The 57,671-nt window shown below is 65.2% G+C and carries 48 protein-coding genes and 1 pseudogene (1 of these 49 running past the window's edge); 29 read left to right on the forward strand and 20 right to left on the reverse strand.

Going from position 1 to position 57,671, the window contains the following annotated elements; translation table 11 throughout:
• Positions 1-123: 123 nt before the first annotated feature.
• Positions 124-1,038 carry a type I restriction-modification system subunit M N-terminal domain-containing protein gene (locus tag AC1DF3_RS25835; RefSeq protein ID WP_478141298.1) on the reverse strand — a complete coding sequence of 305 codons (915 nt, stop codon included), beginning with the start codon at positions 1,036-1,038 and terminating at the stop codon, positions 124-126.
• Between the two features lie 225 nt (positions 1,039-1,263).
• Here AC1DF3_RS25835 and AC1DF3_RS25840 point away from each other — a divergent pair, with 225 nt between their 5' ends.
• The 6 genes and pseudogenes from AC1DF3_RS25840 to AC1DF3_RS25865 form a co-directional block, all read left to right on the forward strand.
• On the forward strand, positions 1,264-1,593 hold the full coding sequence (locus tag AC1DF3_RS25840; RefSeq protein WP_478141299.1) for a YegP family protein: 330 nt from the start codon (positions 1,264-1,266) through the stop codon (positions 1,591-1,593).
• Positions 1,594-1,742: 149 nt separating this feature from the next.
• A complete protein-coding gene (locus tag AC1DF3_RS25845; RefSeq protein WP_478141300.1) occupies positions 1,743-2,432 on the forward strand; it encodes a restriction endonuclease in 690 nt (229 codons plus the stop codon).
• A 22-nt stretch (positions 2,433-2,454) separates the two neighbouring features.
• Positions 2,455-3,435 (forward strand): HNH endonuclease, encoded by a 981-nt coding sequence (locus AC1DF3_RS25850; RefSeq protein ID WP_478141301.1) that lies wholly within the window; start codon positions 2,455-2,457, stop codon positions 3,433-3,435.
• 307 nt (positions 3,436-3,742) lie between these two features.
• Positions 3,743-4,651 carry a hypothetical protein gene (locus tag AC1DF3_RS25855; RefSeq protein ID WP_478141302.1) on the forward strand — a complete coding sequence of 303 codons (909 nt, stop codon included), beginning with the start codon at positions 3,743-3,745 and terminating at the stop codon, positions 4,649-4,651.
• Positions 4,652-5,137: 486 nt separating this feature from the next.
• Positions 5,138-7,354: a hypothetical protein gene (locus AC1DF3_RS25860; RefSeq protein WP_478141303.1), complete on the forward strand. Its 2,217-nt coding sequence runs from the start codon at positions 5,138-5,140 to the stop codon at positions 7,352-7,354.
• Between the two features lie 62 nt (positions 7,355-7,416).
• Positions 7,417-7,741 (forward strand): annotated as a pseudogene (locus AC1DF3_RS25865) (integrase core domain-containing protein); the annotation flags it as partial.
• Between the two features lie 168 nt (positions 7,742-7,909).
• On the opposite strand, the gene AC1DF3_RS25870 reads toward AC1DF3_RS25865, so the two are convergent.
• Positions 7,910-8,197, reverse strand: a complete 288-nt coding sequence (locus tag AC1DF3_RS25870) for a helix-turn-helix domain-containing protein (protein ID WP_478141304.1) — start codon at positions 8,195-8,197, stop codon at positions 7,910-7,912.
• A gap of 491 nt (positions 8,198-8,688) precedes the next feature.
• On the opposite strand from AC1DF3_RS25870, the gene AC1DF3_RS25875 reads away from it, so the two are divergent.
• The 4 genes from AC1DF3_RS25875 to AC1DF3_RS25890 all read left to right on the forward strand — a co-directional run bounded on the left by AC1DF3_RS25875 (position 8,689) and on the right by AC1DF3_RS25890 (position 11,186).
• On the forward strand, positions 8,689-8,847 hold the full coding sequence (locus tag AC1DF3_RS25875) for a hypothetical protein (protein ID WP_478141360.1): 159 nt from the start codon (positions 8,689-8,691) through the stop codon (positions 8,845-8,847).
• A gap of 212 nt (positions 8,848-9,059) precedes the next feature.
• Entirely contained in the window at positions 9,060-9,596 is a 537-nt protein-coding gene (locus AC1DF3_RS25880) for a helix-turn-helix domain-containing protein (protein ID WP_478141359.1), read from the forward strand.
• 50 nt (positions 9,597-9,646) lie between these two features.
• Entirely contained in the window at positions 9,647-10,357 is a 711-nt protein-coding gene (locus tag AC1DF3_RS25885; RefSeq protein WP_478141305.1) for a LuxR family transcriptional regulator, read from the forward strand.
• Positions 10,358-10,577: 220 nt separating this feature from the next.
• Positions 10,578-11,186 carry a hypothetical protein gene (locus AC1DF3_RS25890; RefSeq protein ID WP_478141306.1) on the forward strand — a complete coding sequence of 203 codons (609 nt, stop codon included), beginning with the start codon at positions 10,578-10,580 and terminating at the stop codon, positions 11,184-11,186.
• Positions 11,187-11,195: 9 nt separating this feature from the next.
• Here AC1DF3_RS25890 and AC1DF3_RS25895 read toward each other — a convergent pair whose 3' ends face one another.
• Positions 11,196-12,071, reverse strand: coding sequence for a DMT family transporter (locus tag AC1DF3_RS25895; protein WP_478141307.1), 876 nt, complete (start codon positions 12,069-12,071; stop codon positions 11,196-11,198).
• Positions 12,064-14,301 (reverse strand): aminodeoxychorismate synthase component I, encoded by a 2,238-nt coding sequence (gene pabB / locus AC1DF3_RS25900; RefSeq protein WP_478141308.1) that lies wholly within the window; start codon positions 14,299-14,301, stop codon positions 12,064-12,066. The genes AC1DF3_RS25895 and pabB overlap by 8 nt, the downstream gene beginning before the upstream one ends.
• A 33-nt stretch (positions 14,302-14,334) precedes the next feature.
• Here pabB and AC1DF3_RS25905 point away from each other — a divergent pair, with 33 nt between their 5' ends.
• Genes AC1DF3_RS25905 through AC1DF3_RS25925 form a run of 5 tightly spaced genes read left to right on the forward strand, consistent with a single transcriptional unit; the run spans position 14,335 to position 17,941 of the window.
• Complete coding sequence (locus AC1DF3_RS25905; RefSeq protein WP_478141309.1) at positions 14,335-15,123, forward strand: ABC transporter substrate-binding protein; 789 nt, start codon at positions 14,335-14,337, stop codon at positions 15,121-15,123.
• A 6-nt stretch (positions 15,124-15,129) separates the two neighbouring features.
• Positions 15,130-15,813 (forward strand): ABC transporter permease, encoded by a 684-nt coding sequence (locus tag AC1DF3_RS25910; protein WP_478141310.1) that lies wholly within the window; start codon positions 15,130-15,132, stop codon positions 15,811-15,813.
• A gap of 3 nt (positions 15,814-15,816) precedes the next feature.
• A complete protein-coding gene (locus AC1DF3_RS25915; RefSeq protein WP_478141311.1) occupies positions 15,817-16,497 on the forward strand; it encodes an ABC transporter permease in 681 nt (226 codons plus the stop codon).
• A 16-nt stretch (positions 16,498-16,513) separates the two neighbouring features.
• Positions 16,514-17,296 (forward strand): amino acid ABC transporter ATP-binding protein, encoded by a 783-nt coding sequence (locus tag AC1DF3_RS25920; RefSeq protein ID WP_478141312.1) that lies wholly within the window; start codon positions 16,514-16,516, stop codon positions 17,294-17,296.
• Between the two features lie 21 nt (positions 17,297-17,317).
• Complete coding sequence (locus tag AC1DF3_RS25925) at positions 17,318-17,941, forward strand: chorismate mutase (RefSeq protein ID WP_478141313.1); 624 nt, start codon at positions 17,318-17,320, stop codon at positions 17,939-17,941.
• A gap of 379 nt (positions 17,942-18,320) precedes the next feature.
• Here AC1DF3_RS25925 and AC1DF3_RS25930 read toward each other — a convergent pair whose 3' ends face one another.
• The 8 genes from AC1DF3_RS25930 to AC1DF3_RS25965 all read right to left on the reverse strand — a co-directional run bounded on the left by AC1DF3_RS25930 (position 18,321) and on the right by AC1DF3_RS25965 (position 33,927).
• Positions 18,321-18,680 carry an Imm8 family immunity protein gene (locus tag AC1DF3_RS25930; RefSeq protein ID WP_478141314.1) on the reverse strand — a complete coding sequence of 120 codons (360 nt, stop codon included), beginning with the start codon at positions 18,678-18,680 and terminating at the stop codon, positions 18,321-18,323.
• Positions 18,677-18,814: a hypothetical protein gene (locus tag AC1DF3_RS25935; protein WP_478141315.1), complete on the reverse strand. Its 138-nt coding sequence runs from the start codon at positions 18,812-18,814 to the stop codon at positions 18,677-18,679. The genes AC1DF3_RS25930 and AC1DF3_RS25935 overlap by 4 nt, the downstream gene beginning before the upstream one ends.
• Before the next feature lie 170 nt (positions 18,815-18,984).
• Positions 18,985-19,341, reverse strand: coding sequence for a hypothetical protein (locus tag AC1DF3_RS25940; protein WP_478141316.1), 357 nt, complete (start codon positions 19,339-19,341; stop codon positions 18,985-18,987).
• Positions 19,325-28,555 (reverse strand): two-partner secretion domain-containing protein, encoded by a 9,231-nt coding sequence (locus AC1DF3_RS25945; protein ID WP_478141317.1) that lies wholly within the window; start codon positions 28,553-28,555, stop codon positions 19,325-19,327. The genes AC1DF3_RS25940 and AC1DF3_RS25945 overlap by 17 nt, the downstream gene beginning before the upstream one ends.
• A gap of 95 nt (positions 28,556-28,650) precedes the next feature.
• Positions 28,651-29,487: a hypothetical protein gene (locus AC1DF3_RS25950; RefSeq protein ID WP_478141318.1), complete on the reverse strand. Its 837-nt coding sequence runs from the start codon at positions 29,485-29,487 to the stop codon at positions 28,651-28,653.
• Between the two features lie 78 nt (positions 29,488-29,565).
• Positions 29,566-31,320, reverse strand: coding sequence for a ShlB/FhaC/HecB family hemolysin secretion/activation protein (locus AC1DF3_RS25955; RefSeq protein WP_478141319.1), 1,755 nt, complete (start codon positions 31,318-31,320; stop codon positions 29,566-29,568).
• A gap of 165 nt (positions 31,321-31,485) precedes the next feature.
• Positions 31,486-32,934 carry an MFS transporter gene (locus tag AC1DF3_RS25960; RefSeq protein WP_478141320.1) on the reverse strand — a complete coding sequence of 483 codons (1,449 nt, stop codon included), beginning with the start codon at positions 32,932-32,934 and terminating at the stop codon, positions 31,486-31,488.
• A 45-nt stretch (positions 32,935-32,979) separates the two neighbouring features.
• Positions 32,980-33,927 carry a cupin domain-containing protein gene (locus tag AC1DF3_RS25965; protein ID WP_478141321.1) on the reverse strand — a complete coding sequence of 316 codons (948 nt, stop codon included), beginning with the start codon at positions 33,925-33,927 and terminating at the stop codon, positions 32,980-32,982.
• A gap of 229 nt (positions 33,928-34,156) precedes the next feature.
• Here AC1DF3_RS25965 and AC1DF3_RS25970 point away from each other — a divergent pair, with 229 nt between their 5' ends.
• Positions 34,157-34,501, forward strand: a complete 345-nt coding sequence (locus tag AC1DF3_RS25970) for a hypothetical protein (RefSeq protein ID WP_286534568.1) — start codon at positions 34,157-34,159, stop codon at positions 34,499-34,501.
• Positions 34,502-34,627: 126 nt separating this feature from the next.
• Entirely contained in the window at positions 34,628-34,999 is a 372-nt protein-coding gene (locus tag AC1DF3_RS25975) for a response regulator (protein ID WP_478141322.1), read from the forward strand.
• Between the two features lie 23 nt (positions 35,000-35,022).
• Here the strand turns inward: AC1DF3_RS25975 and AC1DF3_RS25980 are convergent, their stop codons facing one another.
• The gene (locus AC1DF3_RS25980) at positions 35,023-35,772 is read right to left on the reverse strand and encodes an SDR family oxidoreductase (RefSeq protein ID WP_286534566.1); all 750 of its coding nucleotides are present in this window, start codon (positions 35,770-35,772) and stop codon (positions 35,023-35,025) included.
• A 136-nt stretch (positions 35,773-35,908) separates the two neighbouring features.
• On the opposite strand from AC1DF3_RS25980, the gene AC1DF3_RS25985 reads away from it, so the two are divergent.
• The gene (locus AC1DF3_RS25985) at positions 35,909-36,835 is read left to right on the forward strand and encodes a LysR family transcriptional regulator (protein ID WP_478141323.1); all 927 of its coding nucleotides are present in this window, start codon (positions 35,909-35,911) and stop codon (positions 36,833-36,835) included.
• Here the strand turns inward: AC1DF3_RS25985 and AC1DF3_RS25990 are convergent.
• The gene (locus AC1DF3_RS25990) at positions 36,819-36,998 is read right to left on the reverse strand and encodes a hypothetical protein (RefSeq protein WP_286534564.1); all 180 of its coding nucleotides are present in this window, start codon (positions 36,996-36,998) and stop codon (positions 36,819-36,821) included. The two genes, AC1DF3_RS25985 and AC1DF3_RS25990, sit on opposite strands and share 17 nt — an antisense overlap.
• Before the next feature lie 178 nt (positions 36,999-37,176).
• Between AC1DF3_RS25990 and AC1DF3_RS25995 the strand changes: the two genes are divergently transcribed.
• From AC1DF3_RS25995 to AC1DF3_RS26035, 9 genes are all read left to right on the forward strand, one after another.
• On the forward strand, positions 37,177-37,875 hold the full coding sequence (locus AC1DF3_RS25995) for a sigma-70 family RNA polymerase sigma factor (protein WP_478141324.1): 699 nt from the start codon (positions 37,177-37,179) through the stop codon (positions 37,873-37,875).
• Positions 37,872-38,546, forward strand: a complete 675-nt coding sequence (locus AC1DF3_RS26000) for a zf-HC2 domain-containing protein (protein WP_478141325.1) — start codon at positions 37,872-37,874, stop codon at positions 38,544-38,546. Before AC1DF3_RS25995 ends, AC1DF3_RS26000 begins: the two co-directional genes overlap by 4 nt.
• Positions 38,543-39,784 (forward strand): S8 family serine peptidase, encoded by a 1,242-nt coding sequence (locus tag AC1DF3_RS26005; RefSeq protein ID WP_478141326.1) that lies wholly within the window; start codon positions 38,543-38,545, stop codon positions 39,782-39,784. The genes AC1DF3_RS26000 and AC1DF3_RS26005 overlap by 4 nt, the downstream gene beginning before the upstream one ends.
• 1 nt (position 39,785) lies before the next feature.
• Positions 39,786-40,481: a TorF family putative porin gene (locus tag AC1DF3_RS26010; RefSeq protein ID WP_478141327.1), complete on the forward strand. Its 696-nt coding sequence runs from the start codon at positions 39,786-39,788 to the stop codon at positions 40,479-40,481.
• Positions 40,482-40,550: 69 nt separating this feature from the next.
• Positions 40,551-41,714, forward strand: coding sequence for a TIGR03118 family protein (locus tag AC1DF3_RS26015; RefSeq protein ID WP_286534554.1), 1,164 nt, complete (start codon positions 40,551-40,553; stop codon positions 41,712-41,714).
• Between the two features lie 27 nt (positions 41,715-41,741).
• The gene (locus tag AC1DF3_RS26020) at positions 41,742-42,278 is read left to right on the forward strand and encodes a tetratricopeptide repeat protein (protein ID WP_478141328.1); all 537 of its coding nucleotides are present in this window, start codon (positions 41,742-41,744) and stop codon (positions 42,276-42,278) included.
• Positions 42,279-42,282: 4 nt separating this feature from the next.
• Entirely contained in the window at positions 42,283-42,846 is a 564-nt protein-coding gene (locus tag AC1DF3_RS26025) for an SRPBCC family protein (protein WP_478141329.1), read from the forward strand.
• Positions 42,847-43,256: 410 nt separating this feature from the next.
• On the forward strand, positions 43,257-44,564 hold the full coding sequence (locus tag AC1DF3_RS26030; RefSeq protein WP_478141330.1) for a porin: 1,308 nt from the start codon (positions 43,257-43,259) through the stop codon (positions 44,562-44,564).
• 135 nt (positions 44,565-44,699) lie between these two features.
• Positions 44,700-45,008, forward strand: coding sequence for a LysR family transcriptional regulator (locus tag AC1DF3_RS26035; protein WP_478141331.1), 309 nt, complete (start codon positions 44,700-44,702; stop codon positions 45,006-45,008).
• A 16-nt stretch (positions 45,009-45,024) separates the two neighbouring features.
• Here AC1DF3_RS26035 and AC1DF3_RS26040 read toward each other — a convergent pair whose 3' ends face one another.
• The 5 genes from AC1DF3_RS26040 to nadB form a co-directional block, all read right to left on the reverse strand.
• Positions 45,025-46,053, reverse strand: coding sequence for an AraC family transcriptional regulator (locus AC1DF3_RS26040; protein ID WP_478141332.1), 1,029 nt, complete (start codon positions 46,051-46,053; stop codon positions 45,025-45,027).
• A 106-nt stretch (positions 46,054-46,159) separates the two neighbouring features.
• Positions 46,160-46,996 (reverse strand): pantoate--beta-alanine ligase, encoded by an 837-nt coding sequence (gene panC / locus AC1DF3_RS26045; protein WP_478141333.1) that lies wholly within the window; start codon positions 46,994-46,996, stop codon positions 46,160-46,162.
• A gap of 11 nt (positions 46,997-47,007) precedes the next feature.
• Positions 47,008-47,892, reverse strand: a complete 885-nt coding sequence (panB, locus tag AC1DF3_RS26050; protein ID WP_478141334.1) for a 3-methyl-2-oxobutanoate hydroxymethyltransferase — start codon at positions 47,890-47,892, stop codon at positions 47,008-47,010.
• Positions 47,893-47,902: 10 nt separating this feature from the next.
• On the reverse strand, positions 47,903-48,304 hold the full coding sequence (gene panD, locus AC1DF3_RS26055) for an aspartate 1-decarboxylase (RefSeq protein ID WP_478141335.1): 402 nt from the start codon (positions 48,302-48,304) through the stop codon (positions 47,903-47,905).
• 48 nt (positions 48,305-48,352) lie between these two features.
• A complete protein-coding gene (gene nadB / locus AC1DF3_RS26060; RefSeq protein WP_478141336.1) occupies positions 48,353-49,930 on the reverse strand; it encodes an L-aspartate oxidase in 1,578 nt (525 codons plus the stop codon).
• A gap of 158 nt (positions 49,931-50,088) precedes the next feature.
• Between nadB and nadC the strand changes: the two genes are divergently transcribed.
• Together nadC and nadA are read left to right on the forward strand one after the other, a co-directional pair.
• On the forward strand, positions 50,089-50,964 hold the full coding sequence (gene nadC, locus AC1DF3_RS26065) for a carboxylating nicotinate-nucleotide diphosphorylase (protein ID WP_478141337.1): 876 nt from the start codon (positions 50,089-50,091) through the stop codon (positions 50,962-50,964).
• A gap of 2 nt (positions 50,965-50,966) precedes the next feature.
• Positions 50,967-52,091: a quinolinate synthase NadA gene (gene nadA / locus AC1DF3_RS26070; protein ID WP_478141338.1), complete on the forward strand. Its 1,125-nt coding sequence runs from the start codon at positions 50,967-50,969 to the stop codon at positions 52,089-52,091.
• A gap of 4 nt (positions 52,092-52,095) precedes the next feature.
• Here nadA and AC1DF3_RS26075 read toward each other — a convergent pair whose 3' ends face one another.
• Positions 52,096-57,671 carry the 3' portion of an amino acid adenylation domain-containing protein gene (locus AC1DF3_RS26075; RefSeq protein ID WP_478141339.1) on the reverse strand. The gene runs 868 nt beyond the window's last position, so 5,576 of the gene's 6,444 nt are visible here — the last part of the coding sequence; the start codon falls outside the window, past its right edge — the gene reads right to left on this strand; its stop codon occupies positions 52,096-52,098.

Here is a 57,671-nt window from a genome sequence, read left to right on the forward strand (position 1 = left end):
CCGCGCCCTCAAAGACCGAACATCAAGCAAAGCAAGAAAGGAGGAAACAGCTACAGTTATCCACAGTCGGCAACCACGATGCCGGCTCCCATCCCCGGGTCAAAGTTCAACCGGCAGGGTGGGTCAAAGTTCAACCGGCGCCGACATGCAGATCGACCAGACGGTGCCGTTGAACTCCTGTCCGAAGAGGTTGGCCTTGCGGCCGTCTTCGCCGTGCTCGTCGATGTACTCCTTGGCCGCGATCAGCATGCCGCCGGACCCGCAGCAGGGGTCATAGATATCGTGGGCCAGCGTCGGTTTGATCAGCCGCACCATCATTCGCACCACCGAGCGCGGCGTGTAGAACTCACCGCCCTTCTTGCCGGCCGAGTCGGCGAACTGCCCGATCAGGTACTCGTAGGCGGCGCCGAGCAGGTCGGGGAATTCGAAGTCCTCGTTGCGCAGGCGATAGATGCCAAAGTGCGTGATCAACTGGCGCAGCTTGATGTCCGGGATCTTGCTCTGGCCTACCTTGCGGGTGAAGTCGATGTGCTCCAGCACGTCATACAGGCTGGTGTTGGCCGTCTCGATGCCGGTCAACGCCTTGTTCAGGGCGTCTCCGACGTTCTGGTGGGCGTCGTTGACCAGGTTGGCGTAGCGCGACTGCGGCGGCACCCAGAAAGAACCTTCGGTTTTGTACCAGCGCGAGTTTTCGGCGGATCGCTTCGCTTCGGCATCGCTCTTGCCGGCGTCCTTTTCGAGCTTCACGACTTCATCGCGGCGTTGCTCGAACACGTCGGAACAGCGCTTGAGGAACAGCATGCCGAAGATGTACTCCTTGAATTCGGAGGCGTCCATCTTGCCGCGCAGGATGTCCGCGGCTTTGAAGAGGTGAGTTTCGAGTTGGGGAAGGGTTAGAGGCATTTGCTGGCAGAAACGGGCGGAATCGTCGCTCTTGCTCAACCCGGCGCACGCGCCTTCAGAGCAGAACTCTGAATCATAGTCACCTCGACCGTCGATTCCCAAATCTGCCCGGCAACTCTGGAATTCTTGGTCCATGACGGTCTACATGCAGCCGGTCGCTGCAACACCGGGTGTGGGGGCAAGCCGGCTCCAGGCTCATACGGAGCGTGCAGTGGGCAACGTACTCGTTGAGCCATCTCCATCTCATTGAGGAGGACACGCTTGGCGATGCCCAGCAGAGTGCACCGTCGCGCGGTCCGCGCGACGCTCTGGCATGGCTGATGTGCGGTAGCCAGGGCTGAAACAAAACCAAAAGGCACCATGCCCATCCATTACGACCTCAAGCGCAGCGGGACACAGTTCATGTTCAACCTGAAGGCCGCCAACGGCGAGACCGTTCTCACCAGCGAGCGCTACACGACCAAACAAAATGCACAGGGTGGTATTGCCTCTGTCAAGAGCAACGCCCCGCACGAGATGCGATATCGGCGACTGACCGCAGCAAACGGCCAAGCGTACTTCACTGTCCTGGCAGGGAACGGGGAAACGATCGGGACCAGCGAGACCTACTCGTCGCCCGCGTCCAGAGACAACGGCATCAACTGGGTCAAGCTGAATGCGCCGGGCGCACCGACGGTTGACAACACGTAGGTTTCCGAGGCTGGCCTGCTGACCAAGACGGTGCAGTCGCGCAGTCAGCTTGCAGGCCAGATTCTGGCACGAAGGGTAGTTCGAGTATCCCCAGACTTGGGCCTCTGCGGCCGCCAACGGCTACATTTGCCAGAGGAGAAGAACGCCGCATGCCTTGGCCAAGAAAAACCCCAGCAGCCGTACCAAAACCTACCGCCGCCGCCCCCGCCGCGCGAACCGCCAGGCAGGTCGAATCAGAACCCTATGCGCCAAAGTCGCGCGAGTGGAATTCTGAAGTTTTCGATCACATCGAATGGCGTCGCTTCGAGGCCCTTTGCGAAGCCTTGTACGGCCAAGCCGGTGTACGCACGGAATCACAGTCGCATGGTGCCGATGGAGGCGTGGACATCTGGCTATACCTTCAGCATGCAAGCAAGCCGATGATCGTCCAGTGCAAACACTGGTCTCGCAAGGTCGCCGTGGACGACGAACGCGCGTTCTTCGGCGTCCTGAAGTCCCACGATCTGGATCGCGGCATTTTTGCGACCAGCTCTACATTTACCGCCGACGCATCCGACTTCGCCGCCGCTCATGGGATCAGCGCTCAGAATCGCGCCGGGCTCCTGGGCCTGATCGCAAGCCGGACGCAGCAGCAACAGGCATCGTTGCTTGATACCGCGTACGAAGGTGAGTACTGGCGTCCGACCTGCGCGAGCTGCGGGGTAAAGATGGTCGTCCGAGAGCCAAAGGGCGGGGGCGCCTTGTTCTGGGGCTGCGTCAACTTTGGAAAGCTGCGCTGCAAATCCACGATCAAGTTGCGGGCCGCGGAGAGGCTAGTGCAGAGTGGCGTCGAGCTATAGCCCCGACCAGGCACAGTCAATCATGCGCTATTGGTGGGTCAACCAGAACCAAACGTATCGTCACGAAGTGCAAGGCGGCTACTTGTGGTCACCGAAGCGGAAGGCCAATCAGGCACGAAATCCCTTCTACGACTTCATGCGCGAAGTCGCACCGGGTGACGTCGTATTCTCGTTTGCAGATACTGTCATCTGCGCGATCGGCATCGCTGGCTCGCATGCCTATGAGGCACCCAAGCCGTTGGAGTTTGGCGTTGCGGGCGCCTATTGGGACAAAATCGGCTGGCGCATCGACGTGCGATTTACTGAACTTCACTCGCCGATCCGACCATCCGCACACATGGTCACATTGGCTCCGTTGCTGCCAGTCCGATATGCGCCGCTGCGTCCCAACGGAGCCGGCCTGCAGAGCGTGTACTTGACCCACATCCCGGATCGACTCGCGGCCGCGCTGATCGACTTGCTGGGCGCGGAGGCGCGTGATTTGGTGCTGGGCCATCGAGTAGCCGACGAACCTTCAATCGCTGGAGCCATCGGGCTGGTGGAATGGGAAGAGCACGAACTGAATCAAGTTCAGTCGGACCCGTCGCTGCAGGAGACGGAACGCCAAGCCATTGTGCTCGCGCGGCGGGGCCAAGGGCTCTTCAAGAAGCGTGTCATGGGTATCGAGCGCGCCTGCCGAATCACGGGGGTGAATCGCGAAGAGCACCTCCGCGCGAGCCATTGCAAGCCTTGGCGCGATGCCAGCCACGAGGAGCGACTAGATGGCGAAAACGGCCTGTTGCTCACGCCGACCGTCGACCACCTGTTTGACCGAGGTTTCATCGGCTTCGAAGATGACGGACAGGTGATCGTGTCGCCCGTGGCTCATCGGGAATCATTGGTGAGGATGGGGATCGAGCCAGAGCGTCCGCCAAACGTGGGCGGATTTTCCACTGGACAGAGACGGTTCCTGGAATTCCATCGTGAGAATGTGCTCCTAAAGTCCAGATTTTTGGATCGGTGACTGACCACCCGGATTTGGGGGAAGGCTGCTGCGTTGGCCGCGGAATGCGAACGCAGCGTCAAGGCCCAACAGTGCGGAGCGCGTCCCCATGATGCATCACCACCATCAGTTGCGCAGCAAACGAGACCATATGCTCGAATCTCATTCAGTATCGCCAGCCTTGAGGAAAGTAGTGCGATCGAGTCGACTTGCAAGACGCCCTGGCGCAATTTCTAGATGATGGAGTGGGCCACTCGAATCCAAACGGCGAGCGCGGACGGCCGAGTGTCCCGCAATGGCATCTTCTAAATACGCGTTGAGAATTTCTATGCGACTCGAACAACTCAGAGATAACACCATCGGCACAACTTCGGCCTGGATCCCATCGCTTGGAGATGGGCCTGAGTCGATGACGCATCTAACCTATTTGCAGTTTGCGAACCTCGCTTTCTATTACAGTGCGCAGCAGATCGAGCAACTTGAATTTTCCACTTTTCAGATTAATCAGGGCAATGCTACGCAAAATTCCGTGGCGCTGTGGTTCTTGTCGATTGAGGCCTACATAAATTCGATCCTGAGAATTTCCTGCCTGGTCGAAGGAGCATCCTTTGATGATCTAAAGAAGAGGGATTTTGATTCGCGTATTAGATCTTTATTCGACATATTGCAGGTTGATAAGATTCCTTTTTACTCTGGTCCTTTTCAAAAATTGGAAGAATTTAAGCGCTACAGGAATGAACTGTTTCACGACAGAACAAATGACAAGCCCATCGAATTTTATAAGACAGCCTTTAGCGGAAATCCTCTTTTTGCAAATCAGGTAGATGTCATGCAGGCGGCGGTAATTGCCATTCAAACATTCCATTCCTTCAGATATGTAATACCAAAATTGGATCTAATGCCGCAAATAAAGATCGATAAAGAGAACTCTTTTTTCTTCAGAAAACTGGATTTTTTATTCATCGAGGTGCTGGGTCCGTATTTCTCAAAAACACTTCATAAACACTCATTGACTTCCGATATCAACCTGTCTATTGAGACTCCTCAACTGGAGGAAGGCAAGATATTTTCGAAAGTCCCCGTTGAAATTCTGATGAATGCGGTTTCGGAGGAGGAATACTTCGTAACCCCCTCAAGAGAAAATACACACATCGGTAGAGATCTCTTCAATCGCGTTCGGGAAGGAGTGTCTTTTGACACGAAGCGACTGTTTGAAATTGGGGACTTTTACCGATAAGGGTTCGAATGGATAGTCAAGCCAAGCTCCAGCGGGAGCGCTATGTCCTCATCTTCGTAACAGGATGCCTTAGTAAGCGGCCGCGATTCCAGCGTATCAAAAATCCGGCGGCATTGCTGGAGTCCGGTTCGCTAGTCGCCACTCCTCTAGTCTTCAGCATTGAACATCGGTTTGCCCCCCGGCGCGATAGGCCCGCCAGATCGGCGATCTTGCGATCACTCAGGCTGTACAACCAGCGCACTTTCGCACGCTCAGCCAATGCCTCGGTCGGCTCCTGAGAGCACGAATCAGCTTCCCCCACACCGTCGGAATGATGCTTCAGCTACGTTTCCAGCCGATCCCTACACACCGGCATCCTTGTGCTTTGGTCGTTCGCCCGCCACACACGACCGTGAGCCAGACCTCCTTCAATGGACACCGGCCGCCTGGCATGTAACGATATGTTCCTCTGTACTTGAAGCCCGCGCGATCTGACCGGGCCAACTCATGGCCTCACTGAACCCCAGCCGACCCCTCATCGCGTTCACTTTGCTAAAGCAGTGCAGCGAACTGATGCACACCGACCTATTGGGAGGTGTAGCACTTCTGATTCGCCCGGTTGTCTCCGATCTGTCTGGTCGCATCTACGACTCGAAAATTCTGGCAGAGCGCCTTGCAGGCGCGTATGGAATCGACCTCCCATCCGAAGCCCTCGAAGACTTCACTCAGCGGCTGGTAGATAGCGGAATTCTACTTAGCGAACAATCCGAGGCGGGTGTGCGACGGGCCGTATACGCGCAACTCCATGCGCAAGCAGTTGAGGATTCGTCTGAAGAATTTCAAACGATTCTGGATGAGTTTGTAGAGCATGCCAGAAAGCTATTGCAGCGAAGCAAACACGAGTTTCAGGAGCAAGAGCTTCATACCGCTTTTTTGCGGCATCTCGCGACGCTTGATTTCTCAGCAATCCGTGCAAAGCCCGTGATAGCTCCAGAGGCCGACGGTAAATTAGTTGGACCATCTGCTAAAGATCAGCTGCAACTAAGCGATCAATTGCAGCGCGACGCAACGCTCGATGCGATCGTAGCCTCTTATGTCACTGGGCTTCATTCCGCTGGAGCCGATCGCCTTGCGCTACTGGCAAAGGTGGCCGACGGCGCTCTAGCCGCTGAGCTAGTCTTGGATCTCCAGGCCCCACATGCAGTCCCGAGATTAACCAGCACTACGGTAGTAATCGATACACCGTTGATTTTGTCGCTACTGGACCTTTCTTCGTCGCAGGACAAGGAGGATGCACGCCGCCTATTGTCGGGAATAACGGAGGCGGGCGCCAAGATAGCGGCGTTCGATCACTCGATCGAGGAAGCCGAGGGAGTTCTGAGCGCTACAAACAATGCCCGTGAGCGCGGAGATGCATATGGTCCCGCTATCTCGCGGCTCGGAAGCAGCACGTATAGAGCCTACTATGAATCTATGAGTGGCAAGGTTGCTTCAACTTGGCAGCAAAAACACCACTACGAAATAATTCAAGGGACCGCGACGCATTTCTACAAGAATTTCTCGGAAGGCGACGAAGAGGATCTGGTGTTACATCTTCGACATAGCCTTGCGGATCGAATACTGACACGCGAAAGGGATGCGAAATCCGTGGCTGAAACAATGCGTCGCTCAGGCGGTGCAAGGGTAAGCATAAATAGCCTAGCATCATGCCGATTCATGTTCGTCACCCCGAATAGCACTTTGTCACGAAGGGCAGGTGACTACCTGAGACTGCACAATTTTGTTCAAAAAGGCGATTTTTCTCCAATTGTGAACAATCGGTACTTGGCAGGGTTGTGTTGGCTCATTACCGGCGGAAAGGCTGACCAGTCACCGACTACTGCTCGACTACTTTCAAACTGCGCCGCTGCACTACAGTTGCGTCCGGAGATATCGCTTCGAACCAAGCGATTTCTCAAGGACATTGATCCAGAAATGGCGGCTCATTTCGAAGCCCTGATGACCAATGAGCGCGCCGCTCAGTATCTTGCTGAGGTCACATTTAATGATCCAAATCTAGTCACCGCAAACAACGTCGAGGATATCTACGCTGAAGTACAGAGAAGAGCGGCCGAAAGAGTTGGAAACGAAAAAGATGCCTTTTATGCAGAAAAACTCTCTGCTCTCGAGAATGAGAAGATCACCGCCAAAGCGATTGAGGAAAATATCAGAAGCCAACTCTTGAGCGCAAAATTGGAGGCTGAAAACACAAAAATTCAGGCAGACCGTTTACTGGCGAATACGCAGCAGTTGGCATCAGAGAATAGCAAGCAGAACTCAACGCTTTATGAGCAGCGATCGAGGATTGAGGTTTTGGAGAAGTCAATCTCTCAAATCGAAGCGGAAGCAGCGAAGCGTCTCGCCGAACTATCCACATACAGAACTGCGGCGCGAGCGTCGGCGGAGTTGCGCGCGAGTCGTTGGTCCAAGGGCATCAGAATTTCAGTGGCAATACTAATGTTCGTGCTCACGATCTCCTTGGGTTATCTTGATAAATTTATCCTGCCTGAGTTACCGATTCAACATCAGAAAATGGGGAACGCTTTTCTGGTTGGAGTACAAGCCTTTTTGAGCATCGTTGGCCTTTCCATTTTTACTGATTGGGCGGGCAAGCCTTTTGTCGCCCTCAAGAAGCGCATCTACAAGAATCGACTCGTTTCTCTTGGCATCCCAGATCGAGATTGAATGGGTTGCATTTCGAGCGCGACCAACTGTCCCGGACGGCGCGGCTGCTCGACCGCGCAGTCATATTCCGTGGTTAGCCGGCGGCGGTGCGTACCCACAGTGGTCCGGAGTTCACCAGCCGGGCCTTCATTAGCTGGGCGCAGACGCATGGCATCCGGCACATCCTGATCGAGCTGGCCGGCCCATACAGGCCGGCCCATACAGAACGGCTACATCGAGAGCTTCAACGGCAAGTTCCGCGACGAGTGCCTGAACGAGCAGTGGTTCGAGACGCTGCGGCAGGCCAGAGCGGCCATCGCAACAAGGAGGCAGGACTACAACGAGGTCAGGCCGCACAGCAGTTGCGGGCGTATGCCGCCGGCAAAGTTCGCGGAGCTGCATCGCTAGCGCGCTGGCGATGCAGCTCAATCCACTTCAACCACCACAGAGATCAAATAATCTTGCACCCGCGGACTTCCTCGCTATGAATGGTGAGGCGGGAGGGGGCAGGTCATTCTGAAGGCCGACCGCGAAGGAGCGAAGGTGCGGCGCATGACGCCGCGACGTGCCGTTACGTCAGGCTGCGTGTCTGGCTTTGCTCGGCGCCTTCTCCAACACCGCTTGGTTCGACCTGCGCAGAGGACCGCCCTTGGACGATGGTGGAATCGTCTCGGTGATGCCTTCAAACAGGACAGAAAGCGTGGTCCCGAGGCAGTAGCAGATCGATCCCAGAGTGAGTAGCGAGGGATTGATGTAGCCGCATTCGAGCTTGGAAATGCGGGAACGCTCCACCTCGGCTTCGAAAGCGAGCATCACTTGCGTCTTGCCTGATGCCTTTCGGATGCGTCGCAGGTTTTGCCCCATGGCGATGGTCAGGGGGTTCGGAACGCGGGGCGTCTTCTTGGGTCGAGTTCTAGTTTTCGGGGCTGTTGCGGTCACCATGGCCGCGAGACTCAAGGAATGTGCCTATGGAGGAAACGTCGTAAACGACACATAATCGACGCGTGTGCCTTTCGACGCACTCGCTTCACATCCACAAAAGGGGTATCAAAAGCCCCAGGGAGACGACATGAACCGCACGCCGAATTCTTCATTGCCATAGCGCCGCCGCTACGCACGGGCTGCTTCGCGACGCCGCCCCGCCCATCTCTCCACCTCTATCTCGCCAGGGCGGGACCGCACGCGTTCGCCCCTGCCTGTCGATGGAGCTCACCGTCTGACGGCACAAGCAAGGCGTCGACCTTGCCGCCAACTTGCGGTCCACGCATCCGCAGTGCGACGCCCCACGCCCGCACCACCTCACTTCGTCCATGGAGCCCCCGCTCCGTTTTCTTGCAACCCAGGGAGAAAAATCAATGACCAAGTCTGAAGAAATCTACATATATGTAGCGCCGTGGTGGGAATTTAGCCCGGTCACCAACAAGCTGCTGGTCAAGAAGGGCGTCAAGTACGACCTGGAGCACGTCGGCCGGGGCGATGTGATTGGTAGCCAAGCGGCAAAGGGGCCGAAATGAAAACAATCGACACAGACGCAGCGCGCTTCCCCCGCGCGAACGATCGAGCAGGTGATGGCGGCAGGCGTGGCCAGGGTGACCGCATCAGTGCGAAACAGCCTGCCTCTCCATTCCCGACCGCGCGCCCCCTCAGGCTCCCGCCGTCGCTCTACCTGCCGACCCCCAAGGCGAAGCCCACGCGCAGCGAACCCTCCGCCCTCGTTGGATCCCAGGTGAACCGCCTGCGCCGGGCTGCCGGCGTTACGGCCCTGGAGCTCACACAGCGCTCGGGCGTGTCCCGCTCCATGCTCTCGCGCATCGAGAACGGCCAGGTATCGCCCTCCGTCGAGACGCTGGACCGGCTGGCAAACGCCCTGGGCATTCCGCTTTCACGCCTCTTCGCCGACCACCGCTGGCACGCCGACTTCAGCCATGTGCCCTCAGGCAAAGGCCTTCGGGTCGATCGCCTGGGCACTGTCGCGGACTACCGCTACGAGCTGCTCGGCCATGTGCTCTCGGGCAACCTGTTCGTCGAGCCCTACCTGGTCATGCTTGAGGCTGACGCCCAACCCCATGTGACGTTTCAGCATCCGGGCCTGAAATTTCTGTATCTTCTTGCGGGCGCCGTGACCTATCGCTATGGCCCCAGGCGCGTGAAACTCCGCGTCGGAGATTCACTGCTCTTCGATGCCAGCGCACTACACGGCATCGAGGACATCGGCACGCTGCCGGTGTCGTACCTCTCCGTTGTCTTTACTTTGCGTGGCTAGGCATGAAGGGTTCTCGTGCGGCGTCACCGACAGCCGCACGAGGTCCCTGGATGAAAGCCTGGAACGAAGACTTGCTGGACAGCCTTGCGCATGCGAGTGATGGGCCAGACCTGTTCGAACGCATCGCCCAAGCGGCTCTTGATCTCGGCTTCGAGCGCTGCGCCTACGCGGTGCGGCTGCCGCTGCCGTTCGCCGAGCCCAGGTTCCTGACCATCGACAACCACGACCCTCGGTGGCGTGTTCGCTACCGGGAGGCGGGCTACATCCATGTCGACCCCATCGTTCAGCACGGTGTCCGATCCTGCCGTCCTGTCGTCTGGAGCGACCGTGTGTTCGCCGAGGCGCCCGCGCTCTGGAGCGACGCGCAATCCTTTGGCCTGCGCGTCGGCTGGTCGCAATCGTGCTTCGACCCGGAGGGTGCAGTCGGCGTGCTCTCGCTGACGCGTTCGCGCGAAGAACTCTCGCGACGTGAACTGGGCGCCAAGGAGCCTGCGATGCGCTGGCTCGTGAGCGTGGCGCACACCGTTCTCAGTGCTGCGCTTCGGCAGGGAAAGTCGACGACCTTTGCCCCGCTGAGCGCCCGCGAGCGACAAGTCCTCAGGTTGACGGCCGACGGACTGACATCGGGCCAGATCGGCAAGTCGCTCGGAATCTCGATCGACACAGCCAACTTTCATATCAAGCGTGTGAACAGGAAGTTGAAAGTTTCGAACAGGACGGCAGCGGTGGCCCGCGCGGCGGTGCTCGGGTTGCTGCGCTGAAGCCTGCGGCCGCGCACTTTGGGCTCCATCGCCACCTGATGCAGTAGCGTCCGTCTGCGTTGGCGCCACACGTCGCGCCGTTTCCGAGTTGCATGTGGCGCATTCCCCGATCATCTGGGGCGAATCCGGGCGATTTCCTCTGCAGTGCAAGACTTGAAGGGAGTGCGTGGGGCAGCGACGATCCAGGTCTCTTGCTTGAATTGAAGGACGACCGAACGCCATGCTTCACTTTCTGACACTCGGCCCCAGGGGTAGCAACCACGACTTCGTGCTGCAGCGCTATCTGCAGGCGCACGGCCTTGCAGGTTCGACGACCGTCGGCCGGATCGACGACTTCCACCATGGCGCGCGCGAGCTGGTCGCAGGTCGGGCCGACTACATGCTGCAGTGCGCGGTCCATCCGGATGCACCGGACATCACCGGCGGCTACCGCAAGTCGCTGTTCGTGGTCGACGCCTTCATATCGCCGAGCCGGCCGATGGCCCTGCTACGCGTGCGCGCATCCAGCGGCCAGCAACGACGGGTCGGCGTGCAACCGGCCACGCAACGCTATGCGGATCTCTCGTTCTGGCCGGTGGTGGTCGAGGAGCCGACGGTCTCGGCCGTTGGCGATGGCTTGCTGGCGGGCAGCTACGAGGCCGGCATCGCCTTCGCCTCCGTCGCCGACGAGCACCCCGAGGCCCTGGAGGTGGTCGAGCACATCGGCGCGGTGTGCGATGCCTGGATGGTTTTCGGTCGCCAGCCGCTGGACGAAGGCCGGACCATTGTCTGGACTAACAGTCCGGTGGCGCACCAATACGCGGCTGCGCTCGAAGGCCGCCCCGGCTGAGCGCGCGCTTCAGCCGCGACTTCTGCTGCTGTAGACGGTGTACAGGCCCGCTGCGGTGATCAACGCGATACCGAGTGCGGCCGCTGCCGTCGGCCGTTCGCCCCAGACGAAGTAGCCGAGCAGGATCGCCCAGAGGACGATGCTGTATCGGAAAGGCGTCACGGCCGATAGGTCCACGCCCCGGCAGGCTGTAATCAGCGCGTAGTTGCCGACCGCGGCGCAGATCGCGGCCGCGCATAGCAGGGCGGTCTCCAGCCGGGCCAATGGCTGCCAGGCGCCCTCGAACATTCCCAGCGCGAGGCCGGCAAGGCAGACGGCCGCGGTGGTCGCCAACGCGATCAGCACGGAGGGCATGTCTGCGGGCATGGCCCGGGTCAACAAGTCCCGCGCCGCCAGCGAAACCGCACAGAGCAGGGCGAGCGCAGCGCCCCAGCCCGACCAGGCGCTGGCCCCGAAGGGCTGAACGACGAGCAGCACGCCCGAGAATCCGATCGCGGCAGCCAGTATGCGAGTGGCCCCAGGCCTTTCCCACCCGAGCACCATCGCGCAGACGGTGATCATCAATGGCGCCGTCATCATGAACACGGTGACAGTCGCAAGGGGCGCCAGGGCCAGCGCTGCGACGGAGGTCGCGGCCGTCGTGATTTCAAGCAGCGAGCGCAATCCGACCACCGGGCTGAGCAGGCTGCGCCAGTTCTTCAACTCGCCCGCGTTGGCGGCGAGCGCCGCGACCATCGCCGTCGCGAACAGACCGCGCACCGCCATGATCTGCCCGGGCCGCAACTGATCCGTGGTGAGTTTCACGAAGGCGTCGTTGAGCGCGTAGCACGCCATGGCTGCGACCATCAGCAGGATGCCGCGCCGGTTTCGCGCAACGCTATCCATGGTCTTGAAAGCCCAGGGCCTCCAGTTGCGCGGCTGCCTTGAGGACCAACTCCTCGACTTCGTCGTCAGGATTCGACAACGCGATGATGGCGCCCCCGGAACCGATGGACACCTTGCCATCCGCACAGACGATCGTCCGGATCACGATGTTGAGCCGCGCGGCACCGTCCATGGAGAGATAGCCGATGCTGCCGGAGTAGATGCCGCGCGCAGCGGCTTCGAGCCCGTCGAGGATCTTCATCGACCTGCGCTTCGGCGCGCCGGTCATCGAGCCGCCGGGGAAGGCATGGCGGATGCAGTCGATCGCGGTCTGTCCGGCGCGCAGCTTCCCGCGAATAGTGCTGACCAGCTGGTGCACGGTCTTGTACGACTCGATGTGGAACAGCGCGGGCACGTGCACGCTGCCGACCTCGCAGACCCGCCCGAGGTCGTTGCGCAGCAGGTCGACGATCATCAGGTTCTCGGCGCGGGACTTTTCGTCGGCGGCGAGTCGGGCGGCCAGCTCTTCGTCCTCGGCAGTCGTGGTGCCGCGACGGCTGGTGCCCTTGATGGGCTTCGTCTCGACGTGGCCCCCTGCGCTGATCTGCAGGAAGAGTTCGGGTGACGCGCTGAGGACGGCCAGCGTCGGTGTCCTGAGGTACGCGGCGTACGGCGCCGGGTTTCGCGCACGCAGCCTCTGGTAGACCGCAAGGGTGTCGGCGTAGCCAAGGGCTACGAGCTGGTTGGTCAGGCACAGTTCGTAGCTTTCTCCTTGCAGGATCTCCTCCTGGCATTGGACGATGAGTTCGCGATACCTCGGCAGGTCGATCTGCCATGCCGGGTGCGCGAGCCACGCCGGGCTGGTGCCGATGTCGTTCGCTCCGCAGGGCGCGCAAGCCGAGAGCAGCTGTTGCGTCTCGTGCATCCAGGCGCGGTTCTCGTCTGACAACGCGTCGTCGTCGAGGCAGACGATCCATGTCTGCTGCTCGGCGTGGTCGAAGGCGATGAAGCGGTCCGCCAGGATCCAGACCGCGTCGGGCGTATGTGCATCGTGTGCATGCTCGCCGTCGAGTTCGCCCTTGAGCTCATAGCCGAAGTAGCCGACATACCCGGCCTTGAACTCGAAGGGCAGCGCCGGCCCGCTGGGCGTGCGTCCCTGGATGCGTTCGTCGAGATAGTCGAAGACGCTCTGGGTGCGAAGCTCGATTTCCGCGCCCCGGCGGATTTCCAGCCGCTGCACCCGCGATTCGTAGCTGATCACTTCGCTGCCGGGGCCGCTGGCGTCGCCCATGTACGAGAAGCGCGCTCCCTGGGGGTGGGCCTGGCTGCTGTCGAGCCAGAAGGCCTCGGTACTGGCAGCGAACCTTTGGCTGAAGATCGCCTCGGGATCGGGATAGTCGTCGAGGCACTGTGCGTGTATCGCCCGCGCGCCATCCTGTCGAGCCATCGACCACGGCCCGAGATCCGGGGCCGGATCGTGCGTGACGCCGCCGTGCTGCCACTGCTCGGTCAGGTCCCTGAAGTTCCTGAGCAATCTGGCGCCGAATTCGGTGCAGATCGATTCCGGATGGAACTGGACTCCCCACCAGGGCTTGTGCGCATGCCGCAGTGCCATCAGCGTTCCGTCGGGCGCCCAAGCGAGCCCTTCGAGATGCGGTGGCAGACGCCTGACCGCCAGTGAGTGGTAGCGAACCACGTTGAATGAGTCCGGAATCCCGCGAAAGAGATCGCGGCCGTCGTGGCTCACGCTGTCGATGCGTCCGTGCATGGGTCGAACCGCCAGGTCCACCGTGGCGCCGCAATGGTGCGCAATCGCCTGATGCCCGAGGCATACGCCAAGCACCGGCACCTCGGCATGGCGCAACACGTCGACGCTGACCCCGAGATCGGCGTGTCGCTGCGGCCGGCCCGGCCCGGGCGAGATGACGATGTTGTCGAAGTCCAGGGCCTGGATCTCGTCCCAGGTGATCTCGTCGTTCCTTGCGACGAAGGGCTCATGCCCGTTGCACGTCGCCAGATAGTGAAAGAGGTTGTAGGTGAACGAGTCGTGGTTGTCGATCAGCAGCGTGCGCATGAGCTCTTCTCCGGTCGGTAGAAAAAGCCCGATGGTTTGACGGCAGGGGAGGGTGCGCAACTGCTTGAACGGGTAGGCGTTTTTCCATTCACATGCAACCTCCAGCGTCGCATGCGCTTCGCAGCGGATTTCGTACGACACGCAAGAGTCGCATCCGCTGCAGAACTCGCCAAACATAGAGGCCTGGACGTACACCCGCAAAGGCCTCTGATGACCCATTCGAAGACACTCCCGAAGATCACCCGACAGCTGCTCGGCATTCTCATCGCAGCCGCCGCGACCTCAGGCCTTGCACATGCACAGCAGCCCACCTACCGCATAGCGACCGAGGGCACCTATCCCCCCTGGAGCTTCAAGAGCCCCGACGGCAAGTTGCAGGGTTGGGACGTCGACATCGCCAATGCGCTCTGCGAAAAGATGAAGGCAAGGTGCGAGATCGTCGCGCAGGATTGGGACGGAATCATCCCCGGCCTTGTCGCGAAGAAGTTCGACATCGTCGTGGCCAGCATGGCGATCACCGATCAGCGCAGGCAGCGGGTCGACTTCTCGGACAAGTACAAGGACACCATCTCGCGCTTCGTGGCCAAGAAGGGCACGCCTGCCGACATCTCGCCGGCAGCGCTGAAGGGCAAGCTGATCGGCGTGCAGCGAGGTTCGATCCAGGCCAGCTACCTGACGGAGAACTACAAGAGCTCCAGCCTCAAGTTCTACGACACGACGCAGGCGGCGGAGCTCGATCTCGTCGCCGGCCGCGTCGACTACATCCTGGGCAACGTCGTGACCTACTTCGTGGGCTTCCTGAAGGGCCCCGATGCCGCGAACTTCGACTTCGTCGGTCCCGACCTCAAGGGCGGTTTGCTCGGCGACGGCAACGGCATCGCTGTGCGCAAGGGCGACACCGCGATGGTCGACAACGTGAACGCCGCGTTGGCCGCGATCCGTGCGGACGGTACCTACGACCGCATCACGGCGAAGTACTTCCCGTTCAAGTTGATGTAGCCGGCCGTGATCAAAGAGATGTCGATGCTCCAGGGATTCGGCGGCCAACTGTTGCTGGGCGCGCTCTCCACGGTCGAACTCGCCGCCGCCGCGCTGGTAGTGGGGAGCGCGTTCGGCCTGGTGGGCTGCTGGTTGCAGTTGCGGCGCCATCGCGTGCTGCGGAGCCTGGGCTACCTGTACGCGGCGGTCATTCGTGGCGTGCCGGACCTGCTGGTGGTCTTCGCGGTGTACTTCGGCGGATCGCTGACGCTTGCGCTCATCACCGGCGAATACGTCGAGATCAACGCATTCGCGGCCGGGGTGTTCGCGCTGGCTATCTCCTTCGGCGCGTACGCGGCCGAGATTGCACGTGGGGCCTTGCTCGCGGTTCCGCAGGGCCAGCGGGAGGCCGCGCGAACTCTCGGGTTGTCCTCGATCCAGGCGCTTTGGACGGTGGTCATTCCGCAAGCAGCCCGGACCGCACTGGCGCCGTTCGGCAACCAGTCGATCGTGCTGATCAAGCAGACGTCCATCGTCTCGATCGTCGGATGCGAAGAGCTCATGCGTAAAGCCGCCGAGGCCTCCGGAGCGACACGCCAGCCCTTCACCATGTACCTGGCGGCTGCCTGCATCTATCTCGCCCTGACGGGCATCGCAACCCTGTTGCTGGAGGCGGCAGAGCGCCGATCCGCGCGACACCTGATCGCTTGAATCATGTTTGACTTCGGAATCGTCTGGTTGTCGTTGCCGAGGCTGGTCGATGGCGCATTGCTCACCCTTGGCCTCACGGCGTTGGTGGTCACGCTGGGAACTGTGCTGGCTTTGCCCGTCGCGTTGGCAAGGAACTCGGTGCGCGGCTGGCTGCGGCGGACTGCTGCCGGCTACATCGTGTTCTTTCGCGGGACGCCGGCGCTGGTGCAGGTGTTCCTTCTCTACTACGGCGCCAGCCAGTTCCAGGCGATCCAGGACTCGATCCTGTGGGTGGTGTTGCGCGACCCGTTCTGGTGCGTCGTCATCGCGCTGGGCCTGAATTCGGCTTCCTACACCGGCAAGACCTTGGCAGCGGCCCTGGCGGCTGTGCCTCGCGGAGCGAAGGAAGCCGCGTTCTCCCTCGGGCTTGCGAGGCATCAATCATTGCTGAAGGTCGAGATGCCGATCGCGGCGCGCACGGCGCTGCCGGCATTCGGCAACGAGATCATCCTGACGTGCAAGGCGACTTCGCTTGCCAGCACGGTCACGTTGCTGGACCTGACGGGTACTGCGCGCTTGATCAGCGCCGAGACCTATGCGCCATACGAAGTCTTCATCAGTGCCGGCCTGGTGTACCTCGCCATCAACTACGGCCTCATGTTCGTGTTTCGCAAGGTCGAAGCCAATTTCAGATACGCGTATTGATTGCGGAGGTTCCAGAATGAAGACGATGGCCGGCCCCTTGGCCTGGGAAGACAGCACTACGGCTGCCGCATCCGCGGTCGTCGACATACGAGGGCTCTCGAAGTACTTCGGCGCCCACCAGGTGCTGAAGGAGATTGACCTCGATGTGCAGGCGTCGCAGCGGATCGTGATTTGCGGACCTTCGGGGTCGGGCAAGTCGACGCTCGCGCGATGCATCAATGGACTGGAGCCGTACCAGGCCGGCGAGGTGGTCGTGAATGGCATCCGAATCTCCCCCGAGGCCGCGCATGCGGACCTCGTGCGGGCGAATGTCGGCATGGTGTTCCAGCAGTTCAACCTGTTCCCGCACCTGACCGTGCTCGAGAACTGCACGCTCGCGCAGACCTGGGTGCGGCGCCGTTCGAAGGCTGATTCAAGGGCGGTCGCGCTCGGGCAGCTGGAGCGCGTGAGGTTGGCGGAAAGGGCCGATGCCTATCCGGCGCAACTCTCGGGCGGCCAGCAGCAGCGCGTGGCCATCGCGCGGGCGCTATGCCTGGACCCGTCGGTCATGCTGTTCGACGAGGCAACGTCGGCACTCGATCCTGAAATGGTCAAGGAAGTGCTCGAAACGATGATCGCGCTCGCACGCGAGGGGATGACCATGGTGTGCATCACGCACGAGATGGGCTTCGCCCGTGCGGTCGCGGACAAGGTCGTGTTCATGGAAAGCGGAAGCATCGCGGAGAACTCGACGCCGGACGAGTTCTTCGGCAAGGGTTCGAGCCCTCGGATCAGGAATTTTCTTCGGCAGATTGTCTAACGATACAAACAGGAGGCACAGATGATTGCATTGGGAACCATGAGATTGAAAAACGACCTTTCGAGGCCGAGTCGACTCCTCGCGGGGGTCTTGATTGGCGCCTTGGGCGGCCTGGCGCCAATGGCTGCCGTTTGTGCAGCGACGGTTCAGGCACAGGACTTTTCGAGGCTGGTCGAGTTGAGCGCAACGCGCCTGGATATCTCACGCCAGGTCGCGCTCACGAAGTGGGATTCGAAGCTGTCGGTTGCCGATCCGCCGAACGATCCGCGCGAGAAGCAGGTGATCGATGCGGCGACGACGGAAGCGCGCGGAATGGGAGTTGAAAGCGAGTTGGCGTCGGCCTTCTTCGCGGACCAGATCGAAGCGAGCAAGCTGGTTCAGTTCGTCCTCATGGCCGACTGGCGCCGCAAAGGCAGCGTGCCGGCGGATCGCCGCTCGGAATTGAAGACCGAACTCCGCCCCGCGCTGGATCGGCTGCGGCCGCAGTTCATCGAAGAGCTGGTGGCGACGCAGACGCTTCGAGCCGACCCCGATTGCAAGTTGCATCTGGCCAGGGCGGCGGTCGAGCATGGCGAGCGGCATCGACTTGAGCCGCTGTACCGGATCGGGCTCGATCGGGGGCTGGCGCGGGTTTGTGGGGATTGATGAGCCGGGGTGAGAGACCGGCCGAGGCCTTCGCGATCAAGCACGGCATGGGCGCCGCCGCCAGTTGGATTCGGCTGGAACCAGGCACGGAGTACGGGTTAGGGCGATACCGATCGGGGCGCCTCGCGCTGATGTCTGCGGCCACAGCTCCCTGAGTGACTGCTCCGCCACCCACTGTGCACGCTACGGAGGCCCCGGCAGTCGAAGCAGCGCCCCACTGTTGCGCGGACGGGTTGGGACATGATCTCAAGTCAAGTCCAATGCCCGCGACCGTTGTCTCCCGTGGCCATGATGCTGATGTTGGCACCGCACAACTTGCTGATCGTCAGCGAACTGACGTCGGCATCCTGCATGTTCTCGCACTTGGCCTTCCGCAAACTCATTCCTGATAGTCCTCGAATTCCCATTTAGCAAATCTAGAAAGACTCTGCGCCGCGATCGCCCAATTGCTGTTCTGTACATTCTCAGCCAATAAATTGATCTTCTTGACCATCAATTCGTAGCTGAACTCTTTCATCAGCAGAGTATGTCTGCCCCACGCAGCCCCGTCGCTCGACATTTCTGTGGTCAGCCAATTTGGACTGCACACCAAGACTCGGAAGTCATCGCATCCTGCGTTCCCCTTAAACCCAATCTTGAAGTTGACCCAAATGCCAAAGAAATCGCTTGAAGATGGCAAGTAGTCTTCTAGAGTGACCGAAGAGTGGTCGATCCAAATTGCTTTGACTTCTAATTTCATGAAACCACATTCAAGTCAATGGTCTGTTGCACAAAATTCGCTTGCTCTGAGCCGCCCCAGCAGTGGTCCGGCAACTGGCGCGACAGCACGAGTTCCTTTTGTGTGGCCGCGCCCTTCAGCGCCTTCTGGAGCAAGGTCTGGCCCTGCGCTGAGCCAGTTGCACGCCTCCGGCAAGACGCGGTTCTGGGTGCTGCTGATCTCCTGATAACAGGCCCGGAGTGCGCGCTCCTGAGCCGGCGAAAATCGTCGCGCTGGCAGGCCGCAAGGTCGTCGGCCAGCTTCTTGCGCTGGTAATCGTAAGCCTTCAGTCAGTGCTATCAAGCCCCCAAAATTCGTCGAGAAGCATTAAATTCTTTTCAACACTTTCAGTCGTTGCATCCATAGAAAATCTTTTGTAGTTTTCGTAAGACCAGAATGCATCGGCACCGAAGTAATGAGGCCCGATTGCAAGCTCAAGGGCGCCGAGCCACATGCCTCGATCTACCCCAATGCTATATCGAATGGCGTATTTTCTATCGATGAGAAAATAGGAGTAATAAGCTTCTCCGTCAGGATCGTCGGCGTGCAAGAAATTCCTGCCGCTTCTACTACGTTTCTTATAGTAGTTTGATATCGTATCATCCAAAGCATTTCTGCTTTGCTGATCATTCTTTAATTGCACGATAGAGTCCTCCTTCGATTGGTTGAATTTTGTAGCCAGAGTCCAGCAGGTATTTATATTCCTGAGCTGTAAAAGATGTAGGTCTAGCACGCTCTGGATTCGCAGTGAATACAAAACTCTTGCCTTGAGCAATCTGCTGATCCAAGAATGCTTGATTGATTTTCCACATCTCAGAATTGGAAAAATCCATCTGCCTCTGAACAGTAGCCCAGTCCGACATCGAGAAGAAAGTTGATCCACGCGCTTGAGCAATCGCCTCGTAGGAGTCCTTGCTTCCGGCGATGTACTTTCCAAGAATGACTTCAGCAGCGCCTGCATTGTGCGTCGACCCCACGGCGGCTTGATTGACTGCTTGCTGTACCAGTTCAGGTGGCGCCCCGTCTCGGTAGAGATTGTTGATCTGGCGAGCCATCGATGCCGGCGAACTCAGCGCGTCCGCTACGACAATGGGCGTTTCCTTGCCGGCACCTGCGATGGCGGTAACGATCTTGACTCCACCGCGCACCAGCCCGTAGGCGATGAAAAGTGCGTCGTCCGGACCAAAACCCGGCTGCAGCACTTCAGCTTTGGGCTGCGCGAGCAGCCATGCCTGTTTGAGCGTTGCATCGTCGCATGCATAAGGTCCGCTGGTGCATCCCAAGGCGGTCAGCTCATCGTTGATGAACTTCACTACTTGGGCGCAGTCGGTGGTGCAGTTGTCTGCCAGTGATTTGACTTGGAGGTCGCGTTGGGCATCCAGATTGTTCAGGCGGGCCAGCTCCGTGCATGCGGAGGTGCTTCCGCCGTAGCAGTCGGTAAGCGCCTTCTTGCGCGCAGCCGTCTCATCGTGGTTCAGATAGTTGTTCGCCGCTGCATTCGCTCCAGCTTGCCCCGCGAGATTGATCTGGTTCGCATCGCCCCCTGCAACCGCCGCAGCAATGGTGCTCATCATGGCCGCGAACTGGACCGTGTCGATGTCTCGTCCATAGAGTTCAGCCGAGAGCTCCCCGATCACGGCGCCCAGCGCGCCTGCGGCGCAACTGCCATCGGTCCGTGCTGCGCCCACGGCGCATCCTGCAATGGCGTGCGCAATCTTGTTGGCGACGCCCTTGAACTCGTCGCCAACCCAGTTGGCACCCTTGGCGGCTGCCGTATCGAGGAGGGCGTTGATGATTCCATCCTTCAACGCATCTTCCAGGCTGCCGCCGTTGATGGCCGTGCTGATGACGGCCTTCGCTGCGCCCGCCGTCAGGTTCTTGCCCAGCTGGGCCATGACGTCGCCCGCGCCGCCGCCGGTCGTCGGCAGCCCGGTGGGATTGAGGTTCAGTCCACCAAGCACGCCACCCGTGACGATGGCCGTCAACAGGCCCTTCACGCTGGAACTGCTGCCCAGGTCATCAAAGGTTTTTCCCAGGTCGCCCTTGTTGTTGATGAGCGCCACCGAGGCCTGGCTCGCGAGCGCACTGATGCCTGCGGCCACCGCACCCGAGACGGCCGTGCCGCCACCGATCGTTCCCGCGACAGATGCACCGGCAGTCGATGCCGCCCCCCACGTCAGATAGGTCACCACCGCCGTCACCACGGCAGCGCCTTCCGGCGTGAGCCCGCTCTTGCCGTAGTCCCACTGCCTGTGCGCTTCGTCGATCTTCTGCCAGTCGACCTTGCCGGCCAGGTTCGGATCGCTGTTGACCTTGCCGATCCATTCCATGCCCGGTTGCTGAGCCAACGCCTCGACACTGTCCTTGGCGTTCATGCCCACCGTCACCCGCTTGGCGTTGATCTCCAGCGAGCCCGCATTGATCTGGTTGTAGTGCAGCGTCTCGTCGGCGGTCCCCGAGTCCTTGGTGCTTTGCCACATCAGGTTGCTCTTGCCGCCGGTGTGGCTCGTGTTCGACTCGGTCGATTGCAGCGCGAGGTTGACGCTGTCGCCTTCGAGCTTGAGCTTGCCGGGTGTCTCGATCGTGGTGCCCGCAATCGTGACGGCGCCGCTGGTGCCGTTGTCGCCGGTGGCGGTGATGCTGATGTTGGCACCGCTCAGCCTGCTGTTCGTCAGCGAGCTGGCGTTGGCATCCATGATGTTCTCGCCCTTGCCATCCAGACCATGCAAGGCGCTGCTGACGCTTGATTTCTTCGAGCTGCTGTTGCCGACCGTGAGGCCCGCTTCGTTGACGGCACCGGCGATGGTTACCGAGCCGCCCTTGATGGTCAGGTTCTTGGCCGCCTCGACCTGTGCGCCTTGCAGGTACACGCTGTTGGCGCCTTCGAGGTAGATCCCGCCCTGGCTGCTGGTGATGGTGCTGGCGGCTGCGTTGTCCGTTCGCGCCTCCAGCGTGTCGCCACTTTTCTTTTCCTGGCTCAGGTGGCGATCGAGGAATTCGAAGTTCCCCGTGCGGTTGAGCCCGGCGCTGCTGCTGCGCGTGTCGCGGCCTTCCACGACATTGAGCTCGTTGCCCGCCGTCACGCTCACGCCCTGGGTACCGCTGATGTGCGAGCCGACTATGTTGACGTTGTTGTCCGCATGCAGCGCGACAAGCCCGCCCTGGAAGCTGCTGCCCACGCTGGTGGAGCTTTCCTGGGCCGCGTTCATCGTCGTGGTCGTCGAGGAGAACGTGCTCTTCTTCGTAGTTTGCGAGATGAAGGCGCTGCTGTCCTTCGTCTGGCCGTCCACGATGTTGAGGTTGCGCCCGGCGTTGACGATCAGCAGGCCGCTGCCGGCGTTCACGTCGGCTTGTCGCGCGTTGATGTCGTTGCCGGCGCTAAGGGTCGTCATGCCGTTGGTCGCGATCGTGCTGCCGGTCTCCCGGCTGCTGGACGCGCTCACGATCTTGTTGGGGACGACGGCGAAGAGCGAACTGCTTTCGGTGACCGTGTCCAGGTTGATGTCGTGCTTGGCCGTGATGGACGTGGAGCCGCCGCCCTTGTTCTCGATGATCGCGCCGACGAGGTTCACGTCATGGCCGGCATGCGCCTCCAGCGTGCCGCCCGGGTTGGTCACATACACGCCGGCGATTCTGTCGATGCTGGTCTGGCTGAATTGCCCGTTGCTGGAGGAAGACGTCGTGGTCCGGATGTTGATGTCGTTGCCGGCCTTGAGATCCATCGAGTCGCGCGCGTCGACCGTGCCGCCGATGATGTTGATGTCGGCGCGGGCGTCCAGCGCGACGTTGCCGCCGGAGATGCGCCCGCCCAGATTGTTGACGTTGTCGGCCGTGATGGACACCAGCGAGCGCCCGGCAACGGTGCCGCTGTTGGTGAAGGCGCCTTCGCCCGCCTGGTTCTTGATGGTCAGGCGGTCGGCCGACAACAACGCGCCGGAGCCGTCGATATCGCCGGGTTGAACCCGAACGTAGACCTGCGGCACGAGCACCCGCTGCGTGCTGCCATCAGGCAGTGTCACCGTCTGCTCGACCAGCCAAACGATGTCGCTCGTGAGTTGCGCCATCTGTTCGGCCGTGAGCGCAACGCCGGGCGTCAGCTGGTATTTCTGCGCAAAGGTCACGCCCGCGTTCATCAACGCGGTGTATTGCGCCTCGTCGTTCGAGTAGCCGTCGAGGTAGCGGTAGCCAGTGAGCTGCGCGACCTGCTCTCGAATGAGCTGCTGCTCGTAGAAGCCGTCGCCCAGGCGCTTCTGTACGCTGTTGGGATCGATGCCCATCGCGTTGAGAAGGTAGTCGCTGCCGAGCCAGTCGCGATAGTTCGCGAAGCGCGGATCGGTTTCGATCAGATAGCCGCCGGCGCCGGGCTTTGTCTGAAACAGGCTCGCCGTGGGCAGGCGCGTGGCCGGTGTGGTGGTGCGCACGACCATGGCAACGTCGCGCGAGCCTGAAGCAGTCGCGTTGGCGTTGGCTGCATCCGCCGGACCGGCGGAGTCTCCGGCCACCTTGATCGAGCCCTTCACCGCCGACGCGACCTCGATCACCGCGCCGGGGCCGCCGCCACCCGAGACGCCGCCTGCATGTTCCGCCGCGCCGCCCGGTCCGTTGACGTCGCGTGCGGAGCCGGCGTCATAGCCTGCGGTGGCATCGGTGTTCGACCGGTACTCGAAGGCGCCGACGTCGATGCTTTTCGGCGGGTCCGAGTAAGGCGCCATCGGAAAGAACGCCATGCCGGAGCCGTCATAGCCGGTGGCGATGCCGCTGTAGCTGGTGGTGGAACTGCCCTGCGTTGCCGTGTTCTTCGCGCCGGGGGCGGTGAGCGATTTGCCGGCGGTCACACTGCTGTCGCGATTGAACAACTGCCCGTCGATGTCCATGTCGCCGCCGGCCGCCAGCCGTGCGGGTGCGATGTTCGTGGCGACATCGCGCGTGGTGGTCTGCGTGATCTGCCAGTCCAGATAGCTGATGCCGACCAGCGTCTCGCTTCCGTCCGCATTGCGGTGCCATACCTGACCCGTGAACGGGTCGCCGCGGGTGTCGTCCTTGCTCCAGATCTTGCCGTCGAGGGTGCTCAGGTATGTCCTGTCTTCCGAGGTGGTCTGCTGCTCTACCTTCAGATGGGGATCGATGTTGTTGACGTTCGCCATCGCGATCGACATGTCGCCCAGCGCTTCAATGGTCGCGCTCTCGTTGTTGAGCACGCTGCCCTTGCCGGTGACGTAGCCATCGGCGTCGAGGGCGCCGCCGATGAACAACTCATCGGCGCTGAACAGAAGGGACCCGTCGCGGTTGTTGATGGTGTCCGCGCCGATGTCAAGACTGGTGCGCGCGGCGATGGTCGCAGACTTCGTCGCGCCATTGACTGTTTCGGCGTCGTTGTTCAAGGTGCCCGCACCGATCGCCACCTCGTCGCCGTAGATGCGACCCGTCCCGACGTTGTTCACGACCCCGGCATCGACACGCGTCTGGCCATTGCTGTCGATGAGCCCTCGGTTGTTGAGCGTGCCGGCCCGGATGAACGAATCGGTGCCGCTCATCTCCGCATCGGCCGCGTTCTCGACCACGTTGCCGCCAGCCGTGAGCGTGCCGCCCGCGAGCAGCTTCCCGTTGTTGGTCAGGTTGCCGGTCGTGACGTAGCCCAGGTCGCCATTCGCACTGACTTCGCCGTTGTTCACGATATCCTGCGTGAGCGCGATGCTCAGGTCGCGACCCGAGGTGACGGTGCCGTCCGCAGTGAAGCGGGCGGCGTCCAACTGGAGCGCCTTGATTGCGGTCAGCGTGCCCCCGGTGTTCACGACGCCGAGGGTCTTGGCGAGAGGATTCGCGGCGTTCGGATCGACGATGCGCAACCTCTCGCCAGCGGAAATCAGGCCGTTCGTGTTGTCGACGCTGCCGCCGCTGGTGATCGTCGTATCGACATCCGACCGTACGGCGCCCGAGGTGTTGTCGAGGTTGCCGACATCGAGGGCAACGTTCTTGCCCTCGATGCCTTGGTCGATGCCCTGGGTGCCGGTGTTGACGATCGTGCCTGCGTCGAGCGTCGTCGTGGCGGTCGAGCGCAGCAGGCCTCCGGCGTTCTCGACGGTGCCCGCATTCACGGTGAGGTCGCCCACGGCCTGGGTCTGGCCTCCGGTGTTGTCGTAGGTCGCGCCGTGCGTGTTCACGGAAACGCTCGACCGACTGAAGACGATACCGCCGCCGGTATTCGAAAAGTCGCCTGTGCTGGCGCTCAGCGCACCCTTCGAACCGATATAGCCGCCGGCATTGTTCAGCGACCCGCTGGCGATGTCGAGCGTGCCGTTGCTGGCGATGCCGCCCTGGTCGCCTGCATAGCCAGCGGCGTGGGCATTGCTCAGGGTTTGGCCGTTCGTGTTCACGGTCATCGCGTCACCGGACTGGATCAGGCCGGCGTCGTTCACGAGGGCGCCCGAGTTCAAGGCCACCGTGGTCGTGGCCGCCAGGGTACCTTGCGCATTCGTGAGCGCATGGCCGCGCGTGTCGATCACCAGCGCGTTGCCGAAGACCTTGCCGGCAGAATTCTCGAAGCCGCCATTGGCCAGCGCGACATTGCCGCCAGCTTGCATCTTGCCGCCGCTGTTGAGGGTGGCGCCCGTGGTGGTGATGCCCAGGTTGCCCTTGACGGCCGTCATCGCGCCGCGCGTACTGTCGAGGCTCGCGGCCGAGATCGATATGTCGCCGTTCGCGGCGAGCGTGCCGTCCACATTGGACGCCGCGCCGACGACTGTCATCGAGAGGTCGCCCACGGCCTTGACGCTTCCCGTGTCGTTCACGAACCTGCCGGCCTCCAGCTCGGCATTGCCGCCCGCGACGATCTCGCCATTTGCGCTGTTGTCGAGCAGGCCGGCCGTGCGGATGCTCAGATCGGCGATGCCGGCCGTGCGAATCGAGCCGGCATCGTTCTTGAGGCTGCCGGCCATGATCGCGGTGGCGCCGTTGCTTGCGAGGGTGCCGCCACCGCTGTTGTCGAGCGCGCCGACGACTGCAATGCGCGTGTTGTCGGTCCCGGTCTGGATGACCGTGCCACCCCGATTTGCCAGCATCCCGGCGTCGATGGTGATCTGCCTGGCGGTGGTGGCTCCGCCGTCCTGGTTGAACTTGCCGGCAACTGCGGCCACCAATGCGCCGTTGCTGGTGATCTGGCCGTCGGCGCCGTCGAGGCTGTCCGCCTGAACGGCCAAGGTCCCGGCGCCGGCATGCTCGATCTTGCCGGCCGTGTTGGTCAAGGTCGCGGCCTTCAGGGTCAGGTCCTGGCCGTTGCTCGCGATGCGCCCGTTGGCGCTGTTCAGCGAACCGCTGACTGCGATGGTGGTGGCACCCGTGCCGATCTGGACGATTTCGCCGCCGGCGGTGTTGTCGATGTTCGAGGCGTGGAGGTCCAGCTGGCCGGCATTGAGCTTGCCGCCCTGATTGATCAGGGTCTGTGCGCTGTGCGTGTCGGCGCGGATGCCGAGCGTGCCGGCCGTCGCGACGGTGGCGCCGCTGGTCGTCACGTTGCCCTGCGTCCCGGTGATGGCGATGTTGGCGGCCCCGGTCTGGCTTCCCGAGAGATCGACGCTGGCGCCTTGCAGCGACGCATCGCCGGCCGCGAGGTTCGTGCCCTGGGCTTCCAGCGCACCCGTGATCGTGATGTGCAGATCTCCCGTCGTCGCCAGGCCGCCGTCGGCGTTGATGCCGGCGCCGAGAACGCCAATGCGTCCGCCTTGCAGGCTGCCGGCGCCGACAGTCGTGTTGTGCCCGGCCGTGATGCTCCCATCGTTGGTCATGGCATCCGTGGCGACGATGCTTGCGTCGGCGCCAGCGCGCAGCGAACCGGTGTTGACCATCGAGCCGGTGCGCAACGCCAGATCGGTCGCTGCGCTGATCCGGCCCGAGTTCGCCAGCACGTCGGCGATCGAAAGCGACGTGCCGGCCGTCGACGACGCCACGCTTCCGAGCGCGTTGTCGAGCGACCGGCCCTGGATCGAGACGGCCTGGTTGGCAAGGAGCGAACCCGAGGCGTTCTGGATCGCACCTGCGACGCGCGCATCCAGCGCGCCGGTCGCGGAGATCGTTCCGCGCTGGTTGCTCAGGATGCCACCGACATTCAGGTCGGCATCGCCGTTGCTTGCGAGCGTGCCGTCTTGATTCAGCAGATCGCCGGTCGTGGCAATGGCGAGACTGCCCACATTCAACTTTCCGCCGCTATTGTCGAAGTCGGCGACGTTGGCGCTGAAGCCGTTCGCGACGTTGAGGGTCCCGCCGGCATTGCTGAAGCGCGGGCCGGTCACGGCCAGGCTGGACACTTCGAGTTTGCCGCCCGCGTTCGAGACGTTGGGCGTTTGCAGTTCGATCGGTCCGCCGGCATAGACATGGCCGCCGTCGTTTCGGATCGTGCCGGCGGCCGTGATGACCCCGGGCGCGATCGGCGCCACCGGTGCGGGCGCTGGGCCGCCGGCGCCAGCGCCTGTCGAGGGATCACCGAATGCGCCCGGGTCGGCCGCGCCACCCCCGCCCGAACCGGCGCCATCACCGCCCGCAGCCCCTGGGCTCGAATTGCTCCCGCCGGATCCGCTGCCCGCGTTGGCGCCAGAAGAATCGGCGACCGGTTCGTAGCCGATGCTGCCGCCGCTGGTGTTGCTCAGGTTCGGGGCCGCGAGCGTGAGGCCGACCGTGCTGGTCTGGCGGATCGTCCCGGAGTTGTTCACATCGCCGGCCGCGCTCGCCAGCTCGATGCGCTGGCCTTCGATGGTGCCTGCGTTGGTCAGGTCGCCTTGCGTGGCGATGGTGGCGCTGCCAGCGGCCACTACCTTGCCGCTGTTCGCGAAGGTCGGCGCCGTGATGGCCGCAGCACCCGCTGCCTGGATCGTGCCGATGTTCTCGATACGGCCCGATGCGGTCACGGTCAGTTCGCCCAGGCCCATCAGCCTGGCGTCGCCCGCACCGGTCTGCATCGTGCCGGCGTTGCGGGCACCCACCCCCGCCTCGGTCCCCATGATCCAGATCTTCTGCGCGTACATGCCGCCCAGGGCGCCGGCATCGAAGGCGAGCGGCGGCGTCGGGCCGGTGTTGGCCACCGGCGTCACCTTTGTATCGACGCCGGGTGCCCCGTCGGCGCTGACCTGGTTGGCGCCCGTGACGACGCGAAGCTCGCCGCCGCCCCATACGCCGCCATTGATCGACACCATTCGCGCATACAGCGCCGCGAATTCGGTCCCGCTGGCGTCGAGGCCGTTGCCGCTGACGCCGATGGTTCCGCCGGTCACGCGATAGCTGTCGATGCCGCCGARGGCATTCATCTGAGGGGCGCCGGTGGTGAGCGTCGCGCGCGAGACGTTGATGAAGCCGCCGCCCTGGACCTGTATGCCCGACGGGTTGGCGATGATGAGTTCAGCCTTCGATCCGGCGATTTCCATCGGGCCGCGCAGGTAGCTCGGCGCGGAGCTGTTGACCTCGTTCAGGATGACGCGCGCCGAGCCCTTGGCGAGCCAGGGATTGGCCCCCACGATGCCGCCGATGTTCGACTGCACGACGGTTCGGGCGTTGTTGATCACGGCGCCATTCGCGCCGACATCGAATTGCCTGTAGATGTTGTGCGACACCCCGGCCGCGTTCGGCGTGACGATGTTGACCAGGGGAATGCCATTGGGCGTCGCCAGGATCGTGGCGCGGTGGCCCGGAGCGCCCGGGTCGGCCACGATCTGCGCCCGGGCGGGCCCGAGGGCGAGCACCGCGGCGGCCACGATGGCGGCCGCGCCTGTTGTCGTGCCAGGCGCCTTGCCGGCGCTGCGCGCAGTCTCTTGGACCACCATGCGCATCTGGCGCGCGGCATTCCAGACGATTCGATGCAGGTCGGCGTTCATGTTGTCTATTCCCTGGGGTGTTCTGAATCTGTGATGAGGGCCGCGTGCGGCCGCTCGAGGCCGGGGCAAGAGGTACTTGCCCCGGCGCTGCTCTCTCAGGAGCAGCTGAACTTGGCGATGCCCGTGTAGCGCGCGCCTGTGGCAAGCGTCACGGCATAGCCGGCCGCTATCACATAGCCATCGGTGCCGTGGGCGCCCAGTTGGACCGCGGCGCCCGAGCCGCCGCTGAGGAAGGCGCCCTTCATCGAAACGCTGGTGGGTGTCGCGACCGTGATGTTGTCCAGGCTGGTTGACGCAGTCGCATCGCCGACCGAGACATTCAGGACGCCGCCCACGGTCCCGCCCTGGTCGCTGAAGCTGAGGCTGGCCGAGCCACTCGCCGTGCCACTGTTCGCCTGCGGGCCGCTTCCGCCACCGGTGTAGGTTGGGGCGGTGAACACACCCGCGTCGCAGGTCGGCGAACCCGCTGCGGGCATTTCGGCCAGTGCGTTGAGCGCGACATAGTGATAGGCGCGGTTGTCGTTGCCGGTGAGCGTGTCCGCGCCCGATGCGCGGGTCACGGTGCCGGCGACCCAACGCCCGAGCGCGAAGTCGGCATCACCGTGGATGTCCTGGGTGACGCTGCTGCCGCCCAGGGTGGTGTCGTTGAGCTTGGTCATGGCGCCGCTGGCGGCCTGCTCGCTGTCGGTCAGCCGACTGAAGGACTGGAGGCCAACGCCCAGCAGCATGTAGCGGGCCGTCGCACCGCGTACGAAAGGCGTCGAGACGGAACCCGAGTCCGAGACCGTGGCCGGGTTGTTGTCATTGACCTTGTCGGCGCCGATGCCATTGGCCGCCGGCAGGGCAAAGCCATCGCTGTTGCTGCCGCCTCCACAGGCTTGGAGCAAGGCGATCGAGATCAAGGAGGCGCAAAGAAGAGCTTGGGATTTCATGAGTTTGGTGAGTTGGATGGATCGAAAAGAAGGCTTCGTGGTGGGTCGTGGGTAGCGGTGTGTGTTCGGTCTCCTTGGTCAGAAGCTGTAGTTGAGGGTGAAGCCGCCGGTGACCCTCGCCGTGCGAAAGCCCTCTGGTTTGCGGATTGGCGCGCCGACGAAGAAGTCGTAGCTCAGGCCCCGGAAGGCGCCCCGGACTCCGATCACGCCGCCGGCCAGGTCGGCGCCGAGCTGCCAGTCGGCCGAGGGGCCGCCGATGTGGCCGTAGTCCACGCCCGCATACAGCTCGGCGCCGCTCTGCCCCAAGGCCCAGCCCAGGTCGTTGCGGATGAGCCAGCCGCGTTCGCCCAGCAGGCTGTTCTCGCCGTCGAAGCCGCGCACCGTGTAGCGCCCGCCGATCGCGAAGCGGTCCTGGGGTGTCAGGGGCGTGCGATTCCACTGCGCACGCCAGAGCGCGCTGTAGCGAAGCTGTTCGCCGGCGAGCTTGAAAGGGGCGTTGAGGCTCACGTCGGTGGTGAACAGCTTCATGCGCGAGGTGCCCTCCGACGGGTCCTCGGGGGCCTCTATGGCTCCGAAGGCGCCCGTGCCACGGCGGTAGGTCAGGGTGGCGTCGAGCGTCGCCTGCCCCATGAATTCGCGGTGGTTGAAGCTGGCCTCCCATCCCCCGATCACGCGGCGCTGCGGACCGATTTCCTCGTCGTCGATGAAGTTGTGCGAGGCGCGGCGGAACGCCCGGATCGAGGCCGTCGTCTTGCGCGAAGCGTCGCGATACAGCAGCCGCGCGAGCCGGACCTCGGCGTTGCTGCTGTCGCCGCTGTAGACGTAAGTCTCGTACAGGCCCGCGACCGACTGGTGGTAGTCGTTCTGCGAGGCGTTAGCGCTCAGCAGCCAGTCGCCATGGGGCACCGAGTAATGCACGGTCTGGCCCGCGGTCCCTTGGCCCCGGTGGTTGAAGGCGTCGTGGTTCAGGCTCAGGTAGAAGAGATCGTTCAGCCCGAGCGGGTTGTCCCAGGCGACGGTGGCGCCCGCCTGGGTCTTGCCCGTGCCGTCCGTGCCGCCGTCGTCCAGGGACAGGGTGGCGCGCAGTGGGCGCTTTTGCGTGTAGCTCACCACCAGGTCGCTGTCGCCCGGCCGTGCATCCGGCGCAGTCGAAGCCTCGATCTGGATGTCGGCATCTGCCGTGGGAAGCCGCTTCAGGTTCTCGAGGCCCTGCTCGATGTCGCGCAGGTTGACGAGTTCGCCCACCCGCGTGGGGATCGCGGTTCGCAGGCTGGTGCGGGCGGCTTCATCCTTGAAGCGGATGGACGCAATGCGGCTGGGCACCAGGGTGAGGGTCAGGGTGCCGGCGCTGAGGTCCTGCGGCCCGACCAGCACGCGCGTCGTGACGAAGCCCTTGGCAATCACAGCCTGCTGCACGCGCGCGAGCACGACATTGATGCCTGCCGTGCCGAGGCAGCGGCCCTGCCAGTCGTCGTCGGGGACGCTGGCCGATCCGAGCGCCCATTGAAACTCGTCGGCGAGTTCGCCCGCCAGCACGAGCCGGTCGATGCGAAAGCAGGGCGTCTCGCCCGAGGGCAAGCTTTGCGTATCGATCGTGGCGGGCTTCAGTCGCTCGTCGGTCGTGCGCTCTTGCTGTTCGCGCAGCGCTCGCTCGCGTTCCTGCTGGCGAAGCTCTTCGATGATGGGCTTCGGCGTGGATGAGGTCTGCGCTTGCGCACCGAATGATGCGGCGAAGCCAGCGACGAGCAACGCAGACAGCGTCGAGGCCGGAAGGCCTGAAGCAAGGCGAACCTCCACCACGGGCCTCGCCCGCCGGTGGGAAAGGGGAATCATCTTTTTGTCCGGGCACCGGATGCGCGTGTCAGGCGCGAGACGGCGAGAAAAAGCGACGGCCGCTGGGCGCGGCCGACTTGACTCGACGACTCTAAGAATCGCAAGCGATGGCGTCGATGAGACGAATCCGGTTCTGCGGGAAGAAAGGTCGCCTTGGCGTGTGAATCAACCCTTGGTCGTCGGCTCGCGACCCGGCTTGCCACGTCGCAGGATCCTGCCGACGAACAGGCAGCATGCCGCAATGGCAGCGATCACGGCGCCAAGCGTGAATGCCATCCTGTAGCCGCCGAGCAGGTCGGCGGCGGCTGGCGCTTGCCCAGCGCCGGCCAGACGAGAGGCGTACAAGCTCGCCGTGGAGATCATGGCGGACAAGCCGATGACTGTGCCGAATTGCTGAGAGGTATTGAGCAGGCCCGAGGTCAGTCCTTCCTCGCCCGCCTTTGCACTCTGCGCACCGAGGATGTTGGTCGTGATGGCGATGATCGGCAGCCCCACGCCGACGAGCAAGGTGGGTCCGAGGACATCGAGCCAGAACACGCCATGCATGCCGGCAAGAGAGAGCCACCCCATGCCGATGGCCACCAGCACGAAGCCTGCCGTCAGGGATTCGTGTGCCCCGTATCGCAACCAGCGTCCGGCGCTCGTGGCGGTCACGATGACGATGCCGCAGAGCGGGAGGAAGGCGGAGCCCGACGCCAGCGGGCTGAAGTTGAGGATCGACTGGAGATAGAGGTTCCCGATGAAGAACATCGGAAAGATCACCAACTGTCCGATGCCGGCGTACACCAAGGCCTCCATCAAGCCGCCATTCCTCCATGTCGCCGCAGGAATCAACGCATGGGAAATGGCCCTCTGGCGGATCAGGAAGCCGACCAGCAACATTGAGCCGGTGAGCGCCGAGAGCCACAGTACGCGGGCATCGCTCTGGGGTTCACCGAACTGCACGATGCCCCATGCGAGCAGGGTCTGGCCTCCGACCAGAAGCAGGCCCCCAAGTCCATCGGCTCGGCCGGGACGCGCGCCGCTGCCGAACTTCGAGAACACGGCAAGCGAATAGAGCAAGAGCAACGCCGGTATGGCGACACTGATCCAGAACGTCGACCGCCAGCCGAGCCAGTCGGTCAGTGCGCCCCCCAGGAAGGAGCCCAGCGCCCCACCGAGCCCGCCCATTGCCGCCAGCAGGCCGAGTGCCTTGTAGCGCTGCTCGCCCTCGAAAGTGGCCAGGATCAAGGCCAGGCTGGCGGCGGCGGACAGCGCCGATCCCAGCCCCTGGATCGCACGCCCCGCAATCAGGAGCTCGGGGGACGGCGCCATCGCGGATACCGCGGAGCCTATGGCGAGCACCAAGAGGCCGGTCTGGAAGATGCGCGTCCGGCCAAGAATGTCCGCAATCCTGCCAGATGCCAGCAGGGCGCCACCGAATACGGTCAGGTAGGCGTTGGCAATCCACGATTGGCCGGTTTCAGTGAATCGAAGCTCTCCGGCGATGGTCGGAACGATGACGTTGATGATCGAGGCATCCACGATCAACAGAAGTTGCGTGGTTGCCAGGAGAAGCATCAAGCCTTTGAAGTTCTGTGCGGTTGGGACTGCGGATGACAAGGTGCGCTCCATGACGAATCTGGAGCCAAGGCTAGAGACCCGCCCCGAAACGCTCAACTAACCATCGTCTTGAATTTGATAGCGATCGTCCAAGTGAAGGCCGAGTGACGATCGGGTCGAACGAAGCGCCAGATACAACCCCACCGTGCTTTCATATCCGACCCGGTGCGCAATTTCCTCTCTGCTGAGCCTTGTCGTTCTCATGAGCGCTTGCGCATGCGACACCCGCACCTTCGACAGATACCGAGCGGGCGCGCATCCGGTCGCCTGACGGAATGCGAGGCTGAAGGCGGACCTCGACATGCCGGCGGAGGAAGCGATGCCTGCGACTGTCGAGCGTTCCTTGTATTCGGTGTGCATGTACAGCAGTGCGTTCGCGATGCGAGGGTCTCGCAGGGCGCGACTCATCGACGTGGTGGCCGATTCGACATCGAGCGCGACCCGAAGCCCGAGCACGTAGATCAGTTCCAGGCCGCGCAGGAGAGCGAAGCTGCTCCCCACATGAAAGCGCTCGACTTCGCGCAGCAGTCCGTCGATCGTGCCTTGAAGCAGCGGCTCGCGCTCGATCTGGTGCTTGCGGATGACGATGATTTCCGGAAGCAGCTTGTACAGCGGAGTCGAGGCATGGCCGCCGCAATGCAGGCCGGCACACAGGAACAACGCAGGTCCATCGGTCCCTGGGATTTCCACTCTGACGAATCCTCCTTCGCGCCGGCTGGGGAGAATTTGTTCGAGCGCCAGGGAAACCGCCGGTGTGGAGCTGCCAATCCGATGGGCGCCGCCGTGCGGGAAGATGGCCAGGTCGCCCAGGTTCAGGGGGATGTTGGCGTTCGGGTGTCCGATGTCGATCGCCATCGATCCCTCTTCGACATAGTGGAAGAGCGCGCAGGCTTCGCGCGGTCCTGCAAAGGACCAGTCGCCCCCGGTTCGCCATGCGCTCACGAAAGCGCCCTCCAGGCGAAGCGGGTCGACGATCATCGAGAAAAGATCCTCGGTCGCTTGCATGGGCCCTCCGGTCCGTGGTTCGGGCTGCGACGTGGAGCCCGTGACGCAGAGACTAGGGGCGGCTGCGTGCAGCTTGGTCCGCGATGCGCGTGAGAGGCGTCTCCTTTTTGGCCGCTTACTCCTGGTTTCCCGAATCAGGCAATTTCCGCCTCGCCCGGCTTCTGCCGTACAGTCGGATTCCGCTGGGGGACCGGCCGCGGCCATCACCGGCCATATCGAGGAGCGAAAAATGGGCAACCCAAACCAGGCTGAAACAGCATCCACGTCGACGATCGAGGAAGCGCTGGACAAGAACAAGAACGCCACCGAGGAGGTCAAGAAGGCTGCCGATGATCTCCTGGTCGTCCACACGGTCCTCAAGGAAGAGCTCTCCCAGGACGCCCAGGCCGAAGTGGTCGGCCGCGCGGTCGAGCAGGCAGGCGAGCTCGAGAAGCGGCTGACCAAATCGGCAGAAATGCTTGACGAGGTCAACGAAACTCTGGAGCAGGTTGCCCAGGGCGGCGACGGCTCCGGCGACGGCTCGGGCGGCGGTTCCGACCGCAGTCCGCCGGCCCAGGGTGCCCCTCGCCATTGACTCAAAGCGATCCGTAGCGGTTACAGGCTGTTGGCCTACAAGTGGGCGGGTGACGTTCTGCGCTAATCGACAGCGCTAGCAGGCCCCCGTGGCGATTCATAACCCAGCGCTTTCACGCGTACCACGATGCCGCTCAGAACGATCCTCATCGAGGACAGCGAGACGATTCGCGAAAACCTCATACCGACGTTGGCGGAAATGGCCGACGCGCTCGTGATCGAGACCGCCGAGACGGCTTCGGAAGCGATCGCCGCACTGGATCGGCACAAGCAGGACTGGGACCTGGCCATCGTGGACCTGTTCCTCAAAGAAGGCTCCGGGCTGGGCGTTCTGCGGGCCGCGCAAGACCGATCACCGCACCAGCACATGGTCGTGCTGACCAACTACCCCACGCCAGAGATTCGTCGAAGGTGCCGAGACCTCGGTGCGGATGGCGTCTTCGACAAGTCCACCGAACTCGAAGCCTTCTTCGATCTCTGCCGCTCCTATGGCGTCTAGCCAGCTACTGGCCGCGCCCTGCCTCAGAGGTTGCTCATCCCGCCGTCGATCACCAGTTCGCTGCCGACTGTGAACTTCGACTCGTCCGAGGCGAGGAAGACCACCGCCTTGGCGATCTCCGAGGGGTCGCCGAAGCGGCCGGCCGGGATCTGGCCGAGGATGGCGCCGGCCATCTTGTCGAGATCGGCCGCGGGCAGGCCCAGCTTGCCGTAGAGCGGCGTCGAGATCGGGCCCGGGCTCACCGCGTTGACGCGGATGCCGCGGCCGATCAGCTCGCCCGACAGCGTGCGCGCCAGCGTGATCAGGCCGCCCTTGGTCGCCGCGTAGACGCTCGAATTGGGCATGCCCACGCGGGCGTTGATCGAGGTGTTGAGCACGATCGAGGTCGGATTCGCCAGGATCGGCAGCAGCGCCTGCACCAGGAACAGCGGCCCCTTGAGGTTGACCGCGATCGAGCGGTCGAAGCCGGCTTCGTCCCATTGTTCGAGCGGCCGGAAATCGGCCACGCCCGCGTTGATGAAGACCGCATCGATCTGGCCGAAGGATTCCTTCAACGCTTGCGCGAGGTGTTGCTGGTCGGCCACGCTGCCGGCGTCGACGCGCAAGATGAGCGCTTCCTTGCCGAGTTCGGCGCGGGCCCGCTCGATGGTCTCGGGGTTGCTGCCGGTGACCGCCACGCGGGCACCTTCGGCGATGAACTGCCGCGCCGTCTCGAGGCCGATGCCGCTGGTGCCGCCGGTGACGAGTGCGCGCTTGCCGTTGAGTCTGTTCATGATGCTTCCTTCAGTTTGGGGTGGTTGATGCGGCGCGGTGTCGTGCCGTGAGGTGAACTGTAGGGTTCATCTTCCTTGAGGTAAATGGCCTGAAGAAGCACAATTCGTTCAGCTTTTGTGAATCAAGGAGAGGTTGATGGACCGGCTGCGCGCCTTCGAGGTGTTCGTCGCGGTGGTCGCCAGGCAGGGTTTCGCGCGCGCGGCGGAGGCGCTCGACACCTCGCCCGCCAACGTGACGCGCTATATCGCCGAGCTCGAGGCCCACCTGGGCACGCGGCTGCTCAATCGCCACTCGCGCAAGCTCTCGCTGACCGACAGCGGGCAGGCGCTGTACGAGCGGGCGCGCAGCATCCTCGACGAGGTGGCCGAGGCCGAGGCGCTGAGTGCATCGAGCACGCTGCAGCCGCGCGGGCGGCTGCGGGTCAATGCGCCGGTGAGCTTCGGCATCCTGCACCTGGCGCCGCTGTGGCCGAAGTTCCTGAAGAAGTACCCCGAGGTGGAGCTCGAGGTGTCGCTGATCGACCGCGTCGTCGACTTGGTGGAAGAGGGCTTCGACCTCGGCATCCGGATTTCGCGCACCGGGTCGACCGCGCACATTGCACGCAAGCTGGCGGCGTCGCGCAACATCGTCTGCGCCGCGCCGGGCTACCTGCGCCAGCACGGCCGGCCGAAGTCGCCCGCCGACCTAGCCGACCATGCCTGCATCGGCTACACCTTCTCGGCCACCGGCGACGACTGGCACCTGTTCGATGCGCACGGGCTGGAGCATGTGGTGAAGGTGCCTTCGGTCATGCGCGCCAACAACGGCGACACGGCGCGCGCCGCCGCGCTGGCGGGCGTGGGCGTGATCTGGCAGCCGAGCTTTCTGGTCGGCGACGACCTGCGGGCGGGGCGGCTGGTGCCCCTGCTGCCGGGCTACCGCATGGCGGACATCGACATCCTCGCGGTGTACCCGAGCCGGCGCCACCTGAGCGCCAAGGTGCGCGTGATGATCGATTTCTTGGCCGACGCCTTCAAGGGGACGCCGCCCTGGGATCGCGCAGCCGCTAGCGGGTCCCGATGACCAGGCAGATCGCCAGCACCGCGACCAGGCCGGCGAGCAGGAACCCGACCACGCGTTCTTTCGAGCGGGACGGGGCTCGGGGCGGATGCGTCTGGTCCGCCCGGTTCAAGGACGCGAAGCTGCTGAAGCTCTGGGTTTGGGAGTCGGCAGATGGACGTGACATGTAGGTCATTGTGGCTACTCTTACGGGGCGCTCCAAGGAACTAATGCACGCTTAAGTACGCAGTTCTGTGACGCCGTCCAGCCGGCGAGCATTTGAACCGATCCTGCGATTCGGGGAATGAACAGACCGGGGCGGCAGCCGCCGCCCGGATCATCGCGCCAGCCCGCCTGGAGGCCCCATGGACATTCCCCCGCAGTCGGCCGCCCGCCACCCGACCCGCCTCGACGGCCGGGAGTACAGTGCGCCGTACGTCCCACGCGTCGAGTCCCCCATGCCGAGCATGCCCCGCGATGCCGTTCGGCCATCGGCCGAGGGGGCCGCCTTGGCCGAAAGCGCCGAGGCCCGCCTGGTCGGCCGCACCGCCAAAGGCGACCTGCAGGCCTTCGAGCAGCTGTACCGCGCCTACCACCCCCGTCTCTCGCGCTTCCTGGACCGCGTGATGCGGCGCTCCGGCCTGGTCGGCGAAGTGCTCAACGACACCATGCTGGTGGTCTGGAACCGTGCCGCCAGCTACGACGGCCGCAGCAAGGTCTCGACCTGGATCTTCGCGATCGGCTACCGCAAGGCCCTCAAGGCGCTCAGCCGCCTCGACGAGCCGATCGACGACGAGGGCGGCGACGACCAGCCCGCGCCGCCGGAGGCCGGCCCCGAACACCGCGCCGCCCGCTCGCAGATGTGTGCGGCGCTGGCGCAGGCGGTGGACCGGCTCTCGCTCGAGCAGCGGGCGGTCGTCCACCTGGCTTATTTCCATGGCATCGGCTGCCGCGAGATCGGCGACATCGTCGGCTGCCCGGTCGACACCGTGAAGACGCGCATGTTCCACGCCCGGCGCAGGCTCAAGACCCTGCTGGCAGGCCAGCTGGAGGATTGGCTGTGAGCGGGCAGGTGGTCCCCCTCGGCAGCGACGTGCATCTGAAGGTGCAGTCGTTGCTGCCCTGGTACGTCGGCGCGACGCTCGACGCGCAGGAGCGCGCGGGGGTCGAAGCCCACTTGGCCGACTGCCCGCGCTGCCGGGCCGAGCTGGCCGTGGAGGAGGAGCTGCAGGCCGCCTATGCGGCCACCGGCAGCGACTACGCCCCCGGCGATGCCGACCAGGGGTTCGCCGCTTTGCGCGGGCGCCTCGTCGGCGGCGAGGCGCCACCGGTGCGTCGCGGCTTGCTGGCGGGCCTGCGCGATCGCTGGCGCGAGAGTCCGCCCTGGACCCGCTGGGCCCTGGCCGGCCAATGCGTGCTGGTCGCGGCCCTGGGTGGCCTGCTCGTGCTGCCGTTGTGGCCCGAGCCGCGCTACCGCGCGCTCGGCGAGCCCGCGGCGGTGCCGGCCGGCGTCGACGGCGGCCAGCTGATCGTGAGGTTCCGGCCCGACGCCACCGAGCAGGAGATGCGGCGCGTGCTGCGCGACAGCAGGGCGCGGCTGGTCTACGGGCCGACCACCACCGATGCCTACCTTCTCGCCGTGCCGGCCGGTCTCGAAACGGCCGCGGTGCAGCGCCTGCGCCAGGAAAAGGCGGTGCTGCTGGTCGAATCGCTCGATCGCCGGGCGGCGCCATGAAGCGCTGGCTGGTCGCCTGGCTGCTCGCGCTGGCCGCGCTCCAGCCCTTCGCCGGCGCGGCGGCGGCCGACCCGGTCGAAGCGCCGGCCGCCGCTCCCCGCCAGGTGCTGCTGCTGTTGCGCCTGCCGCCGGAACACTACCGGCCCGAGAGCGGTTATTCGGGCGGCTATGGCGGCGGCGCGGCGCATGGCGCGCGGCGCCGCGTGGCGGCCGATCTGGCGCGCGAACACGGGCTGACCCTGGTCACCGACTGGGCCATGCCGCTGCTGGGCGTGGATTGCTTCGTGCTGACAGTGCCGGACGACCGGCCGCCCGAGGATGTGGCGCAGGCCTTGTCGCGCGATCCGCGCGTCGACTGGGCCCAGCCGATGAACGAGTTTCGAACCCGCGGCCACGACGACCCGCTGGCCCCGCTGCAGCCGGTGGTGCAGGCCTGGCAACTGGAGGAACTGCACGAGATCGCCACCGGCCGCAACGTGCGCGTGGCCGTGGTCGACAGCCGCATCGACCGGCACCATCCGGACCTCGAAGGCCAGGTGGCGCTGGAGGAGGATTTTGTCGACGGCCATGGCGACCGGCCCGAGGACCACGGCACCGCGGTCGCCGGCATCATCGCCGCGCGGGCCGACAACGGCGCGGGCATCCTGGGGGTGGCGCCGAACGCCCGGCTGCTGGCGCTGCGCGCCTGCTGGCAGCAGAGCAGCCAGTCCACCGTGTGCACCAGCCTGGGCCTGGCCATGGCGCTGCACTTCGCCATCACCCACGGCGCCGAGGTCATCAACCTGAGCCTCAGCGGGCCATCGGACCGCCTGCTCGACAGGCTGCTGGACGTGGCGCTGGCGCGCAGCATCAGCGTCGTCGCCGCGGTCGATCGAAGCCGGCGGGATGGCGGATTCCCGGCCTCCCATGCGGGCGTGGTGGCGGTCAGCGACGAGAGCGAAGGGCCGGCCTTGCCGGGCGTGCTGGTGGCGCCGGGGCGGGACGTGCCGACCACCCTGCCGGGAGACCGATGGAACCTGGTGTCGGGCTCGTCGTATGCCGCTGCCCATGTGGCGGGCCTGTTCGCCCTGATGCGCGAGCCGTCGCCGGCACGCGCCGGGCTGCCCTCGACGGCCGGTGTCGTGTCCCTTCCGGGTGGAGGGATCGACGCCTGTGCCACACTGGCCCGCGTCGCAGGCGGCGGCGCCTGCGTCCGCACCGTGACGCGCTCCACGACATCCCCCAACCTGCGCCAGTGACATGCCGGCCGCCGGTCTGCGTGTCGCGCTCGGCCCCTCGCTCTTCCTCGCCTGCGGCGTCGCCCTGGCGCAGGCCGGCGGCAGCGTCGCGCTGCTGTCGGACTACCGCTGGCGGGGCGTCTCGCTCAGCGACGACCGGCCGACCTACCAGCTGAGCGCCACCTACGACCATCCGAGCGGCTGGTTCGGCGGTGCATCGCTCACGGGCGTGGCCCTGGGCCCGTACGACCGGCGCCAGGTGCAGCTGCTCGGCTACGCCGGCTATGCGGGCCGGCTGTCGGAGCGCCTGGGCTGGGAGGCGGGCGCGACCGGCGTCCACTTCAGCGTCGATTCGCGCTACGACTATGGGGAAGCCTTCGCCGGGTTGAACGGCGAGCGCTGGAACATGCGGCTGCACTATTCGCCCGATTACTTCGGGCGCGGCATGCGCACCGCCTATGCCGAGTTCAACGTCGGCGTTCCCCTCTCGGCCCTGGTGCGCGCGACGGCCCATGCGGGTGCCCTGGTGCGGGTCGGCGGCTCGCCCGCCGAAGACGGACGGGCCGACCTGGACGGCAGCATCGGGCTGGCGATCGCGCGCGACGCGTGGGAGGTGCGGATCGACTGGGTCGCCGGCGGCCGCAGCAGCATCTACCCGACCGCCTACGGACACACGGCGAACGGCACGCTGGTGTTGAGCGCCTCGTTCGCCTTCTGAACCGCGGGCCGATGAACCTTCGGGCCCGGGCGCGGAATACACCGAGCCCAGCCCGAAAGGAAACGCAACATGACCAGCACCTGCCGCCTGAAGTTGTACGGAATCGCTTTTGCGAGCGCGATCGTGGTGGCCGCCTGCGGTGGCGGCGGTGGCTATTCCGGCGGCATGGCGTCGGTCATCGCCCCGCCTGCCGCCGCCCCTGCCGGCGGCGGCGCGGCCGTCATGGCCAAGGGCTTCGTCGCGACCAACCTGGTGTCCGACCTGCCGGTCGCGAACACGCTGTATGCGAACGCCAACGCCGATCCGACCCTGGTCGACGCGTGGGGCGTGGTCTTCAACCCGCGGGCCTTCGTCTGGGTGGCGAACCGGTCCAGCTCGACCTCGACGCTGTACGACGGCGCCGGCGTTCCGCAGTCGCTGGTGGTGTCGATCCCGCCCGGCACTGCGGGCAGCGCCAGGCCGACCGGCATCGTCTTCAACGGCCATTCGGACTTCATGGTCACGGCCAACGGCATGTCCGGCGCCAGTGCCTTCATCTTCGCCGGCCTGGGCGGCACGCTGTCGGGCTGGTCGCCCGGCGTCGACCAGACCCATGCCATCACCGTCTTCGACGGCGGCAACGCCGGGGCGGTCTACACGGGGCTGGCGCTCGCCAGCCGGGGCGCGTCGGACTTCCTGTACGCGGCGGATTTCCGGAATGCGACGGTCGACATGTTCGACGCGACATTCAACAAGGTCGGCGGCGCGGGCAGCTTCGTCGACCAGGCCTTGCCGCCCGGCTATGCGCCCTACGGCATCCAGGCGATCGGCGACCGGGTCTATGTGAGCTATGCCAGGCAGGGCGCACAGACGGGCGTTGCTGTCCCGGGCGCCGGGCAGGGCGCGATCGACGTCTTCGACACCGCCGGCAACCTGGTCAAGCGGCTGGTGTCGCCCGGCGGCGCGCTCAACGCACCGTGGGGCATGGCCATGGCGCCGGCCGCCTTCGGCAGCTTCGGCAACGCCTTGCTGGTGGCCAACGTGGGCGACGGAAAGATCAACGCGTTCGACACCTCGACCGGTGTTCTGCTGGGCACAATGTCGATGGCGGACGGCAATCCGATCGCCATCGACGGACTGCACGGGATCGCGTTCGGCAACGGCATCGGCAACCAGCCGACGGACACGCTTTTCTTCGCCGCGGGCCCCGGCGGAGGAACCCATGGCGTCTACGGGCGCATCGACTTCCGCTGAAGCCTGGGCCATGAAGGAGCAATCACCATGAAACGTGCAATGACAGTCTTCGTTTCCGTCGCCTCGCTCGCCTTCAGCCTGTCCGCGCTCGCGGCTGGGGGAGGGGGTGGAGGTGGCGGTGGTGGCGGCGGTGGTGGTGGTGGAGGAGGCGGCGGTGGACCGGGAACCAGCGAGCAAGTCAATCCCGATCCCGACTTCAGGGCCGGCATGACGGCCGTCAAGAAGGAGGACTGGCAGCAGGTCGTGGCCCATATGACGGTCTACGTGCTTCGCGCGCCGGGCGATGCCGATGCCTGGAACGAGCTCGGCCACGCGCACCGCAAGCTCGGCAACATGGACCTGGCGCTGAGCGACTACGACAAGGCGCTGAAGATCAACCCGAAGCACCGGGGCGCGCACGAATACCTCGGCGAAGCCTACCTGCAGATGGGCGACCTCGGCCGGGCCGAACAGGAGCTGAAGGTGCTCGATTCGCTCTGCTTCTTTCCGTGCGAGGAGTTCACCGACCTGAAGGGGGAGATCGCGAAGTACCGCAGCCAGCAACGCGCGCAGTCGGGATCGTGACGCCTTGAAGCCGCATGCCGCCGCCAGGGTGCTGCTGCTCGCCGGGGCGCTGTGCACGCTCGCCGCTGCCGGCGCGCAGCAGGTCGCGATCGAGACCAACGGCCAGGGCGAGTCGATCACCGTGACGGCGTCGGCCGAGATGCGGGTGGACCCGCGCACCGTGTGGGGCGTCATCACCGACTACGACCATCTCGCCGAGTTCATTCCGTACATGCGCAGCTCGCGCGTGGTGCGGCGCGCCGCCGACCACGTCATCGTCGAGCAGACGGGGGAGTTCGGCTTCCTGTGGTTCAGCCAGCCGGTGGAGGCGCGGCTGGCGGTGGTCGAGATCCCGCCGCGGTCGGTCGTGGCGCATGCGGTCGGCGGCAATCTGAGGGAGATGGAAGGCCGCTACACGGTGGCGATCATGCCCACCGGCGCGGTGCGGCTGAGCTATTCGGGCCGGCTGGTGCCCGACTTCGCGGTCCCGCCGGTGATCGGCAAGATGGTGGTGCGCAACGTGCTCGCCGATCAGTTCCGGGCCATGGTCGAGGAGATCGTGCGCCGCGATGCGGAGAAGGCGCAGTAGGTTCGTCGCACGCCCTCTTGCCCCGTCACTCGTCAGTCATCTCGAGTCCCGTTCATTGATTGAATGGACTGGGGCTTTATATTCAGACGTTTCTTATTTCTCAATCGGAAGTTAATACCTGTCGCGCAATGCGAAGGTGTGATTGGCAATCAATGCCAATGCAATGACTCGCAGTGACTGGCTCAATGCCATGTCGCAATACAACAACGCAACTCCAATTAGTTGAGGTCGACTTTGCATAGTCACTGGTTGACTTTGCATGAATGACGCTGCCCGGAATAAAGGCCTCTGATGCAATAGCGACAACTTCCCAAAAGGAGGTTGGCCCGGGGTCTGGTGGGAGCGAGAAGTGCCAGTCACTCACAGCCCTTCGCACCGGAGCCCTATGTTTAACCTTGGAGAAACTTGCAATGAAAAAATCTCTAGTTGCCCTGGCTGCCATGGCTGTCGCCGGTATCGCTTCGGCCCAGTCGTCGGTCACCCTGTTCGGCGTGGTCGACGCGACCATCAGCGGCTTCTCGAACAAGTCGGAAGACCGGAACGCTCCCACCCTCGAAAGCCTGGCGAACCAGACCTTCGTCAACCGCGGCACCGCCACGACCAGCCAGACCGTGCTGCGCAACTCGGGCTACAACTCCAGCCGCCTGGGCTTCCGCGGCACCGAAGACCTCGGTGGCGGCCTGGCCGCCAGCTTCTGGCTCGAAGGCGCCCTGAACAATGACGACGGTACCGGCACTGCTGTCGGCGGTGGCCAGAACTGGCAACGCCGTTCGACCGTCAGCCTGTCCGGCAACTTCGGTGAAATCCGCCTCGGCCGCGACTACACCCCGACGTTCTGGAACGACACCGTGTTCGATCCGTTCGGCACCAATGGCGTGGGCACCAACCTGATCTCGACCGCCAACGGCTACAACAACCCGGGCAGCGTGATCTCGCAAGGCGGCTTCACCGCCAACACGACCTACACCCGCGCCAGCAACTCGATCGGCTACTTCCTGCCGCCGAACCTGGGCGGCTTCTACGGCCAGTTCATGTACGCCATGAACGAGAAGACCAGCTATGACCCGGGCCGCTTGACGCCTGTGGTCACCGACCCCAAGACGGGGTTGGTGGTAGCCGGCAACGAGCGCGCCGGCCGCTACATCGGTGGTCGCGTCGGCTATGCAAACGGCCCGCTGGACGTCGCGCTCGCCTACGGCGAAAGCACCGTCGGATCGGACTTCTACAAGGGCCTCACCGACAGCCTCGACACCTGGAACCTCGGCGCTTCCTACGACTTCGGTGTCGTCAAGCTGTTCGGCGAATTCTCCAACGCCAAGCTGAAGCGCGACTCTTCGACGCCCTTCGTGGCGACCGCCGCCAACCCGTTCGGATTCCGTCAGCCCAGCGCCGACGGTTGGCTGCTCGGTGCGACCGTGCCGGTCGGCGCTGGCCTGATCCGCATGTCGTACTCGGCGGTGAACTACAAGAACACCGGCACGTACATCGACCAGGTGCTTGGCTTCCGTCCCGACCCGAAGGCCGACAAGTTCGCCCTGGGCTATGTCCACAACCTGTCGAAGCGCACGGCCCTGTACGCGACGGTGGCGCGCGTGAACAACAAGGAAGGCGCCGACCTGACGCTGGGCGGCCCGGCGTTCGTGACCACTTCGGCGGGTGCCACGATGACCCCGAAGAGCTCGACCGGCTACGACCTCGGCATTCGCCACTCGTTCTGATTCGAGGCGCAAGCCCGGATCAAGCAGCCAGCCCCGAAAGGCTGTCCGGTCATGGCCGGACAGCCTTTTTTTATTCCAGGCCAGGGAGAGTCTCCAGTGCAGAACGATGTTTCATCGAGTCACGGCGAGGGTGCAATGATCGACCTCAACGATCTTCGCATCTTTGCCTATGTCGCCTCGCTTGCCAGCTTTTCGTCGGCAGCCGATGCTTTGCAGATCCACAAGTCGAGCGTGAGCCGCAGCGTCACCCGCCTAGAAACCATGCTCGACGCGCCTCTGCTCCAGCGCACGACCCGCAAGGTCTCGTTGACCCCGCGCGGCCGGGAGCTGAAGGAGCGGTGCGTCGACATCCTCTCGCGCATCCACGAGACGATCGGCTACCTCGGGCCAGTCGACCGGAGGCCGACGGGCGTGCCAGCGCGGCGTGCGCGCTTCGACGCCTAGTGCGGCTTAGTACAGCCTAGTGCAGCCCGCCGCGCAAGGTCTGCCGCATCTTGCTCGGCGGCACGCGGTACCAGCACTTGAACTTGCGGCTGAAGTTGGTGGGGTCGTTGTAGCCGAGCTGCGATGCAATGGCCTCCATCGACAGCTCGGTGTGCTGCAGGTACCAGGCGGCGTGCGTCTTGCGCAGGTCGTCCTTGATGTCGGAGTAGTTGAGCCCCGCTTCGGCCAGCCGGCGCGCCAGCGTCCGGGCCGAGATGCCCAGGTCGGTGGCGAGCTCGCCGACCTCGGGGTTGGCCGTCAGGCGTTCGAGCAGCGCGCGGCGAACGCGCGCCACGAAGTCCCCGTGCCCCAGTTCCGACTCCATCTTGCGGCATGCCTGCGCCGCCTCGTGGAAGGCGTCGGGGTCGGCGGCGGTCGAGCGCACTTGAAGCAGCTCGACCGGCAACTGGAAGCTGAGGTGCTCCTGGTCGAACTCGACCCGCCGGACATAGCGCAGGCAGGGGATGTCGTTGCCGGTCGGGCGAGGGTACGGCAAGCCTGCCGTGAGCTCGTCGGCCGGCCGTCCCAGGATGGCTTCGAGCAGGCGGCAGTGGGCGCCCAGGATCGACTGCATGACGAAGACATGGGTCTCGCACAGGGGGCGCATCGGCTTGACCCTGAGCGTGCTCCAGCGCGGCCCGTTCTCGATCTTGATGTCCATGCTGCGGAAGATGAGCCTGGCATGCCGGCTCAAGAACTGCAGGCCCTGGCCCAGGGTGTCGCTGGTCACGGCGGCGATGCCGACCGGGCTGTGATAAGGCTGGAGCATCGACCCCGCCATCAGCCCCAGCGCGGGTTCGCCGCTGGTCTGGATGGCGTGCGTGACAAAGCGGCGGAAGACCGAGAAGTCGACCATCCGCTGGCCGTCGCTGAGATCCTGCCAGGCCAGGCCGGCACTCGCGAGCACGTCCGACGGCCGAACGCCGCGGCTGTTCAGGCAATCGACGATGCTTCGGATGTAGACGGGATGTGCGAACGGAATGGCGACTTCGCCTTGGACTGTCACGGTCGATCAGGGTAGAGATTGGAGCGCGTCCAATCTACCCCGCGCCGCTTGGACGCCATTCCTGAACTTGTCGCGAATCTTCCCTTTGGTCGGCAGGTCTTTCGCGTCAAGCCGTTTGCGGGATCTCCAGGTTGTCGATCAGCCGGGTGCTTCCCAGTCGCGCCGCGGCCAGCGCCACCAGGGGCTCGTCCGCGGCCGGTGCCTGCAGGTCGGCGCGCCGCCGCAGCACCATGTAGTCGGGCTGCCAGCCGCGCGCGCTGAGCGATTGCATCGCGCGCGCCTCGATCGCGGCGAAGTCGCGCTCGCCCGCCTGCACCGCCGCGGCCATGGCCTTCAGCGCGAGCGACAGTTGCACGGCCTCGACGCGCGCGGACTGGCCCAGGTAGCCGTTGCGCGAAGACAGCGCGAGCCCGTCGTCGGCGCGCCGGGTCTCGCTGCCCACGATCTCGATCGGCAAGGCGAACTGCCGCACCATGTGGCGGATGACCAGCAGCTGCTGGTAGTCCTTCTTGCCGAACACGGCCACGCGCGGCTGCACGCAGGCGAAGAGTTTCATGACGACCGTGCAGACGCCGACGAAGAAGCCCGGGCGGAAGTGACCTTCGAGGATGTCGGCCAGGGCGCCGTCGGGATGCACCTTGCAGGTCTGGGGTTCCGGGTACAGGGCACGTTCGTCGGGCGCGAACAGCACGTCGCAGCCGGCCGCCTGCAGCTTCTCGCAGTCGCTGTCCCAGGTGCGCGGATAGGTGTCGAAATCCTCGTGCGGAAGGAACTGCAGGCGGTTCACGAAGATGCTGGCGACCGTGACGTCGCCCCGCGGCCTGGCCTGCCGCACGAGGTCGAGGTGGCCGTCGTGCAGGTTGCCCATGGTGGGGACGAAGGCGGGGCGTTCGAAGCGGCCCAGGTGGTCGCGCAGTTCAGGGAGGGTGCGGATGACGTGCATGGTCGGGGCGCCTACCAGGCGTGGAGTGAGTCGTCGGGAAAAATGCCGTCCTTGACGGCGCGGACGTAGGCCTGCATGGCCTCGGCGATGCCGGGCGCATCGGCCATGAAGTTGCGCACGAACTTCGGCAGCTTGCCGAGTCCGACGCCCAGCATGTCGTGCATCACCAGCACCTGGCCCGCGGTGCCGCGGCCGGCGCCGATGCCGATGGTGGCGCAGTGCTTCAGTTCGGCCGTGAGTTCGGCGGCCAGCGTGGCGGGCACCATCTCGAGCACCAGCATCGCGGCGCCTGCGTCCTGCAGCGCATGGGCCTGCTGCTTGAGCAGGGCCGCGGCCTCGCCGCTGCGGCCCTGCACGCGGTAGCCGCCGAGCGCATGCACCGTCTGTGGCGTGAGGCCCAGGTGGGCGCAGACCGGAATGCCGCGCTCGACCAGGAAGCGCACGGTGTCGGTGGTCCAGCCGCCGCCTTCGAGCTTGACCATGTGGGCGCCGGCCTGCATCAGCACGGCGGCGCTGTGCAGCGCCTGTTCGCGCGACGCGTGGTAGCTGCCGAAGGGCAGGTCGGCGATCAGCCAGGCCGTGCCCTGGACCCGGCGCAATCCGCGTTCGACGCTTTCGGTGTGGTAGCGCATGGTGTCCAGCGACACGCCCACGGTGCTGTTGAGGCCCTGGCAGACCATGCCCAGCGAGTCGCCGACCAGAAGGCATTCGACACCCGCGGCATCGGCCACGGCGGCGAAGGTGGCGTCGTAGGCGGTGAGCATGACGATCTTCTCGCCGCGCGCGTGCATGTCGGCCAGCCGCGGCAGGCTGAGCGGCTTGCGCGTGGCCGGCGGCGAGGCCGGGGGCAGGGTGCCGTAGGGGATGGCCGCGTCGGCGGCCGCAGGGTTTGCCATGGCGGGTCGCTCAGGCCGCGACGGCCTCGCCGGAGGCGGCCTGCACCGGGATGTGGGCGCGCTCGTCCTTGATGCGGTTGGCGCCGTCGACGAACACCAGCTTCGGTCGATGGCCGGCCACCTGGTCCTCGGGCACCAGGCCGAAGGCGGCGATGATGATCAGGTCGCCGACCGAGGCCCGGCGCGCGGCCGAGCCGTTGACGGAAATGATGCCGCTGCCGCGCTGGCCGCGAATCGCATAGGTCACGAAGCGCTCTCCGTTGTTGATGTTCCAGATGTGGACCTGCTCGTTCTCGGCCAGGCCGGCGGCGTCGAGCAGGTCTTCGTCGATGGCGCAGGAGCCTTCGTAGTGCAGTTCGCAGTCGGTGACCGCGACACGGTGGATCTTGGACTTGAGCAGGGTGCGGAACATGATGCGAAAGCTCTTTCTCTGTGGACGAAAAGACGAAGGGCGTCCGCGTCAGAGCGCGGGCGGCACGAGGATGGTCGGTGCCGCGGGTGCGGCGAGTGCCGGGTAGTCACGGCTGAAGTGCAGGCCGCGGCTTTCGCGCCGGGCCTGCGCCGAGCGCACGATCAGGTCCGCCACCTGCACCAGGTTGCGCAGCTCGAGCAGGTCGCGCGTGACGTGGAAGTTGCCGTAGAACTCCTGCACCTCGCCTTGCAGCAGCGCGATGCGGTGCGCCGCGCGTTCGAGTCGCTTGTTGGTGCGCACGATGCCGACGTAGTCCCACATGAAGCGGCGCAGCTCGTCCCAGTTGTGCGAGATGACCACCGTCTCGTCGGCATCGGCGACGCGGCTGTCGTCCCAGGCCGGCAGCGCGGCCTGGGGCTGCCGGGGTGATTCGACGATGGCCGCGGCGGCGGCGCGGGCGAACACCATGCACTCGACCAGCGAATTGCTGGCCAGCCGGTTGGCGCCGTGCAGGCCGGTGCAGGCGGTCTCGCCGATCGCGTAGAGGCCGGGCACGTCGGTGCGGCCGGCCAGGTCGGTGAGCACGCCGCCGCAGGTGTAGTGCGCGGCCGGCACCACCGGGATCGGCGAGCGCGTGATGTCGATGCCGAGCGCTGCGCAGCGCGCCAGGATGTTCGGGAAGTGCTCCTGCAGGAAGGCCGGGCTCTGGTGCGAGATGTCGAGGTGCACGCAGTCGAGCCCGTGCTTCTTCATCTCGAAGTCGATGGCGCGCGCCACGATGTCGCGCGGCGCGAGCTCGGCGCGCGCGTCGTGCGCGGGCATGAAGCGGGTGCCATCCGGCAGCAGCAGCCGGCCGCCCTCGCCGCGCACCGCTTCGCTGATCAGGAAGGACTTGGCATCGGGGTGGTAGAGGCAGGTCGGGTGGAACTGGATGAACTCCATGTTCGCGACCCGGCAGCCCGCGCGCCAGGCCGCCGCGATGCCGTCGCCGGTGGCGGTGTCCGGATTGCTCGTGTAGAGGTAGACCTTGCCGGCACCGCCCGTCGCCAGCACGGTGTGCGCTGCGCGAAAGGTGAGCACCTCGTCGGTGGCCTCGTCGAGCACGTGCAGGCCCTGGCAGCCGGTGTCGGCGAGCCCGAGCTTGCGGCCCGTGATCAGGTCGACCAGCGTGTGCTGCTCGAACAGCGTGATGTTGGGCGTGCGCCTCACCTGCTCGATCAGCGTGCGCTGCACCGCGGCGCCGGTGGCGTCGGCCGCATGCACGATGCGGCGCTGGCTGTGGCCGCCTTCGCGCGTGAGGTGCAGCGCGCCGTCCTCGAGCGAGAAGGGCACGCCGAGCCCGCGCAGCCAGGCGATGGCCTCGGGCGCATGCTCGACCACGAAGCGCGTGGCGGCCAGGTCGCAGAGGCCCGCGCCCGCCACCAGCGTGTCGTCGACATGCGACTGCACGCTGTCGCCATCGGCGAGCACCGCTGCGATGCCGCCCTGGGCCCACTGGCTGGCGCCATCGTCCACCGCGCGCTTGGTGATGATGGCCACGCGATGCGTGGCTGCGAGATGCAGTGCGGTGCTGAGTCCGGCCAGGCCGCTGCCGACGATGAGCACGTCGAATTCATGAAAAATCACAGGTCTTCGCTCTTGCTTCGGATGTCAAACGGGGCGAACCATAACCGACTCTTGCGCTACGCCTGCGTGCATTTGCGCGCACCGGCCGGTGTCGGTATCGCTGCTACGATCGCGGCCATTCGCTGCTTGTGCGCGGCCTCGCGTTTCCGATGATCAAGATGGACAGTACCCTCGATTTTTCTTCCGCCGAGTGGGCCGCCGTGGTGCGTGCCGATGCACTGCGGGCCCTCGATGAAGACGTTGCAGGCGGCGATCTCACGGCCTCTCTGATCGATGCCGATCGCCGCGCGGTGGCGCGCGTCGTCGCCCGCGAGTCCGCCGTGCTGTGCGGCATCCCCTGGGTCGAGGCGGTGGTGCGGCATCTGGCCCCCGATGCGCGGATCACCTGGCATGTCGAAGAGGGCGCCCGCTGCGCGCCGGACCAGGTCGTGCTCGAACTCGCGGGCGCTGCCAGGGCGCTGCTCACGGCCGAGCGCACCGCGCTCAATTTCCTGCAACTGTTGAGTGCGGTGGCGACCAAGACCGCGCTGCATGTCGATGCCGTGCGCGGCACGCGGGCCCGGATCGTCGACACCCGCAAGACGCTGCCCGGCCTTCGGCTGGCGCAGAAGTACGCGGTGCGCGCCGGCGGCGGCGTCAACCATCGCATCGGCCTCTACGACGCCGTGCTGATCAAGGAGAACCACATCGTCGCGGCGGGCGGCGTGAGCGCGGCGCTGCGTGCCGCGGCGCGCGTCGCGGGCCGTGCGAAGTTCGTGCAGATCGAGGTCGAGACGCTGGCGCAGCTCGACGAGGCGCTGGCCAACGGCGCCCGCATGCTGCTGCTGGACAACATGGACCTGCCGACCTTGCGCGAGGCGGTGCGCCGCAACGATGCCGCTGGCGATGCCCGTGCCGTGCTCGAGATCTCGGGCGGCGTGACGCTCGAGGGCTTGCGCGCCCTGGCCGAGACCGGGGTCGACCGGATCTCCATCGGTGCCTTGACCAAGGACGTCAAGGCGATCGATTTCTCGATGCGATTCCAGGAGGCTTGAGAATGAGCTTCGCCATGATCGATGTCGACTACGAGCAGCCGCTGGCCACCGGCGACGGCAGCACGGCATGCGACACCCGCCATGCCTGGGCCCGCGTGCCGCCCGAGCCCGGGCCGGGCGAGCGCGAGGCCTTGAAGGCACGCATCCGCCGCCTGCTGCGCGAGCGCGATGCGGTGATGGTGTCGCACTACTACGTCCATCCCGACCTGCAGGACCTGGCCGAGGAGACCGGCGGCCTGGTGAGCGATTCGCTCGAGATGGCGCGCTTCGGCCGCGACCATGCGGCGCGCACGCTGGTGGTCTCGGGCGTGCGCTTCATGGGCGAGACCGCCAAGATCCTGTCGCCCGACAAGCGGATCCTGATGCCCGACCTCGACGCGACCTGTTCGCTCGACCTCGGATGCCCGGAAGAAGACTTCGCCCGCTTCTGCGCTCTGCATCCCGACCGCACGGTCGTGGTCTATGCCAACACCAGCGCCGCCGTGAAGGCGCGCGCGGACTGGCTCGTGACGTCCAGCTGCGCGCTCGACGTGGTTCGCGCGCTGACGGCGCAGGGGCAGAAGATCCTGTGGGCCCCCGACCGGCACCTGGGCGACTACATCCGCCGCCAGACCGGCGCCGACATGGTGAGCTGGGGCGGCGCCTGCATCGTGCACGATGAATTCAAGGCGCTCGAACTCGAGCTGCTCAAGAAGCAGCACCCGGCCGCCCGCGTGCTGGTGCATCCCGAGGCGCCGGCCGATGTGATCGCGCTGGCCGATGCTGTGGGTTCGACCTCGGCCATCCTGAGCGCGGCGCAGCGCATGGACGCCAGCGAGTTCATCGTCGCCACCGACAGCGGCATGCTGCACAAGCTGCGCACCCTGAACCCGGGCAAGACTTTCATCGAGGCGCCCACGGCCGGCAACTCGGCCACGTGCAAGAGCTGCGCCCACTGTCCGTGGATGGCCATGAACGGCCTTGCCGGTCTCGCCCACGTGCTGGAGACGGGTGCCGGCGAGGTGCATGTCGAGCCGGCATTGGGGCTGCGGGCGCGGGTGCCGATCGACCGCATGCTGGCCTTCACGGCCGCGTTGCGGGGCGGCCAGCCCGTCGATCACCTGGTCGCCGGCATCGGCGCGGCCTGAGCCTTCAGGCGCGCTTGAAGAGCCGCTTGAACCAGCCCTTCGGCTGATTCGCCGACTCTTCGACCGGCGCCGGTTCGCTCTCCGGCAGCTCGATGCCGCGGACCAGTTGCGCCAGCGACTCGAAGATCATTCGCCGGGCTTCCAGCCGGACAGCGCTGCGGCGGTGGAAGGCGATGACGGCCCGGCCGACCTGGAGCGAGTCGCCCCCAAGGTCGAAGAAGTTGTCGGTGCGCATGACGGCGTCGCCGTCCACTTCCAGCAACTCGCACCAGATCGCGGCCAGGGCGCGCTCCGCCGGCGTCGAAGGCGCATCGGCGGCGCTCGCCTGGGGCCGCTGTTCGGCCCGCGGCGCCGGCAGCGCGTGCCGGTCGACCTTGCCGTTGGGCAGCAGCGGCAGGGCGTCGAGCGCGACGTAGTGCTGCGGCAGCATGTAGTCGGGCAGCTTGATGCGCAGGTGGTCCCTGAGCGCCGCCGCGTCGAGGTCGCCGCCGCGCAGGACGACATAGGCCACCAGCTGCGCATCGCCGGGGCGGTCTTCGCGCGCCATGACCAGGCACTGCGCGACATCGGCATGCGCCTGCAGCCGGGCTTCGATCTCGCCCGGTTCGATGCGATGGCCGCGCACCTTGATCTGGAAGTCGAGCCGCCCCTGGTGCTCTAGCAGGCCGTCGTGGCGCCAGCGCCCGCGGTCGCCGGTGCGGTACATGCGCGCCTGCGGGTCGGTGCCGAAGGGGTCGGGGACGAAGCGTTCGGCGGTCAGTTCCGGCCGCTGCAGGTAGCCGGTCGCCACGCCTTCGCCGCCGATGAAGATCTCCCCCGACACGCCGGCCGGGCAGCGCTTGCCCTGGGCGTCGAGCACATGGATGGCGGTGTTCGCGATCGGGCGGCCGATGGCGATGGTCTGCGCGTCCGGCGGCACCCTCCAGCAGGTGGACCAGACCGTGGTCTCGGTCGGGCCGTACAGGTTCCAGAGTTCGCTGGTGCGCGCCGAGAGTTGCCCGGCCAGCTGCGGACCGAGGCTCTCGCCGCCGACCAGCGCCTTGAAGGACGGCGAGCCGTGCCATCCGGCATCGATCAGCAGTCGCCAGGTTGCGGGCGTGGCCTGCATCAGGGTAGCCCGCGACCGCGCGAGCAGCGCGCGCAGCGCCTCGCCGTCGACGGCCTGTTCGCGGGTCGCGAGCACCAGGGTCGCGCCGCCGAGCAGCGGCAGCAGCAGTTCGAGCACCGCGATGTCGAAGCTCAGCGTGGTCACGGCGACGACCACATCGTCCTGCGCCAGACCGGGTTCGCGCTGCATCGACAGCAGGAAGTTCACCACGGCGCGGTGCGGCACCACCACGCCCTTGGGCTTGCCGGTGGAGCCCGAGGTGTAGATGACATAGGCCGGGTCCTGCGGCCGTGCGTCGCGCGCCGCATCGGCCGGCAGGGCAGTGGCGGGCTGCGCCAGCAGTTCAGCCTGCGCCTGGTCGAGCAGCAGCTTCGGCACGGCCAGGTCCTGCCACGGCGCGGCCAGAGATTGCTCGGTCACCAGCAGCGTCAGCGCGGCGTGGAGCGCCATGTCGTGCAGCCGCTGCAGCGGATAGGCCGGGTCCAGCGGCACATAGGCGCCGCCGGCGCTCAGGATCGCGAGCTGTGCCACCACCATCGCCGGCGTGCGCTGCACGCAGAGGCCCACCAGGCTGCCCCGTTGCACGCCGCGCGCACGCAGCACGCGGGCCAGGCGGCGCACGCGCGACCAGAGTTCCGGGTAGTCCAGGGTGTCGCCGGGCATCTGTGCGATGGCGGTGCCGGGCGCCTCGCAGCGGGCCTCGAGGAGGCGGTGCAGGGTGAGCTCGCGCGGATAGGCGCGCTCGGTCCGGTTCCAGGCCGCGAGCCGGGCCAGGTCTTCGGGGCTGGCGGCCGCATGGTCGTGCAGGGGCCGTTCCGGCTGGGCGATGAAGCGCCCGAGCAAATGCATGTAGTTGTCCAGGATCGCCTGGGCGGTCTCGGCGGTGAACAGCTCGGTCGAATAGGTCAGGGAGATCGCGTGCTCGCGCTCGGTGTCGATCGTCAATTCGAGATCGAACAGCGTCGCGTGCAGGTCGGTGCGCAGGACGCTCGCCTCCAGCCCCTCGAACTCAGAGCGCTTGCGCGGGGTGTTCAGCACGTTGAACAGCACGCGGATCTCGGGCGCCCGGGTTCCGGTCCGCTGCTTGTGCAGGCTGTCCATCAGGTAGTCGAACGGGATGTCCTGGTGCATGAACGCCGACAGGCAGGTCTCGCGCACCTGCTGCGCGAGTTCGTGGAAGCTCTGCGTCGCGCGCACCTGGCTGCGCAGGGCCAGCGTGTTGACCAGCGAGCCGACCACTTCCTCGGACTCGATGCGCATGCGCCCCGCGATCGGCGTCCCGACCACGATGTCCTCCTGCCCGCAATAGCGCGACAGCATGGCCTGGAATGCCGCCAGCAGCGTCATGAAGGGGGTGAGCCCCTGGCCGCGGCTGTAGCGCTGGATGCCGCCCAGCCAGTCAGCGGGCAAGGGCAGCCGGACACGTTCGCCGCGGCTGCTGTGGCGCTGCACCGCGGCGGTGTCGGAGGTCAGTTGCAGGGGGCTCATGCCGGCCAGCTGGCCCAGCCAGTACTGCGTCTGGCTGGCGAGCACGCGGTCGCCGATGTGGGCTCGCTGCCAGCTGGCGTAGTCGACGAAATCGAAGGCGCGCGGACTGTCGCTGCCGGCGTCGCCGCGCAGCTCGGCGGCGTACAGGTCCTGCAGCTCGCGCAGCAGGATGTTCCATGACCAGTCGTCGCCGATGATGTGGTGCATCACGAGGACCAGGACATGGTCGTCGGCGCCGAGCCGCATCAGGACGAAGCGGTGCAAGGGCCCGCTCGCCAGGTCGAAAGGCGCGTTGGCGATGCGCCCGGCATGGCTTTGAATGGCGAGGTCGCGTTCGCTCTCCGGGACCTCCGACAGGTCGAGCTCGATGACGTTGGCCGGCTGCACCTCGCCGATGAAGGCCGCGGGTTCGGTGTTCACGAGTTCGAAGGTCGTGCGAAACGCCTCGTGCCTGGCGACCAGGCGGTCGAAGGCCCGGCGCAGCGCGGCGCGGTCCAGCGGCCCGCGCAGGCGCATCGTGTCGCGCATGTTGTAGGCGGCGCCCTCGGGGTCCAGCTGGTTCAGGACCCACATGCCCCGCTGCGAGAACGACAGCGGCAGGGGCCCCGAACGCGAGACGGGCTCGATCGGCGCCAGCGGCCCGGCGGCGTCGGCCGCCGGGCCGGAGGCAAGCTGGCCCACGGCCTCGGCCATCTGCTCGATCGTCGGGTGATCGAAGATCTGCCGCAGGGGGAACTCCACCCCCAGGGTCGAACGGATCCGCGACACGATCTGGGTGGCGAGCAGCGAATGCCCGCCCAGGTCGAAGAAGTTCGCGCGCATGCCGAAGCCCGACTTGCCCAGCACATCGCTCCAGATGTCCAGCAAGGCGGATTCGATCGGCGATCGCGGCGCGAGCCGGTCGAGCGTCGACGCATCGGCCTCGGGGCTGGGAAGGCGGCTTCGGTCGAGCTTTCCGTTGGCCAGGCGCGGCAGCTCCGGCAGGATCACGAACGCGCTCGGGATCATGTGGTCGGGCAGCCTGGACTTCAGCGCCGCGCGCAGGGAACGCGGATCGGCGGGCCCTCGGGGCACCACGTAGGCGACCAGCTCCTTGCGGCCGGCGACCACTTCGCGCAGGACCACCGCGCTCACCTGCACCTGCTCGCAAGCCGACAGCGCGGACTCGATCTCCCCGAGTTCGATCCGGAAGCCGCGCAGCTTGACCTGGTCGTCCTGGCGCTCGATGAACTCCACCACGCCGTCGTGCAGCCAGCGCGCCGAGTCGCCGGTCCGGTACATCGTCTCGCCCGGCCGGAAGGGGTTGGGCACGAAGCGTTCGGCGCTGAGTTCGGGGCGGCGGTGGTAGCCGCGCCCGACGCCCAGCCCGCCGACGTACAGCTCGCCGGCCACGTTGACGGGCTGAGGCTGCAGTCGGGCATCGAGCACATACAACTGGGCGTTGGTGATCGGACGGCCGATCGGCACGATCGCCCGCTCGGGCAAGGGCTCGGCGACTTCGTACCAGGCGCTGTCCACGGTGGCTTCCGTGGGGCCGTAGAAGTTGCCGAGTCGGACGCCGGGCAGGGCCTGGCGGAACGACACGGCGAGCCCGCGGTCCATGGCTTCGCCGCCGCTCAACACGTAGCGAAGGCCCGGGCAGGCGGTGCGGTCCATCTCTCCCAGCATCACACGCAGCTCGGACGGCACGAACTGGACGACGCTGATGTCGTGGTCGCGGATCGCCTCGGCCAGCCGGCGCATGTCCTGGTGGACATCGGGCTCGGCGATGACGAGCGTCGCGCCGCAGCACAGCGGCGAGAAGAACTCCCAGAGCGACGCGTCGAAGCTCGACGAGGTCTTCTGCAGCACGCGGTCGCCCGCCGTCAGCTCCAGGGCGTCGATCATCCACAGTACGTGGTTGCTCAGGCCGCCGTGCATCAGCTGTGCCGCCTTGGGGGTGCCGGTCGAGCCGGAGGTATAGATCAGATAGGCCAGCTGGTCCGGGCGCGACGGTGCGGTCTGTTCGGCCAGGGGCTCCCGCGGGACTTCGCCGCCGTCGTCCGGAACCACCAGGGTCCGGGTCGGCACGGCGGTGTCGATCCGCCGCAGCCGATCCGCCAGCGCCGCCTGCGTCAACACCACGGCGGGCGTCGCATCGTCCAGCATCGCCTGCAGCCGCTCGGTCGGGTGGGCGGGGTCCAGCGGAAGAAAGACGCCGCCGGCCTTGAAGATCGCCATCAGGGCCACCGCCAGGCCGATGCAGCGCTGCATGCAGAGGCCGACGACCACCTCGGGCCCGACACCCAGCGCGCGCAGCTCGCCGGCAAGCCGGTCCGACAGCAGGTCGAGTTCGCGGTAGCTGGTGCTGCCTGCGCCGGAGCGCAGCGCGACGGCCTCGGGCGTCGCTCGCGCCTGGGCCCGGAAGAGTTCGTGCACCGGCAGCTCGCGCGCCACGGCGGGGAGCCGCTGGTTCCAATCGAACAGCATCCGGTGCCGCTCGGCGTCATCCATCAGCGGCAGGCGGTCCAGCGGGCCGTCGGGATCGGCGACGATGCCGCGCAGCAGATGGACGAAGTGCGCCGCCAGCCGCTCGATGGTCTCCGCCTCGAACAGGTCGGTGCGGTACTCGAACAAGGCCTCGAGTCCGGCGTCGGATTCGACCATCGTCAGCGAAAGATCGAACTTGGAGGTGCGGGCATGCACTCGGACCTGCTCGTTCGCGAGTCCGTCGAGTTCGAGCAGGCGATGGGGAAAGTTGTCGAGCGCGAACGCGACCTGGTAGAGCGGATTCCGGCTGGCATCGCGTTCCGGGCTCAATTCGGCCACCAGCCGGTCGAAGGGCATCTCCTGGTGCACCAGCGCCGCGCGCGCGGTCCGCCGCACGCGTTTCAGCAGTTCGGTGAAGCTGCCCCCGCCTTCGAGCTGGTTGCGCATGACCACCGTGTTGGCGAAGTAGCCCACCACGTCGCGCAACTGGGCCCCGTTGCGAGCCGCCACCGGAA

It is taken from the genome of Variovorax sp. 10N432 (genome assembly GCF_056394465.1).

Coding starts and splice junctions, on each gene's coding strand:
- AC1DF3_RS25845 (WP_478141300.1), top strand. CDS start 1,743: ATGCCTTGGCCAAGAAAAACCCCAGCAGCCGTACCAAAACCTACCGCC.
- AC1DF3_RS26030 (WP_478141330.1), top strand. CDS start 43,257: ATGAAAAAATCTCTAGTTGCCCTGGCTGCCATGGCTGTCGCCGGTATC.
- AC1DF3_RS26035 (WP_478141331.1), top strand. CDS start 44,700: ATGATCGACCTCAACGATCTTCGCATCTTTGCCTATGTCGCCTCGCTT.
- AC1DF3_RS25930 (WP_478141314.1), bottom strand. CDS start 18,680: ATGAAATTAGAAGTCAAAGCAATTTGGATCGACCACTCTTCGGTCACT.
- AC1DF3_RS26005 (WP_478141326.1), top strand. CDS start 38,543: ATGAAGCGCTGGCTGGTCGCCTGGCTGCTCGCGCTGGCCGCGCTCCAG.
- AC1DF3_RS25990 (WP_286534564.1), bottom strand. CDS start 36,998: ATGTCACGTCCATCTGCCGACTCCCAAACCCAGAGCTTCAGCAGCTTC.
- AC1DF3_RS25970 (WP_286534568.1), top strand. CDS start 34,157: ATGGGCAACCCAAACCAGGCTGAAACAGCATCCACGTCGACGATCGAG.
- AC1DF3_RS25965 (WP_478141321.1), bottom strand. CDS start 33,927: ATGCAAGCGACCGAGGATCTTTTCTCGATGATCGTCGACCCGCTTCGC.
- AC1DF3_RS25895 (WP_478141307.1), bottom strand. CDS start 12,071: ATGGATAGCGTTGCGCGAAACCGGCGCGGCATCCTGCTGATGGTCGCA.
- AC1DF3_RS25905 (WP_478141309.1), top strand. CDS start 14,335: ATGACCCATTCGAAGACACTCCCGAAGATCACCCGACAGCTGCTCGGC.
- AC1DF3_RS25950 (WP_478141318.1), bottom strand. CDS start 29,487: ATGAAATCCCAAGCTCTTCTTTGCGCCTCCTTGATCTCGATCGCCTTG.
- panC (WP_478141333.1), bottom strand. CDS start 46,996: ATGCACGTCATCCGCACCCTCCCTGAACTGCGCGACCACCTGGGCCGC.
- AC1DF3_RS25960 (WP_478141320.1), bottom strand. CDS start 32,934: ATGGAGCGCACCTTGTCATCCGCAGTCCCAACCGCACAGAACTTCAAA.
- AC1DF3_RS26020 (WP_478141328.1), top strand. CDS start 41,742: ATGAAACGTGCAATGACAGTCTTCGTTTCCGTCGCCTCGCTCGCCTTC.
- AC1DF3_RS25840 (WP_478141299.1), top strand. CDS start 1,264: ATGCCCATCCATTACGACCTCAAGCGCAGCGGGACACAGTTCATGTTC.
- panD (WP_478141335.1), bottom strand. CDS start 48,304: ATGTTCCGCACCCTGCTCAAGTCCAAGATCCACCGTGTCGCGGTCACC.
- AC1DF3_RS25925 (WP_478141313.1), top strand. CDS start 17,318: ATGATTGCATTGGGAACCATGAGATTGAAAAACGACCTTTCGAGGCCG.
- nadC (WP_478141337.1), top strand. CDS start 50,089: ATGGACAGTACCCTCGATTTTTCTTCCGCCGAGTGGGCCGCCGTGGTG.
- AC1DF3_RS25980 (WP_286534566.1), bottom strand. CDS start 35,772: ATGAACAGACTCAACGGCAAGCGCGCACTCGTCACCGGCGGCACCAGC.
- AC1DF3_RS25975 (WP_478141322.1), top strand. CDS start 34,628: ATGCCGCTCAGAACGATCCTCATCGAGGACAGCGAGACGATTCGCGAA.
- AC1DF3_RS25920 (WP_478141312.1), top strand. CDS start 16,514: ATGAAGACGATGGCCGGCCCCTTGGCCTGGGAAGACAGCACTACGGCT.
- panB (WP_478141334.1), bottom strand. CDS start 47,892: ATGGCAAACCCTGCGGCCGCCGACGCGGCCATCCCCTACGGCACCCTG.
- AC1DF3_RS25870 (WP_478141304.1), bottom strand. CDS start 8,197: ATGGGGCAAAACCTGCGACGCATCCGAAAGGCATCAGGCAAGACGCAA.
- pabB (WP_478141308.1), bottom strand. CDS start 14,301: ATGTTTGGCGAGTTCTGCAGCGGATGCGACTCTTGCGTGTCGTACGAA.
- AC1DF3_RS25875 (WP_478141360.1), top strand. CDS start 8,689: ATGACCAAGTCTGAAGAAATCTACATATATGTAGCGCCGTGGTGGGAA.
- AC1DF3_RS26015 (WP_286534554.1), top strand. CDS start 40,551: ATGACCAGCACCTGCCGCCTGAAGTTGTACGGAATCGCTTTTGCGAGC.
- AC1DF3_RS25850 (WP_478141301.1), top strand. CDS start 2,455: ATGCGCTATTGGTGGGTCAACCAGAACCAAACGTATCGTCACGAAGTG.
- AC1DF3_RS25835 (WP_478141298.1), bottom strand. CDS start 1,038: ATGGACCAAGAATTCCAGAGTTGCCGGGCAGATTTGGGAATCGACGGT.
- AC1DF3_RS25995 (WP_478141324.1), top strand. CDS start 37,177: ATGGACATTCCCCCGCAGTCGGCCGCCCGCCACCCGACCCGCCTCGAC.
- AC1DF3_RS26010 (WP_478141327.1), top strand. CDS start 39,786: ATGCCGGCCGCCGGTCTGCGTGTCGCGCTCGGCCCCTCGCTCTTCCTC.
- AC1DF3_RS25885 (WP_478141305.1), top strand. CDS start 9,647: ATGAAAGCCTGGAACGAAGACTTGCTGGACAGCCTTGCGCATGCGAGT.
- AC1DF3_RS25955 (WP_478141319.1), bottom strand. CDS start 31,320: ATGATTCCCCTTTCCCACCGGCGGGCGAGGCCCGTGGTGGAGGTTCGC.
- AC1DF3_RS25860 (WP_478141303.1), top strand. CDS start 5,138: ATGGCCTCACTGAACCCCAGCCGACCCCTCATCGCGTTCACTTTGCTA.
- AC1DF3_RS25890 (WP_478141306.1), top strand. CDS start 10,578: ATGCTTCACTTTCTGACACTCGGCCCCAGGGGTAGCAACCACGACTTC.
- nadA (WP_478141338.1), top strand. CDS start 50,967: ATGAGCTTCGCCATGATCGATGTCGACTACGAGCAGCCGCTGGCCACC.
- AC1DF3_RS25985 (WP_478141323.1), top strand. CDS start 35,909: ATGGACCGGCTGCGCGCCTTCGAGGTGTTCGTCGCGGTGGTCGCCAGG.
- AC1DF3_RS25915 (WP_478141311.1), top strand. CDS start 15,817: ATGTTTGACTTCGGAATCGTCTGGTTGTCGTTGCCGAGGCTGGTCGAT.
- AC1DF3_RS25855 (WP_478141302.1), top strand. CDS start 3,743: ATGCGACTCGAACAACTCAGAGATAACACCATCGGCACAACTTCGGCC.